48 protein-coding genes (1 of these 48 running past the window's edge) are annotated in these 57,671 nt (G+C 37.1%); 34 read left to right on the top strand and 14 right to left on the bottom strand.

The features are described from left to right. The 16 genes from ACFINO_RS04265 to ACFINO_RS04340 form a co-directional block, all read left to right on the top strand. Window positions 1–442, top strand: a 442-nt coding sequence (locus ACFINO_RS04265) for a YadA-like family protein (RefSeq protein ID WP_375655119.1), incomplete at its 5' end; no start/stop codon positions are given. Next, window positions 439–1,041: an invasion associated locus B family protein gene (locus ACFINO_RS04270; protein ID WP_375618090.1), complete on the top strand. Its 603-nt coding sequence runs from the start codon at window positions 439–441 to the stop codon at window positions 1,039–1,041. The genes ACFINO_RS04265 and ACFINO_RS04270, both read left to right, overlap by 4 nt. A 909-nt stretch (window positions 1,042–1,950) precedes the next feature. Next, on the top strand, window positions 1,951–3,261 hold the full coding sequence (locus ACFINO_RS04275; protein ID WP_375655120.1) for a Ppx/GppA phosphatase family protein: 1,311 nt from the start codon (window positions 1,951–1,953) through the stop codon (window positions 3,259–3,261). 29 nt (window positions 3,262–3,290) lie between these two features. Continuing rightward, window positions 3,291–4,028: an RlmE family RNA methyltransferase gene (locus ACFINO_RS04280; protein ID WP_375655121.1), complete on the top strand. Its 738-nt coding sequence runs from the start codon at window positions 3,291–3,293 to the stop codon at window positions 4,026–4,028. Window positions 4,029–4,188: 160 nt separating this feature from the next. Beyond that, window positions 4,189–5,214: a GTPase ObgE gene (gene obgE / locus ACFINO_RS04285; RefSeq protein WP_375618087.1), complete on the top strand. Its 1,026-nt coding sequence runs from the start codon at window positions 4,189–4,191 to the stop codon at window positions 5,212–5,214. Window position 5,215: 1 nt separating this feature from the next. Beyond that, on the top strand, window positions 5,216–6,355 hold the full coding sequence (gene proB, locus ACFINO_RS04290) for a glutamate 5-kinase (protein ID WP_375618086.1): 1,140 nt from the start codon (window positions 5,216–5,218) through the stop codon (window positions 6,353–6,355). A 45-nt stretch (window positions 6,356–6,400) separates the two neighbouring features. Beyond that, complete coding sequence (locus ACFINO_RS04295; protein WP_375633900.1) at window positions 6,401–7,657, top strand: glutamate-5-semialdehyde dehydrogenase; 1,257 nt, start codon at window positions 6,401–6,403, stop codon at window positions 7,655–7,657. 29 nt (window positions 7,658–7,686) lie between these two features. Beyond that, complete coding sequence (locus tag ACFINO_RS04300) at window positions 7,687–8,280, top strand: nicotinate-nucleotide adenylyltransferase (RefSeq protein WP_375633902.1); 594 nt, start codon at window positions 7,687–7,689, stop codon at window positions 8,278–8,280. 111 nt (window positions 8,281–8,391) lie between these two features. Beyond that, on the top strand, window positions 8,392–8,778 hold the full coding sequence (gene rsfS / locus ACFINO_RS04305) for a ribosome silencing factor (protein ID WP_375610572.1): 387 nt from the start codon (window positions 8,392–8,394) through the stop codon (window positions 8,776–8,778). Between the two features lies 1 nt (window position 8,779). Continuing rightward, entirely contained in the window at window positions 8,780–9,262 is a 483-nt protein-coding gene (gene rlmH, locus ACFINO_RS04310; RefSeq protein ID WP_375633903.1) for a 23S rRNA (pseudouridine(1915)-N(3))-methyltransferase RlmH, read from the top strand. 133 nt (window positions 9,263–9,395) lie between these two features. Then, complete coding sequence (locus tag ACFINO_RS04315; RefSeq protein WP_375655154.1) at window positions 9,396–10,637, top strand: murein hydrolase activator EnvC family protein; 1,242 nt, start codon at window positions 9,396–9,398, stop codon at window positions 10,635–10,637. Beyond that, window positions 10,627–11,937 carry a S41 family peptidase gene (locus ACFINO_RS04320; protein WP_273790634.1) on the top strand — a complete coding sequence of 437 codons (1,311 nt, stop codon included), beginning with the start codon at window positions 10,627–10,629 and terminating at the stop codon, window positions 11,935–11,937. Before ACFINO_RS04315 ends, ACFINO_RS04320 begins: the two co-directional genes overlap by 11 nt. 39 nt (window positions 11,938–11,976) lie before the next feature. Beyond that, a complete protein-coding gene (locus tag ACFINO_RS04325) occupies window positions 11,977–12,504 on the top strand; it encodes an RNA pyrophosphohydrolase (RefSeq protein WP_375611860.1) in 528 nt (175 codons plus the stop codon). A 99-nt stretch (window positions 12,505–12,603) separates the two neighbouring features. Continuing rightward, complete coding sequence (locus ACFINO_RS04330) at window positions 12,604–13,164, top strand: invasion associated locus B family protein (RefSeq protein WP_375618081.1); 561 nt, start codon at window positions 12,604–12,606, stop codon at window positions 13,162–13,164. 326 nt (window positions 13,165–13,490) lie between these two features. After that, window positions 13,491–13,784 carry a YggT family protein gene (locus tag ACFINO_RS04335; protein WP_375655122.1) on the top strand — a complete coding sequence of 98 codons (294 nt, stop codon included), beginning with the start codon at window positions 13,491–13,493 and terminating at the stop codon, window positions 13,782–13,784. A 22-nt stretch (window positions 13,785–13,806) separates the two neighbouring features. Then, complete coding sequence (locus tag ACFINO_RS04340) at window positions 13,807–14,121, top strand: DUF167 domain-containing protein (protein WP_375618079.1); 315 nt, start codon at window positions 13,807–13,809, stop codon at window positions 14,119–14,121. Window positions 14,122–14,174: 53 nt separating this feature from the next. Here the strand turns inward: ACFINO_RS04340 and ppa are convergent, their stop codons facing one another. The 3 genes from ppa to mgtE form a co-directional block, all read right to left on the bottom strand. Beyond that, the gene (gene ppa, locus ACFINO_RS04345; protein WP_375633911.1) at window positions 14,175–14,705 is read right to left on the bottom strand and encodes an inorganic diphosphatase; all 531 of its coding nucleotides are present in this window, start codon (window positions 14,703–14,705) and stop codon (window positions 14,175–14,177) included. A 79-nt stretch (window positions 14,706–14,784) separates the two neighbouring features. Then, window positions 14,785–16,611: a translational GTPase TypA gene (gene typA, locus ACFINO_RS04350; protein WP_375633913.1), complete on the bottom strand. Its 1,827-nt coding sequence runs from the start codon at window positions 16,609–16,611 to the stop codon at window positions 14,785–14,787. 1,265 nt (window positions 16,612–17,876) lie between these two features. Next, the gene (mgtE, locus tag ACFINO_RS04355) at window positions 17,877–19,253 is read right to left on the bottom strand and encodes a magnesium transporter (RefSeq protein WP_375606748.1); all 1,377 of its coding nucleotides are present in this window, start codon (window positions 19,251–19,253) and stop codon (window positions 17,877–17,879) included. A 549-nt stretch (window positions 19,254–19,802) separates the two neighbouring features. Here mgtE and ACFINO_RS04360 point away from each other — a divergent pair. Beyond that, the gene (locus tag ACFINO_RS04360) at window positions 19,803–21,827 is read left to right on the top strand and encodes a M3 family metallopeptidase (protein ID WP_375655123.1); all 2,025 of its coding nucleotides are present in this window, start codon (window positions 19,803–19,805) and stop codon (window positions 21,825–21,827) included. Window positions 21,828–21,990: 163 nt separating this feature from the next. Here ACFINO_RS04360 and ACFINO_RS04365 read toward each other — a convergent pair whose 3' ends face one another. Then, window positions 21,991–23,067 (bottom strand): SGNH family hydrolase, encoded by a 1,077-nt coding sequence (locus tag ACFINO_RS04365; protein ID WP_375655124.1) that lies wholly within the window; start codon window positions 23,065–23,067, stop codon window positions 21,991–21,993. 14 nt (window positions 23,068–23,081) lie between these two features. Then, window positions 23,082–24,338, bottom strand: coding sequence for a lytic murein transglycosylase (locus ACFINO_RS04370; protein ID WP_375655125.1), 1,257 nt, complete (start codon window positions 24,336–24,338; stop codon window positions 23,082–23,084). Between the two features lie 266 nt (window positions 24,339–24,604). On the opposite strand from ACFINO_RS04370, the gene ACFINO_RS04375 reads away from it, so the two are divergent. Continuing rightward, window positions 24,605–25,495, top strand: a complete 891-nt coding sequence (locus tag ACFINO_RS04375) for a UTP--glucose-1-phosphate uridylyltransferase (RefSeq protein WP_375655126.1) — start codon at window positions 24,605–24,607, stop codon at window positions 25,493–25,495. A 39-nt stretch (window positions 25,496–25,534) separates the two neighbouring features. Continuing rightward, window positions 25,535–26,527, top strand: coding sequence for an SIS domain-containing protein (locus ACFINO_RS04380; protein ID WP_375611850.1), 993 nt, complete (start codon window positions 25,535–25,537; stop codon window positions 26,525–26,527). A gap of 274 nt (window positions 26,528–26,801) precedes the next feature. Here the strand turns inward: ACFINO_RS04380 and ACFINO_RS04385 are convergent, their stop codons facing one another. Continuing rightward, entirely contained in the window at window positions 26,802–27,161 is a 360-nt protein-coding gene (locus ACFINO_RS04385; RefSeq protein WP_375618071.1) for a hypothetical protein, read from the bottom strand. 253 nt (window positions 27,162–27,414) lie between these two features. On the opposite strand from ACFINO_RS04385, the gene ACFINO_RS04390 reads away from it, so the two are divergent. From ACFINO_RS04390 to guaB, 3 genes are all read left to right on the top strand, one after another. Then, window positions 27,415–28,800 carry a sigma-54-dependent transcriptional regulator gene (locus ACFINO_RS04390; RefSeq protein ID WP_375655127.1) on the top strand — a complete coding sequence of 462 codons (1,386 nt, stop codon included), beginning with the start codon at window positions 27,415–27,417 and terminating at the stop codon, window positions 28,798–28,800. Window positions 28,801–29,203: 403 nt separating this feature from the next. Continuing rightward, a complete protein-coding gene (locus ACFINO_RS04395; RefSeq protein WP_375633928.1) occupies window positions 29,204–30,775 on the top strand; it encodes a phospholipase D family protein in 1,572 nt (523 codons plus the stop codon). Window positions 30,776–30,925: 150 nt separating this feature from the next. Then, entirely contained in the window at window positions 30,926–32,425 is a 1,500-nt protein-coding gene (gene guaB / locus ACFINO_RS04400; protein WP_375655128.1) for an IMP dehydrogenase, read from the top strand. A gap of 179 nt (window positions 32,426–32,604) precedes the next feature. On the opposite strand, the gene ACFINO_RS04405 is transcribed toward guaB, so the two are convergent. After that, entirely contained in the window at window positions 32,605–32,751 is a 147-nt protein-coding gene (locus ACFINO_RS04405; protein WP_273722522.1) for a hypothetical protein, read from the bottom strand. A 519-nt stretch (window positions 32,752–33,270) separates the two neighbouring features. Here ACFINO_RS04405 and ACFINO_RS04410 point away from each other — a divergent pair. The 7 genes from ACFINO_RS04410 (at window position 33,271) to ACFINO_RS04440 (ending at window position 42,328) form a co-directional block, all read left to right on the top strand. Then, complete coding sequence (locus ACFINO_RS04410) at window positions 33,271–34,557, top strand: RsmB/NOP family class I SAM-dependent RNA methyltransferase (RefSeq protein WP_375655129.1); 1,287 nt, start codon at window positions 33,271–33,273, stop codon at window positions 34,555–34,557. Between the two features lie 132 nt (window positions 34,558–34,689). Further along, window positions 34,690–36,246, top strand: a complete 1,557-nt coding sequence (guaA, locus tag ACFINO_RS04415) for a glutamine-hydrolyzing GMP synthase (RefSeq protein WP_375634023.1) — start codon at window positions 34,690–34,692, stop codon at window positions 36,244–36,246. A gap of 169 nt (window positions 36,247–36,415) precedes the next feature. After that, window positions 36,416–37,138 carry a glycerophosphodiester phosphodiesterase gene (locus ACFINO_RS04420; RefSeq protein ID WP_375655130.1) on the top strand — a complete coding sequence of 241 codons (723 nt, stop codon included), beginning with the start codon at window positions 36,416–36,418 and terminating at the stop codon, window positions 37,136–37,138. A 964-nt stretch (window positions 37,139–38,102) separates the two neighbouring features. Continuing rightward, window positions 38,103–39,437, top strand: coding sequence for a sn-glycerol-3-phosphate ABC transporter substrate-binding protein UgpB (ugpB, locus tag ACFINO_RS04425; RefSeq protein ID WP_375633933.1), 1,335 nt, complete (start codon window positions 38,103–38,105; stop codon window positions 39,435–39,437). A 95-nt stretch (window positions 39,438–39,532) separates the two neighbouring features. Further along, on the top strand, window positions 39,533–40,417 hold the full coding sequence (ugpA, locus tag ACFINO_RS04430; RefSeq protein WP_375621175.1) for a sn-glycerol-3-phosphate ABC transporter permease UgpA: 885 nt from the start codon (window positions 39,533–39,535) through the stop codon (window positions 40,415–40,417). Window positions 40,418–40,427: 10 nt separating this feature from the next. Further along, window positions 40,428–41,279: a sn-glycerol-3-phosphate ABC transporter permease UgpE gene (gene ugpE / locus ACFINO_RS04435; protein ID WP_375633937.1), complete on the top strand. Its 852-nt coding sequence runs from the start codon at window positions 40,428–40,430 to the stop codon at window positions 41,277–41,279. 2 nt (window positions 41,280–41,281) lie between these two features. Beyond that, entirely contained in the window at window positions 41,282–42,328 is a 1,047-nt protein-coding gene (locus tag ACFINO_RS04440) for a sn-glycerol-3-phosphate import ATP-binding protein UgpC (protein WP_375634596.1), read from the top strand. 1,934 nt (window positions 42,329–44,262) lie between these two features. Here the strand turns inward: ACFINO_RS04440 and ACFINO_RS04445 are convergent. From ACFINO_RS04445 to ACFINO_RS04455, 3 genes are read right to left on the bottom strand one after another with little or no spacing between them, the layout of a single operon-like run. After that, entirely contained in the window at window positions 44,263–45,180 is a 918-nt protein-coding gene (locus tag ACFINO_RS04445; protein WP_375634595.1) for a metal ABC transporter solute-binding protein, Zn/Mn family, read from the bottom strand. A gap of 10 nt (window positions 45,181–45,190) precedes the next feature. Next, window positions 45,191–46,060, bottom strand: a complete 870-nt coding sequence (locus tag ACFINO_RS04450) for a metal ABC transporter permease (protein WP_375618061.1) — start codon at window positions 46,058–46,060, stop codon at window positions 45,191–45,193. A 9-nt stretch (window positions 46,061–46,069) separates the two neighbouring features. After that, the gene (locus ACFINO_RS04455; protein WP_375634594.1) at window positions 46,070–46,819 is read right to left on the bottom strand and encodes an ABC transporter ATP-binding protein; all 750 of its coding nucleotides are present in this window, start codon (window positions 46,817–46,819) and stop codon (window positions 46,070–46,072) included. Between the two features lie 680 nt (window positions 46,820–47,499). Between ACFINO_RS04455 and nrdH the strand changes: the two genes are divergently transcribed. Genes nrdH through nrdF form a run of 4 tightly spaced genes read left to right on the top strand, consistent with a single transcriptional unit; the run spans window position 47,500 to window position 51,240 of the window. Next, the gene (gene nrdH / locus ACFINO_RS04460) at window positions 47,500–47,724 is read left to right on the top strand and encodes a glutaredoxin-like protein NrdH (protein ID WP_005774163.1); all 225 of its coding nucleotides are present in this window, start codon (window positions 47,500–47,502) and stop codon (window positions 47,722–47,724) included. After that, window positions 47,724–48,122 (top strand): class Ib ribonucleoside-diphosphate reductase assembly flavoprotein NrdI, encoded by a 399-nt coding sequence (gene nrdI / locus ACFINO_RS04465; RefSeq protein WP_375618059.1) that lies wholly within the window; start codon window positions 47,724–47,726, stop codon window positions 48,120–48,122. Before nrdH ends, nrdI begins: the two co-directional genes overlap by 1 nt. Next, the gene (gene nrdE / locus ACFINO_RS04470; RefSeq protein WP_375618058.1) at window positions 48,104–50,254 is read left to right on the top strand and encodes a class 1b ribonucleoside-diphosphate reductase subunit alpha; all 2,151 of its coding nucleotides are present in this window, start codon (window positions 48,104–48,106) and stop codon (window positions 50,252–50,254) included. Before nrdI ends, nrdE begins: the two co-directional genes overlap by 19 nt. Before the next feature lie 11 nt (window positions 50,255–50,265). Further along, window positions 50,266–51,240, top strand: coding sequence for a class 1b ribonucleoside-diphosphate reductase subunit beta (gene nrdF, locus ACFINO_RS04475; RefSeq protein ID WP_273722534.1), 975 nt, complete (start codon window positions 50,266–50,268; stop codon window positions 51,238–51,240). Here nrdF and prmC read toward each other — a convergent pair. The 4 genes from prmC to secA all read right to left on the bottom strand — a co-directional run bounded on the left by prmC (window position 51,237) and on the right by secA (window position 56,546). Continuing rightward, window positions 51,237–52,103 carry a peptide chain release factor N(5)-glutamine methyltransferase gene (gene prmC / locus ACFINO_RS04480; protein ID WP_375634593.1) on the bottom strand — a complete coding sequence of 289 codons (867 nt, stop codon included), beginning with the start codon at window positions 52,101–52,103 and terminating at the stop codon, window positions 51,237–51,239. The genes nrdF and prmC overlap by 4 nt on opposite strands. After that, the gene (prfA, locus tag ACFINO_RS04485; RefSeq protein WP_375627655.1) at window positions 52,100–53,176 is read right to left on the bottom strand and encodes a peptide chain release factor 1; all 1,077 of its coding nucleotides are present in this window, start codon (window positions 53,174–53,176) and stop codon (window positions 52,100–52,102) included. Before prfA ends, prmC begins: the two co-directional genes overlap by 4 nt. A 222-nt stretch (window positions 53,177–53,398) precedes the next feature. After that, window positions 53,399–53,890: a Fur family transcriptional regulator gene (locus ACFINO_RS04490; protein ID WP_375618055.1), complete on the bottom strand. Its 492-nt coding sequence runs from the start codon at window positions 53,888–53,890 to the stop codon at window positions 53,399–53,401. Continuing rightward, entirely contained in the window at window positions 53,829–56,546 is a 2,718-nt protein-coding gene (gene secA, locus ACFINO_RS04495; protein WP_375655131.1) for a preprotein translocase subunit SecA, read from the bottom strand. The genes ACFINO_RS04490 and secA overlap by 62 nt, the downstream gene beginning before the upstream one ends. A gap of 434 nt (window positions 56,547–56,980) precedes the next feature. Here secA and ACFINO_RS04500 point away from each other — a divergent pair, with 434 nt between their 5' ends. Beyond that, window positions 56,981–57,671 carry the 5' portion of a peptidylprolyl isomerase gene (locus ACFINO_RS04500; RefSeq protein WP_375655132.1) on the top strand. Its footprint extends 263 nt past the window's final position, so only the first 691 of its 954 coding nucleotides appear in the window; its start codon is at window positions 56,981–56,983; the stop codon falls past the right edge of the window.

Here is a 57,671-nt window from a genome sequence, read left to right on the forward strand (position 1 = left end):
TGGAAAGATTGAAACAGGTTCTCAGCAAGCTGTTAATGGTGGTCAGTTGCATGATTATACTGAAGAGCAGATGAAGATAGTTCTTGAAGATGCCAATAAGTATACGGATGAGAAAGTTAGTGGTCTTGTCAATGATGCTGTTAACGAGTCGAAATCCTATACGGATATGAAGTTTGAGACATTGAATTATGCTATTGAGGATGTTCGCAAGGAAGCAAGACAAGCTGCTGCTATTGGTCTAGCGGTGTCCAACTTACGTTACTATGATATACCAGGATCTTTAAGTGTTTCATTTGGGAGTGGTTTATGGCGCAGTCAATCTGCATTTGCTATTGGTGCTGGTTATACATCTGAAGATGGAAATATTCGCTCGAATGTATCTGTGACAAGTGCTGGAGGTCATTGGGGAATAGGCGCTGGAATTACTCTGAGGTTGAGATGATAATAGAAAAAATGGCTGTTATTGTAAAAACGAGAAGTATGTTAGTAAAGGTTCTGTTTGCTCTTGCCTTAATAGGCAAGAGCGAAAGCTTTGCCAACGAGAACAATAATATTTATACAGTGCATCCACCGCACTTATCGATACCCAAGGGAGAACCTGGCGAAACACGTCGAATTATTATGCAGTTTTATGACTGGACTTTGATTTGTGATGAAAAACAAAAGCTGAAACATAAGCAAGGTATATGTAATGTGACACAGACGGTTCATGATCAAGAAGGAAATACCATTTTTAGTTGGTCTCTTGTTTCTACGACAAGTGGTCAAGCAGTGATGCTTTTTCGAACATTGCCAAATTCTGATACAAATGTTCCGATTCAAATGTTTGTAAAAGATGTCAAAAAACCTGTTCTTATTCATTATACGCAATGTAATGAAACGGTTTGTTTGGCACAATCACCTGTAGGTCCGGTTTTGACTAGACAAATAGAGCAGAACAATAAGGTACGTATTTCCTATAAAATTAAAGAAGGAAAGGTATTTTCTTTTACTGTACCATTTAAAGGGTTAAATGCGGCACTTAATTCTTTACGTCCTTAGAATCCATCGAGTCTTTTTAATAAGATTCATTTTTTCATAAATCGTTGTATTATATTTTTGAGTGTAAATTATAAGGTCAAATAAGTAAGAATTTTTATATAATATGATATCGAGGTGACTTATTGGAAAGAGTGAGAGTTTTATGAATGTAAAGATACAATAGGTTCTTTATATGTAATAGAAAATCAAGTTAGTATTTTCCATAAAGCTTAAAGAGTTATTTCGTTATTTATTAAAAGTAAAAAAGATTAGAAATACTCGATTTATTCCTTACAATAATGAGTAGACTAAATTCTTTTTTTAAGCTTCAAATGGATTTTTAAAGCGGTCTGATTATGCATTAATATTTTTCAGATAAATTTATAATTCTAGAGATTTTTTTGAACGATAGTTTTTATTGGTATTCATAAAATAACAGCTATTGTAATTGCATTTTGTGGTACAACAGAACTTTTATTTCAGCATAATCAAAGCCATTTCATTGCATATAACAAACGAGGCTCGTGTGTGGATAACGAGATTAAAAAAATTTTTCTTATAAACCGTACTAATATATAGGTTGTTGTAACCTTAAGAGTCAGTAAATAGTATGATAGTGTAGGTTTGTTACAATAGAGGTGTGCTCCGTGTAAATGGTATAAAGAAAAGAGCATAATTTATAAAAATTGATGTGAACGTAAACGATTAATTTATAGTTTTAAGTTCATAAAGAGAAACATGATTTTACGGAAACAACCGAAAGATTATACAAAAATCTGAATGATGCTAGTGTAGAAAATTTTAATGATAGGAAAAGAAAGAGTGATTTCTTGTATTTATCATTTGATGCTGCATTATTGCTTTATTTAGAAATGAGCAGAAGAGTTTTCGCGTTTATTTATTGGGGGGAACGCTCAAGGGATAAGGGAAATGACCCCGTTAAATTATAGTTCAAAAGAGTTGAAGCGAGGAGAAATATACGGTACCAAAGCAGATCAGTTGTATGATCAGTGCGGTAGTAATACAAATAATCATTCTGCATTGTCACGAACAGAGGCATACTCTATCCTTGTTGATATAAAGAGACAACAGAGAAAAAAACATTATGAACAGAAACAGATTTTTGTTCAATCTGAGGCAGCTTTTGAGTTTCATAGTCAGATAATGATAGGTGCTCAAAAAACAAAAAAACTCAAAACACCTTTTCTTCGACGGTTCCATCCAGTAAAATCTCCACCTCTTTATGCGGCACTTGATCTCGGAACAAATAATTGTCGTCTTCTTATCGCATCTCCCAGTAAACCTGGATATTTTCGTGTTGTTGATGCTTTTTCTCGTATTGTACGATTGGGAGAAGGTTTAATAAATAACGGTTTTCTTAATACACAAGCTATGGATCGTGCGATTGAAGCATTAAAGATTTGTCATTTAAAGCTAAAACAAAGGCATATTAAGCGTTATCGCTTGATTGCAACGGAAGCTTGTCGTTCTGCAGAAAATGGTAGACATTTTATTCAGCGTGTTTTGGAGGAGACAGGTCTTGAATTGGAAATTGTTGATCGGCAAACAGAAGCGCGTTTTGCTGTTACAGGGTGTAGTACACTTGTTGAACCAAATACTGACGCAATTGTGCTTTTTGATATTGGAGGAGGATCATCAGAAATTGTGCTACTTGATGTTTCTCAAAAGCGTTCTTTTCGTTTAGCTCGACAAATTATCGCTTGGACTTCTCTTCCTGTTGGTGTTGTTACGCTTGCTGAACGTTTTGGAGGGAATGATATTAGCTTAGACGATTTTGAAAAAATGAAAAGTTATGTGCGAGGGTTATTAAATAATTTTTCAGATCGTCATAAATTAGGAAAGTTAGCACAAGGTTCGAAGTTTCATCTTTTGGGAACCTCCGGTACGGTTACGACTTTAGCAGGAATGTATCTTAATTTAGAGCGTTATGATAGGAAAAAAGTGGATGGCATTTGGATGAATGATGCAGACATTACACTTATGACACAACGCCTATTATCATGGGATATAGAAAAACGTGTCATAAGTCCTTTTATTGGACGCGAGAGAGCAGATTTAGTTTTAGCTGGTTGTGCAATTTTAGATGTTATTCGGGAAGTTTGGCCAAGTCAGCGTTTAAGAGTTGCTGATCGTGGATTAAGGGAAGGAATTTTGATAGAGCTGATGTTACGCGATGGAGTATGGTGTCGTCATAGAAAGAGCAGAGATTTCAAGCGTTAGAGAATTAAATATGGAGACAATGAATAACGATGAAAAAAATAACAAAAACACCGAGAGGTGGCTATGGAGGCTCAGGGTCACATGAATTATATCAGCGCGTAAAAAAGAAAGCAGGAACCATTAAAGCTTCATCACGACGATGGTTAGAGAGGCACCTGAATGATCCTTATGTCCATCAATCAAAAGTAGATGGTTATCGTTCGCGTGCGGCTTATAAACTCATTGAAATTAATGAGTGCTATAGGTTTTTGAAAAAAGGTCAAAAGGTTATTGATCTAGGAGCAGCACCTGGGGGTTGGTGTCAGGTGGCTGAGCGTATAGTAGGGTCAAGTGATGAAGATCCTAGCGTTGTTGGTATTGATTATTTACATGTTGATCCATTACCTAGAGTTGCCATGTTGGAAATGGATTTTTTGCATACAGATGCACAGCAGAAATTAATTGAAACTTTAGGGACAAAACCGGATGTGGTTCTTTCTGATATGGCAGCGCCAACAACAGGTCATCGTCAGACGGATCATTTAAGAACGATTTATTTATGTGAAGTTGCGGCTGATTTTGCTCTTTCGGTTCTCAAGCCTGGGGGATATTTTTTAGTAAAGGCTTTTCAAGGGGGAGCAGAAAACACTCTTCTTGCAAGATTAAAACAGCATTTTAAAAAAGTCTACCATGTTAAACCACCCGCAAGCCGATCAGAATCAGTAGAGCTTTATCTTCTAGCGCTTGAATTTAAGGGAAAAAAATACAAGAATAGCACCTTCTTTTAAGAAGACTTAACTTTACTTAACCTATTTAAATGTGATGATTTTTTTCTCAAAGAGTTATCAGCGATAGCGACAGTTTTTCTGTTATCAATGATGAAAAACTGGTAAAATTAATGTATTGCCTATAGAGGTAGAGAGATTGATTCCTCAGTGAGTGTTTCCAATGAAATTTCTTGATCAAGCTAAAGTTTATATTCGTTCTGGTAATGGAGGTTCTGGAGCAGTATCATTTCGCCGTGAAAAATTCATAGAATTTGGGGGGACTGATGGAGGGAATGGAGGACGGGGTGGTGATGTCTGGGCTCTTGTTGTTGATGGGCTTAACACGCTGATTGATTATCGCTACCAACAGCATTTTAAAGCAAAAACAGGGGGACATGGCAAGGGGCGTAATATGACGGGTGAGAAGGGTGATGATGTCATCCTTAAAGTTCCGGTTGGGACGCAAATTTTTGAAGAAGATAATACAACGTTAATATGTGATTTAACGGAAGTGGGACAGCGCTATCGCCTTGCAAAAGGAGGGAATGGCGGTTTTGGCAATCTTCACTTTACAACATCGACAAATCGGGCACCGCGTCGTGCAAATCCAGGTTTGGCTGGAGAAGAGCGTGCAATATGGCTTCGTTTGAAGTTAATTGCTGATGCGGGGCTTGTTGGTTTACCAAATGCCGGAAAATCAACTTTTTTAGCTTCTGTAACGGCGGCAAAGCCAAAAGTTGCAGATTATCCTTTTACTACTCTACATCCTCATCTTGGTGTTGTACGAATTGATGGTCGTGAATTTGTTTTGGCTGATATTCCGGGGTTAATCGAAGGAGCCCATGAAGGGGTGGGAATTGGAGACCGTTTTTTAGGACATGTGGAACGTTGTCGTGTCCTCCTTCATTTGATTTCTGCTCAAGAAGAAGATGTTGCAAAAGCATATCAAATTGTGCGTCATGAACTGGAGTCTTACGGAAATAATCTAAGTGATAAGACTGAAATTGTCGCTTTAAGCCAGATAGATACGCTAACGATTGAAGAGCGTAAAACGAAACAGGAAGCTTTGCAAAGAGCTGCGGATCAACCTGTTATGATGTTTTCTGCGGTTAGCCGCGAAGGTTTAGAAAATGTGCTGCGTGCTGGTGCACATATTATTGAAATGTCACGCAAAGAGGAGATTAGTGGGGATAGCAAGGTTGATTGAGATGGCTGTTGGATCGCAAAAACTTACACACTATAAACGTATTGTGGTCAAGATTGGATCTGCCCTTTTGGTTGATCCTCAGGCAGGTTTACGGGTTGAATGGCTTAACAGCTTGATTAGTGATGTTGTTGAATTGCACAAAAAAGGCGTAGAGATATTGTTGGTGTCTTCAGGCGCTATTGCTTTAGGAAGGACATTGCTACAGCTTCCTAAGGGGGCTTTGAAATTGGAAGAAAGTCAGGCATGTGCTGCTTTGGGGCAAATTGAGTTAGCTAAAACCTATGGTGATGCGCTTGCTCAACATGGGCTCAAAACAGGCCAAATTTTGCTCACTTTATTTGATACGGAAGAGCGAAGGCGTTATCTCAATGCACGTGCAACGATTAATGTACTTTTACGTTTTAGAGCAGTACCTGTTATTAATGAGAATGATACTGTTGCGACAAATGAAATTCGTTATGGTGATAATGATCGTTTAGCTGCACGTGTGGCAACAATGATGGGGGCAGATCTTTTAATACTTTTATCTGATATTGATGGTCTTTATACAAAGTCTCCCCATAGTGATCCTACGGCTGAATTTATACCTTTTGTTGCATCCATTACGCATGATATCGAAAAAATGGCAGATGTTGCTGCTTCAGAGTTTTCACGGGGAGGAATGAAGACTAAGCTTGAAGCCGGAAAAATAGCTAATGCTGCTGGAACGGCGATGATTATCACCTCAGGCAAGCGTATGAATCCTCTTGCTGCAATTGACAAAGGTGAACGCAAGAGTTTTTTTGCGGCAAGTAAGAAATCTGTCAATGCTTGGAAAACATGGATTTCTGGTCATTTAGATCCATCTGGTGTTTTGACGATTGATCAAGGAGCCATTAGGGCTCTTGAAACAGGAAAATCGTTATTAGCCGCAGGGGTTATTGGCGTTGAGGGAAATTTCCAGCGTGGGGATACGGTTGCAATTGTTGGTACAGATGGGGTTGAGATTGCGCGTGGACTTGTAAGCTATGACAAAGATGAGGCTGTACGCATTATAGGACATAAAAGTGAAGAAATTGAAGCTATTCTTGGGTATGAGGCGCGCTCTGCTATGGTGCATCGTAATGATATGATTGTACGTTGCTTGATCAATTCTGTTTAAAAAAGTTACTTTTGTTTTTATTGTTTTCGCAGAGTGGATAATACGATGACTTTAGAAGAACAAATGAAAGATATGGGACAAAAAGCACGCTATGCCGCTGCAGCGTTGGCCGTTGCTTCTTCTGAGCAAAAGAATAATGCATTAGAAATGATCGCTTTAAGTCTAGAGGCTCAGTCAGATAAAATTTTACGGGCGAATTGTCAAGATTTAGAGAATGCTGCTCAGAATAATTTGAAAGCTGCAATGATTGATCGGCTAAAATTAGATGACTTGCGTTTACGTGCAATGATAGACAGTGTTCGTCAAGTTGCTCGTTTATCTGATCCTGTTGGACAGGTTATGAGTGCGTGGAAACGTCCAAATGGGCTTCATATAAGTCGTGTACGAACACCTCTTGGTGTGATTGGCATTATTTATGAAAGTCGTCCCAATGTTACAGTTGATGCGAGTTCTTTGTGCTTAAAAGCAGGTAATGCTGCGATTTTGCGCGGTGGTTCGGATAGCTTTCATTCTTCTCATGCTCTTCATTTAGCTTTGGTACAAGGTTTAGAGCGCTCTGGTTTACCCAAAGATGCTATCCAAATGGTTGGAACGACAGATCGTGCTGCCGTTGGGGAAATGCTCAAAGGATTGGATGGAGCGATTGATGTGATCGTACCACGTGGTGGAAAGAGCCTTGTTGCCCGCGTTCAGTCTGATGCACGTGTTCCAATTTTTGCTCATTTGGAGGGACTTTGTCATATTTATATTGATAAATCGGCAGATTTAGATATGGCACGCAATATTGTTTTAAATGCAAAGCTGCGGCGAACAGGGATATGCGGTGCTGTTGAGACAGTTCTCATTGACAGCCAAGCATTAAAAAAGTTTCTTCCTGTTTTAACTGCTTTACAGGAGAAGGGATGTGAAATTCGCGCCACAGAAGATATTGTTTTTCTTATACCAGATGTCAAATTAGCTTCTGAAGAAGATTGGTCGCATGAATATCTTGATGCTATTCTTTCTGTTAAAACAGTTGAGGGTGTTGAAGGAGCCATTGCTCATATCAAGCGTTATTCATCAGGACATACGGAATCGATTATTGCTGAGGATTTGGAAGTGGTGAAGAATTTTTTTAATCATTTAGATTCAGCTATTTTGCTGCACAATGCATCTACACAATTTGCTGATGGAGGTGAATTTGGTTTTGGAATGGAAATTGGTATCGCAACAGGAAAAATGCATGCACGTGGTCCCATAGGTGTTGAACAGCTAACATCATTTCAATATCACGTTAAAGGAAATGGTCAGGTTAGAGCTTGAGAACATTATTTTTTCCATGGAAAAATTGTATGCCACATGTTGAAAGATCTAATGTTGTGGGTCTTTTTGGTGGTTCCTTTAATCCACCGCATGCGGGGCATCTTCTTGTTGCAAAAATTGCCATTCGGCGTTTGCATCTTGATCAGTTATGGTGGATGATCACTCCAGGAAATCCTTTAAAGGATTGTACACAGTTGCTCTCTTTAGAGGAGAGAATGCAATTAAGTTTTAAACTTATTGACCATCCAAAAATTTGCTTAACAGGTTTTGAACAGGCTATAGGGAGCAAAGTATCAGTAGATACGATTTTTCATATTCTTACCCATTACAGTGGCGTAAATTTTGTATGGATTATGGGGGCAGATAGTTTTGCGACGATACATCATTGGTATCGATGGCATGATATCGTCTCTATGCTTCCTATTGCGATTATTGATCGTCCTTTAGGAAATCGGTCAGCACTTTCTTCTCCTATGGCACATATTTATCGCCGTTTTCGTTTGGATGAGAGAGAAAGTAAGCGATTACCTTTTATCAAGCCACCAGTTTGGACTTATTTGCATGGACCTTTATCTTTTCAGTCTTCAACAAACCTTCGTTTGAAGAAGAATGATTTTTCTTGAACATTTCATAAGATTCTGCTTCTCTTTAGAGAAGTCTCTTTTTTAGATTCCACAACGATAAGAAAGGATATTGATCTGAAAAACGTTGCACACAAACACTCTTACAATATTATGCCTTCAAAAGAAAAAAAAGTTTTTTCTGTGAGTGAGAGTCTTGAAGTTATTCTCAAGAGTTTAGAAGATACAAAAGCAGAAGATATTGTTGCTATTGATATTCGAGGGAAGTCATCTTTGGCTGATTATATGGTCATAGCTTCAGCAAATTCGCAGCGTCATGTATCGTCTGTTGCTGATCATTTATTACATACTTGGAAAGATAGTGGGCAGGGGCTTGCGCGTGTAGAAGGGCTTGCTGGAGGTGACTGGGTATTGATTGATACAGGTGATATTATCATTCATCTTTTTCGTCCAGAAATTCGTCTTTTTTATAATTTAGAAAAAATATGGATGACGCCGGATTTAAACGATACGGCTTTGCTTCTCTTCGGAGATCATTAAAATGCAAATTTCTGTTTTTGCGGTTGGTCGTATGAAAAGTGGGGCGGAGCAAAAATTAGTTCAGCATTATTTGGATCGTTTTTCTAAAATTTCTGGAGATGTAGGCTTGCATTTAAAAAAGTTACAAGAGATACCAGAAAGTCGTGCTCAAACAGTTTGTCAACGTATGGATGAAGAGGGGAGAAAACTTATTGAATTTTTACCTGAAAAATGTCGATTAATTGTGTTAGATGAGCGTGGAGAATCGATTTCTTCAACTTCTTTTTCTGAAAAATTGAGGTGTTATCGTGATGAGGGCATTCGAGATGTCGTCATCGCTTTGGGAGGACCTGATGGGCATAATGAACAAATAAGGAAGCGTGCTGATTTTCTTTTATCTTTTGGTTTGATGACGTGGCCACATCAAATTGCACGTATTCTTCTTACAGAACAACTTTACCGCGCTGTAACAATTGAAAATAATCATCCGTATCATCGTTTTTAATATTTTTGTTCAATTTTTAGCACTTATTTATATGTTTATTAATATTGTTTTAGCTGACACCATTTAAAGCATCTCTAATGTATACGATGAGGTGTCATGGTTTTTGCAAATGAAAAAGCTTCTTCATAGAAAGATGCTATATTTATATGAGGAGTGCGTCATATTTGTCATTCTGCTCTTGAGTATGTTTTTTTGCTTTTCTGTATCGCATGCGGAAGAAATGAGGAGTACGGAAGTACATAAAGAATTGGGAGAAATTCGCCAAAATATTTCATTTTCGCGTGAGCGTGTTACTTTTCTTATGCATCAAGTTGAGCATTTGAAAAAAGATCAACGTGTTTTGAGTGATGCACTCATAAAGGCGGCTAAAGAAGAACGTATAGTAGCAGATGATATTGCTAAAAGGGAAGAAAAGCTTAAAAAAATGATAGAAAAGCGGGTACAAGTCTATCAAAGTTTAAAAAATCGTCGTGCTGAATTTGCGGAAGTTCTTGCAATTTTGGAACGTATGGGATTGAATCCGCCTCCTGCTCTTATGATGCAGCCAGAGGACGCGTTGGCTTCTATACGTAGTTCTGTTTTATTAGGTACTGTTATTCCTCAGATGCAAGAGAAAACACGAGATTTAAAAGGGGAACTCAAGGAGTTGACCAATTTGAGTAATTCCATTACTACGGAATATACGGCATTAAAGACAAAACTGCAAAATCAAGCAGAGCAGCGAAAACGTCTAGAGCTTTTATTAGACCAAAAAAACAAACTACAAAAAAAATCAGAAAAAGAACTTACAGAACAGCAACAAAAAAATATTGCTCTTGCTAAAAAAGCGCAGTCTTTGGAAGAATTGATTTTAGAGCTCGATCGTCAGTCAAAACTTAGCTCTGATGCATCAGTACAGGTACGGAAAAGTTTACAATTGTTAGAACAGTCCAATTTTGAAAGCCGAAAAGGTTCTTTACTTTTTCCTGTTTCAGGAAAAAGAATACATCACTCTAACAAAAGTTCGCAGATTACGCGCTTTGGTGAAACGATAGAAACAGAGTCAGGAGCTGTTGTTATTTCACCTGTGGATGCTTTTGTTGCTTTTGCTGGGCCATTTCGTTCTTACGGACATTTAATCATTCTCAATGTTGGAAATGGTTATCATATCATTCTTACTGGAATGTCGAGAATTAATGTAAAACAGGGGCAGTTTGTTCTTTCAGGTGAGCCTCTGGGTATAATGGAGATGCAATTTATTTCAAACAGTGTTGCATTGGATATAGGAAAAACTTCTCCAATGCTTTACATTGAGTTTAGAAAGCAGGGAAAACCTGTAAATCCAACTCCTTGGTGGCAGACTGAAAAAATAAGAAGGAGCCAAAATGATTCGTAAAGTTATTCTTTTGGTCGCTGGGGTATTGCTCGGCGCCTGTTCAATGATTATGGTGCAGTCTGTTGCTGCGAATAATGAAGATAATGCATATAAAAAGCTAGCTATATTTGGCGATGTTTTTGAGCGTGTGCGTATGCAATACGTTACAGTTCCAGATGATAAAAAGCTTATTGAAAATGCTATCAATGGCATGCTCACATCACTGGACCCTCATTCATCTTATTTGAATGCTGAAGAAGCCAAGGATATGCGGGATTCTACGAAAGGAGAGTTCGGAGGTCTTGGTATTGAGGTCACTATGGAAAAAAACTTAATTAAAGTTGTTTCACCAATGGATGATACTCCCGCTTCAAAAGCAGGTATTCTAGCAGGAGACCTTATTTCAAAAATTGATGATGTACAAACGAATGGTCAAACATTGAATGAAGCTGTTAATAAGATGCGAGGTGCTCCTGGAACACCAATTACCTTAACAATTATTCGTTCTGGCGTTGATAAGCCATTTGAAGTGAAGATTGTTCGTGATATTATCAAAGTAAAAGCGGTGAAATATCGGGTTGAGGGTGATATTGGATATTTAAGAGTTATCCAGTTTTCTGAACAGACATTAAATAATCTTCTAGCGGCAATTAAAGATATCCAATCTAAAATTCCTGAAGATAAGCTAAAAGGTTACGTCCTTGATTTGCGGCTTAATCCGGGTGGGCTTTTAGATCAAGCTGTTAATGTTTCGAGTGCTTTTCTCAATAAAGGTGAAATTGTGTCGACTCGTGGGCGCAAAAAGAGTGATGTGACAAGATTTGATGCGAAGCCAGGTGATGTCATCAATGGAAAACCGCTCATTGTTCTTATTAATGGTGGTTCAGCAAGTGCTTCTGAAATTGTTGCGGGTGCATTGCAAGATCATCGTCGTGCAACAATTTTAGGGACGCAGTCTTTTGGTAAAGGATCTGTTCAAACAATTATTCCTTTGGGTGAAAATGGGGCTTTACGCTTAACAACAGCACTTTATTACACGCCATCAGGCACTTCTATTCAAGGAACAGGGATTACGCCTGATATTATTGTAGAGCAACCACTTCCTGAAAAATATAAAGGTTATGATGTAAAAGTTGGTGAGTCTGCATTAAAAGGACATATCAAAGGAAAACGAGAAAGTAATAAAGGATCTGGTTCAGCTGCTTTTGTTCCCAAAGACCCTAAAGATGATATTCAATTGAATGAGGCCTATAAACTGTTACGAGGTGAAATGGCAAATGCAGCATTTCCACCAGATCCCAACAAGGATGTGTTAAAGTGAGAATTGATATCTATAGCTTGCGATTTTGAGGAATATTAAATGGATGCAGATATTAATTTGAAGATTCTTCCATATCGCAAATGTGTTGGGATTGTTGTCTTTAATCATGAGGGGAAAGTGTGGGTTGGGCGTCGTTTAATGATGCCCATTCATGCAGATGCAGATATTGACATATCTCATCGTTGGCAGCTTCCTCAAGGAGGGATTGATGAAGATGAAAAACCATTAGATGCGGCATATCGTGAACTTTATGAAGAAACGGGTATTCGATCTGTAAAGTTGATTAAAGAAGCACAAAATTGGTTCCATTATGATTTTCCACAAGAACTTATTGGGTGCACATTAACAAATAAATATCGTGGGCAAATACAAAAATGGTTTGCTTTCCAGTTTACAGGAAAGCTTTCTGAAATTGCGATTAATCCGCCACCAGATGGCAATAAAGCGGAATTCGATCAATGGAAATGGATTGATCTAGAAACCCTTCCGTTGATTGCTGTTTCTTTTAAAAAGCACGTTTATACGAAAGTTGTCAGCGAATTTCGAGGTAGCCTTAGACCATTATAAAAGCTATATGATTATGAGAAAGCTTTTTTTATTAAGATGCTTTATATTATAATAAATAATAAACATGTTTATCTTTTATGTAAAGAACAGGAATATAAAATGAAAAAGTTATTTAATTTACTTATAGTTTTTACTCTCTTGAGTATTTCATCTGTTGCATTTGCAACAAGTTCAAAGCCTCCTGCATCAAAAGATGCGGCAGCGGCATTGCCAAATGGAGCTTCTTCTTTGACTGAAACCTACGGTTTGTGGACTATTAACTGTGGTATACAAGAAGGGAAAAGAATTTGTTTTATGCACCGTCAAGAAGTGAATGAGCAGGGGCGTGTTGTTGTGGCTATGGGACTTACTCTCGATGCTGAGAGTGTTGTATCTGGTAATTTAACAGTTCCTTTTGGCATTTTGGTTTCTAAGCCTGTTCGTTTACAAGTTGATGAGGGAAAAGCTGTTATCGAAACCGGTATTCGGACTTGTGTACCAGCAGGTTGTGTGGTTCCTGTCGTTTTTGACAAAAATCACGTAGCAGCTTTACGTTCTGGAAAAAAGTTAAAGTTGGCGATGACAATTGCTGCTGCAGGTGAACCAGCTTTGAATGATTTATTTGTTCAGCTAGATGGTTTTAGTAGTGCTCTTAATCGTTTGACTGCTTTGCAGAAATAATTTTAAAACTAAAAGCGGCCTTTAAAAGGCCGTTTTTAGTTTGTTTGTTTTTTATAATTAATAATTAAAACGATGAGATTTAAGATTAATCCTATAAGGGATATTCAGATTTTTTGCTGTTTCTTCTATTTTATGTGCTATTTTTAATTTTGATATTTGTTTTCTAACTGCATCGTCATTAAATAGAGAGATGAAGAATTTAGATGTCTGGTTTTTATTCAAGAAAAAAGAGTATTGAAATATAAAACCATTTTTTGATACACAGACCTGCTTTAATGAAGGTTTTCTATACGCTCTTCTGTTTCCTTGATTGAAAGGGATGACGCATGATTTATGCATTGCTTCGAACGATTGATTTGATTTTTGAGATTTATATTGATATTTTAATCGCTAGTGTCATTTTTTCTTGGCTTTATGTCTTTAATATCATAAATTCGCGCAATCGCTTTGTTGTTTTGATAGGAATCTTTCTATATCGTCTTACAAATCCCATTCTAAGCCGTATCCGGCAAATTTTACCAAATTTTGGAACAATTGATATTTCACCTATTATAGTTTTTATTATTATTTATTTTATTCGTACTTTCATGTGGCGCGTTTACGCAAACATGTATTTATAGAAATATTACTTGAGGCGAATACATGTTTTATCAAGTTGATGAAAATAACTTGATTTTGTTTGTATATCTCATTCCTAAATCATCCGTTGACAAAATAATAGGGGTTGAATGTAGGGATGGTGAAAAACAATATCTGGTTATACGCCTTCGGGCTGTTCCTGAAGATGGAAAAGCGAATAAAGCTCTCATTAAATTTCTTGCGAAGCAGTGGAAAATCCCATCTTCTTCTATTTCTCTGAAAAGCGGCGCAATATCTCGCTACAAACAACTTTACTTTTCAACACATTTAGAAGAGCTAAAGCAGATATGGCAATCCTTTAGAGATTACATCTCGTAGAAAAAATAAATAACAAAGCCTATTTTTTTATAGGCTTTATTTTATTAAAATCGTTATACTTTTTTATTGCGCTCAACAGCTTGCTTAATTAATTCATGAGCAAAGTTTTTATCACGCCATCCTTCAATTTTAGCCCATTTTCCAGGTTCCAGATCTTTGTAATGCTTGAAGAAATGTTCAATTTGTTTGAGTGTAATCTCGGGCAGATCTGTATAGTCATGAATATTGATATAGCGTTTTGTTAATTTTGTAGTGGGAATGGCAATAATTTTTTCATCTTTACCACCATCATCTTCCATCATTAGAGCTCCGATGGGGCGAACATTGATAACACAACCAGGCATAAGTGGACGGGTATTACAGATAAGAACATCAATAGGATCACCATCATCTGAAAGCGTATGAGGGACAAAACCGTAATTTCCAGGATAAACCATTGATGTATGAAGAAAACGGTCAACAAATAATGCACCCGACTTTTTATCCATCTCATATTTTATTGGTTGACCACCAAGGGAGACTTCCACAATAACGTTAATATCTTCTGGTGGATTTTTGCCTACGGGTATTTCCTTAATATTCATAGAGACATCCTTTCTGGAATATAGTGAGGCTCAATACAATTAAATATTTTATAAATATTTTACCAAAGAGATTATGAAATTAACTTGAAATTGATGCACGTGCTTTTTCAAAACGTTTACGTTCATTAGGATCAAGATAGAGTTTGCGGAGACGAATATTTTTAGGGGTTACTTCCACAAGTTCATCATCTTGTATCCACGATAAGGCGCGTTCTAACGTCATTTTAATGGGAGGCGTTAGCTTTACGGCTTCATCTTTTCCGGAAGCGCGCATATTGGTGAGTTTTTTCCCTTTTAACACATTAACTTCTAAGTCATTATCTCGTGAGTGGATGCCAATAATCATACCTTGATAGACTTTCACACCCGCATCGATGATCATAGGTCCACGATCTTCAAGATTAAAAAGAGCATAAGCGACAGATTCACCGTTGTCATTTGAAATCATAACACCATTAACACGACCAGCAATGTCTCCTTTATAAGGTTCATAAGCATGGAAAAGGCGATTCATAATTGCTGTACCACGTGTGTCCGTTAAAAGTTCAGATTGATAACCAATGAGTCCTCGGGTTGGTGCATAAAAGACAAGGCGGACACGATTACCTCCAGAAGGACGTAACTCCACCATTTCGCCTTTACGTTCAGACATTTTTTGTACAACAGTACCGGAATATTCTTCATCAACATCGATAACAACTTCTTCGATTGGCTCAAGAGTTATTCCATTTTCATCTTTTTGCATAACAACACGTGGACGTGAAACACTAAGCTCAAATCCTTCACGGCGCATATTTTCAATAAGAACTGCAAGCTGTAATTCTCCTCGTCCTGAAACGTAGAAAGAATCTTTATCGGCTGATTCTTCAATTTTAAGAGCGACATTGCCTTCTGCTTCTTTTAACAATCGGTCACGAATGACACGACTAGTTACTTTATCGCCTTCAGTTCCAGCAAGGGGACTATCGTTGACGAGAAAACTCATAGTAACAGTAGGAGGATCAATTGGTTGGGCAGTAAGGGGTTCATTGACAGTAGGGTCACAGAAAGTATCAGCAACGGTACCTTTTTGTAGACCTGCAATCGCAACAATATCACCAGCACTTCCTTCTTCAATAGGTTGCCGTTCTAAGCCACGAAATGCTAAAATTTTTGAAATACGCCCAGTTTCTAAAAGTTTTCCATCTTGTCCAAGAACCTTGACATTTTGATTGGGTTTCAAAGAGCCAGAATGAATCCGTCCTGTAATAATTCGTCCCAAAAACGGATCCGCTTCAAGAATAGTTCCAATCATGCGAAACGGTCCTTCTGCTACACTAGGAGAAGGGACATGCTGCGTCACAAGATCAAATAAAGGACCTAATCCCTGATCTTTTGGTCCTTCAGGGGCTTCAGCCATCCATCCATCGCGTCCAGATCCATAAAGAATAGGAAAATCAAGCTGTTCATCGGTTGCATCAAGAGCAGCGAAAAGGTCAAAAACCTCATTAATGACTTCATCAACGCGTGCATCCGGCCGGTCAATTTTATTAATAGCAACAATAGGGCGCAATCCCACTTTCAATGCTTTGCCAACGACAAATTTTGTTTGTGGCATTGGTCCTTCAGCAGCATCAACAAGTACAATGGCTCCATCAACCATATTTAGGATGCGTTCAACTTCTCCACCAAAGTCGGCGTGTCCTGGTGTATCAACAATATTAATTCGAGTATCTTTCCAAACAACAGATGTCACTTTCGCTAGGATTGTAATTCCGCGTTCTTTCTCAATATCGTTTGAATCCATCATACGTTCGCTTGTACGCTGATTATCACGGAAGTTTCCTGATTGCTTGAGAAGCCCGTCTACAAGCGTTGTTTTCCCATGGTCAACGTGGGCAATGATGGCAATGTTACGCAATTGCATAAATTTTCTTCTTTTCGTTTAATGAAATTTCATTTGAGGCAAAGTCTTTACATTCTTTGCCTGACTATTAGAAAACCTTTTACATGTTTTTTTATAATTTTGGAAGATGGAGGCAATATTTTTATGGCAAAACTATTTATCCAAGTCTTTAAGGCTCTATTGAGCTTCAATTTCTGAAGCTTCGTAAAAGTTTTTAATAGTACGTATGTTCTATTCTCGAGCTAAGAATTATCCCAAAAATCACAGTCAATTTGATTTTTATCAATATGACACAAGAAATTTATATGAATTCTTGTAAGAGTAAGTAAGTATAAAGCTAGCGGTATTGTTGTTGTTGTTTTGCAAAGAGATTGATAAAAATCCGGAATATCTCTCAATCCATAGCCAATTTATTGACAACTGTACAACATTTTTATTCTAAATAAAGCTTTGTCTTATTCCATAACTTGTCAATCAAAATCCAGATCTAATGCAATCGTGTATTTGAGGTAAATATTGAGACGATTAAGAATTTTATAAGAAGTTCTAGCTTTTGTATGCCAGATTAGGGCAAGAGTTATATCTGTTTGATTTATTTATGAACCCGGCACACAGTCTTATTTAGAAAGAATATGAAGGCATTCAAAGAAAATTCCCATCTTTGCTGTTAATCCAATTTATGATTTCAAAAGCATCTAAAGTAATATCTTTTAAGCCATGGAGATAGTGCATTGCCTTACACTTTTGTTAATTGCACTCTCTAATAGGAGTATGCTTTTTATGCCAAACAGAACACTTTAAACAGAATATACTTTTTGTTGCATATTCATGTACTTAAGAGAGATTGCTTAACGTACACTACATCCATTCCATGATAGGGCTCATAAATGATATAACATACGCGAATAGTATACTATTAACGCCTTTGTGAAGAAATATAAAGCCTGTTGAGTATCATCATTATTATTCTTTCTCAGCTGTCAATATTGCGCCAGTTTTTGATACGAGAGAGAGGATATAAGAAGTATTTTATTTTTTCTTGAATAGTTTTTAGCCATACACCGATCTCGTTTGTGACTGGCAAGAAGATGACTTTAATCGATTTAATATGAGAAGCTTTATGATGAGGTAAAATTACGTTATTCGGAGCTGTTATTCAAAAAAATAATAAATTATCTATAGAGCGGTGCGCTAGAAAATAAATAATAAAGCTTATTCTCTTATGGAAAGAATCTTAGGTTACATGACAAGATTTTTCCATAAGTAAGAGTTTTTACTTTACATGTTTAAAGAAGAGTTCCTGACAAAATGAGAGAAGCTACAGAAAAGTAGATTATAATGCCCATGACATCTACTAAAGTTGCCACAAAAGGAGCAGAAGCACTTGCTGGATCAAATTTTAAACCTTTAAGAATAAAAGGCAACATAGATCCAGAAAGAGAACCAAAGGTAACGATTCCAACTAAAGCTGTACCCACTGTTGTCGAAATAGCAATCCAATGTTGGCCATAGTCGTAGATACCCAGTTTTTGCCAAAGAGCAATGCGCGTAACACCAATAATTCCTAGTAAGAGACCAAGGGATAGTCCTGTTGGAATTTCACGAATGATCACTTTCCACCAGTCTTTCAACGTGAGTTCACGTAAAGCCAATGCACGGATAATAAGGGATGTAGCCTGTGAGCCGGAATTTCCTCCTGAGCTCATAATAAGAGGTATGAACAGTGTAAGAATAATCGCTTTTTCGAGTTCTGTTTCGAAATGTTGCATAGCGCTTGCTGTCAGCATTTCACCGATAAAGAGTAAAGCGAGCCATCCGCCACGTTTTTTCATCATTTCAGGAAACTTAATTTGCATATAGGGCTTATTAAGCGCTTCCATACCCCCAAATTTATAGGCATCTTCATTCATCTCATCGACCATAGTATCAAGCACGTCATCAACGGTTACAATACCAATGACATGGTTACTTTCATCAACTACAGGCACAGAGAGAAGATCATGGCGCTGGAAAAGGCGTGCGATATCTTCATGATGTGTGAAGGGTGATATTGTAATGGGCGAGTCATGGGTAGGGACATTAAGAATTTGTTCATCAGGTGAGGCAAGAATAAGGTTACGCAGGGAAACAGCTTTGAGAAGAGTACCTGTTTTAGGATCAATTACATAGCTGGTATAAACTGTTTCACGTGTTCGCTCGACCTCACGAATGTGATCCAAAGTTTTTTGTATGGTCCAGTTTGAAGGAACGGCTATAAACTCTGTTGTCATCAGTGCTCCTGCTGTATGATCAGGATAACTGGTGAGTTTTTTAAGTTCAGCGCGCGTTAAGGGGTTAAGCAAGGCATAAAGTCGTGTGCGGGTTTCTTTATCCATTTCTTGAAAGACGTCTGCAGCAGCATCAGCAGACATGCCATCAAGAATTTCAACAGCACGATTTATAGGGAGAAGTTCTAGGATGGCAGCAGGTTGCTCAAGCTCTGGTTTATCAAAAAGTTCGATAACATAATCAAGAGGCAGAAGACTAAGAATAGTTACACGTTCCATGATATCGAGGTCATTGATGATATCAATAGAGTCTGCAAAATGCTGGTTCTTTAACTTTTCAGCGAGAGCTTCAGGAGAAAAATTTTTGAAGTCGAAGGCCGTTTTGATTTCAGTCATGATAAAGTACCTCCTGAAGAGTTGGAGAATTGTAAATCTAGATAATAGATGAGATAAAAACAAAAGTTTATGGAAGATTTAAAAAACTCCCCAGCTATATTCCCAATTGTTAATATTTGAAGTAAAGTCAAGGGTAAATTATAAGTTATAAACAAGTTTCTGAATCACTAAAACGAGAATACAGCTTAATTTGAGGATAATATAAAAACGTAAATGTAAAAATCAGTTCTGATTTTACCATCATTTCTTTAATGCAGTTTGCGATTTTCAAAAGAATCTACAGCAATATTTTATAAAGAGTGGAGATTATGCTTTTCTCCAAGTGTTTTTGTTAATATGCAATTCTATTGTGATGTGCGAGCGAATAATCTTTATTGCTTCAATATAATATGGTTTGAAATGGAAGAGCTTTACGATTTTAAGGTTTTTTTATTCAATAGCGTTTTGAAAGGTAGTTTTGAAACTCACGAAATAGTTTTAGTATGTTATCAATTTGTGTCGTAAAGATAATTGTTACAGTTTAAATTTATAATGGAGACATAAAGTATTATGACAAAAGCAGCAGTGCTGGACTGGAAGGGATTTTTAGGTCTTCCTGATTTTTCTTCTATAAGTGATGAAGATTTTAAACCCGCTTTTGAACAGGCACTTCAAGAAGCAGAAGAAGAACTAGAGGCAATTGCGATGGTGCAAGAACCACCAACGCTTGAGAATTTTTTGCGGCCTTTTGAGCTTTGCGGCAAAGCGCTTGATTGTGTCTGTTCAATATTTTTCTTACGCACCAGTGCTCATACGAATGTATTAATTCAACAGCTAGAGCAAGAGTTCGTTGTAAAACTTTCTCGTTATTCTTCAAAAATGATGATGGATGCGCGGATATTTGCGAAAATAGATGTGCTTTATAAACAGTCGCAGCTGGGCACATTTGAGAGTGAAACAACACGTGTTCTTGAATTATGGTGGAAAAAGTTTGTTTGTCATGGGGCAAAACTCGATGAAAAAGCTAAGAAACGGCTTTTGGAAATTAATGAAAGACTTGCTTTTTTAAATGCTACTTTTGGACAAAATGTCTTAAATGATGAAGCTGAATGGATTCTGTTTTTAAAACAAACAGACTTATCTGGTTTACCGCAAGATCTCATTGCTTCAATGAAGGAAATTGCGTGTGAAAGAGGCAATGAAGAAGCGTATGCATTAACACTAGCACGTTCGATTGTTGAACCTTTTTTAAAATTCTCTGATCGTCGTGATTTGCGTGAGGTTGCATTCCAAGCTTGGGCTAAACGTGGTGAAAATAATAACAAGAATGATAATAAAACAATTATTGTAGAGATTGTTGCGCTTCGAGATGAGCAGGCTAAATTATTGGGATATAAATCTTTTGCGGATTTAAAACTCGATAATACTATGGCTAAAAGTGTTGATTCCGTTATGGATTTGCTTATGCCTGTATGGGAGCGAGCAAAAGCGAAAGCTTCTACTGAGCAAATTGAATTACAAAATTTTGCCAATAATCAGGGAAGCAATGAATCTTTAACAGCTTCGGATTGGCGTTATTATGCTGAAAAACTTCGCACTGAAAAGTTTTCTTTTGATGGCGCTGAAATTAAATATTATTTTCAACTTGATCATATGATTAAAGCGGCTTTTGGAGTAGCAGAAAAACTCTTTGGCATTACATTTGAAGAAAAAAATGCTGTTGCACTTTGGCATCCTGATGCACGTTTATGGGAAGTAAAAAAATCTGATGGAAGCTTACTTGGGCTTTTCATTGGTGATTATTTTGCACGTTCTTCAAAACGGTCTGGTGCGTGGATGAGTAGTTTGCAATCACAACATAAATTGGAAGGTGGACAAAAGCCTATTATCTACAATGTTTGTAATTTTGCTAAACCATCCAAAGGGGAGGTTGCTCTTTTATCACTTGATGATGCACGTACGCTTTTTCACGAGTTTGGGCATGCATTGCATGGTTTGCTTTCTGATGTTGTATGGCCATCTGTATCGGGAACATCGGTTTCGCGTGATTTTGTTGAGCTGCCTTCTCAACTTTATGAACATTGGTTAACTGTACCAGAAGTATTAAAATCTTATGCTATACATGCAAAAACAGGGCTTCCTATGCCACAAGAGTTGATAGATAAAGTTTTAGCAGCACAGACATTTAATGCTGGATTTTCTGCGGTTGAATTTATCTCATCAGCTCTCGTGGATATGGCTTTTCACCAAGGAGAAAAAGTCACTGATCCAACAGTGTTTGAACGCCAAGAATTAGACAAGCTGCAAATGCCTGATACAATTATTATGCGTCATCGTCCCCCACATTTTACGCATATATTTTCAGGGGATGGTTACGCCGCTGGTTACTATTCTTATCTGTGGTCAGAAGTGCTTGATGCTGATGCTTTTCAGGCTTTTGAAGAAACGGGAGATGTTTTTAATTCAGAGCTTGCTAATAAGTTGAAACGTTTTATTTACTCTGCTGGGGGAAGTCGTGATCCAGAGGAGCTTTATAAAGCTTTTCGGGGACGGATGCCTTTACCAGAGGCAATGATTAACAAACGTGGACTATAAGATATAACGGCATGGTGCTAACCATGCCGTTTTCATATTCTTCGCAAAGATGTAGTTGCAATTTATGCAAATTTTCTCTTCATTATAGCTATGTAAACAGAGTTTTTTATCTTATTCGCTTTTTGTTTATAGAGGAAAATAAATTTTGTATTTTAAATAGACATTATGGGAAAGAAAAATTATCAGCTCGATCTTTTTGATGCCCATTTGGTGGAAACCATGATTTTTTTATAAAACTTGACTTTCGTTTGCCTAAAAGGTGAGTGTTTTTTTGTACCATATCATCGAGGTTCATTGGAGGCTGACGCATAATTTTACTCCGCTCTTGATTGTCTGATTCTTGTATAAGTTTTTTAATAACTTGATCGGTTGAGTAAGAATTTTCATGAGAAAAGGCATGAAAATTTAAAATATTTTTCAATGGCTTTTCTAAATAAGCAGCAAGTTTTTTCTTTCCTTCAGAAGTGAAATGCATGCCATTATTGGTGCGCAATTTGGTCATTTTTCCATTAATATCATAGCCTGAAAAAGAAAAGTTTCCTTCTTCATCACTAAAGCCACTCCAGATATCAAGAAAATATCCTCCTGCTGTTTCTGTTACTTGTTTGTAGAGCGCATTAAAAATTTTCATTTTTTGTGTCAAAAGGTCATTTCCAAAAGAAGGTTGACCTATCCATATCCATGATTTTCCAGAGGCATGAAGACTTTCAGCAATTTCGATAATTCTTTGTTTGTAGATGTGCATCCATTCTGATTGATCTGTGTTAATCGTGCTATGAGAGTCTATGATGGGTTGATTATCATTGGCCCCGATCATCATGATAATGACATCGGGGTTATTTTGATTAATGAGTTTAGAAATATTGCTTTGCCAAGAATAATAATCAGTTCGAACTAATCCGGAAGCTGGCATTGTGTTGTTCATAATAACGATATCACTATTATCTATAAAAAACTTCTTAAGTGCATCGGCAACAGCAGAAGCTGTAAAATCTCCTATGACAAGAATGCGCTTTGCGTTCTCATTTTTTAGCTTTTGTATGTTTTTTTGTGTTACGATCTTTTTTTGCGGCTTGTTTATTTTTTGTTCTATAATTTGCGGTGGTTGTTGCGTCTGTTTGTTATGTTGTGACAACCATTTGAAGAAGTTCGTTGCTTTACTTGGGGATGGTTGTATGATCCCCACAATAGAAAATGAAAACAGTAAGAATATCAAGTATATCAGACGCAAAAGAGACAAGACCTTATTCTCCATTATTGTTGGCGAAGGAGAAAAAGCACTTGAGATGATGGATATCCATTTTCTTTTAGACCGTAATGCAGCTGAAAAGCTTTGATTGCTTTGCGAGAGGCTGTTCCGATTTGTCCATCAATATCTCCTTTATAATATCCCAATGCACTTAAGCGAGATTGCAGTTCTTTGCATTCTTGGAAAGTAATAGGCTGAAAAGGTCTTTGCCAATCATGCACTAATCCAGGACGTCCAGCAATGCGATCAGCAAGAAGGGCAACGGCAAGAGCATAACGATCTGCATTATTATAACGTTTTAGAACAAAGAAATTTTTTGTGACTAAAAATATAGGTCCTTTTTCTCCATCTGGATATTTTAACATTGCTTGTTCAGCTAATGTAGGAAGAGGATGCCCATTAGCGTATTTTACACCTAATTTTTTCCATTGTTCAAAGGAATACCAGCCTTCAGGAAGTTTTTTTCCCTGCGGCACTTTTACCTCTACTCCCCAAATAAGATTAGGTTGCCAGCCATTTTTGTGAAGAAGATTAGCAGCAGTAGCCAGAGCATCTGGAACAAAGTTCCAGATATCACGCCGTCCATCTTGATTTATATCAACAGCATAGGCGAGATAACTGCTTGGAATAAATTGTGTATGTCCCAATGCTCCGGCCCAAGATCCAGTGAGTTGAGAGCGTTTAATTTCACCACTTTGTAGAATTTTCATAGCAGAAATAAGTTGTGTATGTGCGTATTTTTCGCGTTTTTTATCGGCATAGGCTAGGGTTGCAAGCGAGCGAATGGTATCACGCATTACACTTTTATTGGCTAAAACCTTCCCATAGTTGCTTTCCATTGACCAAATAGCAAGCAGAATATTACGGTCAACACCAAAACGTTCTTCAATTTGAAGAAGCCATTTATTCCATTTTTTTGCTTGGCGCCGTCCTTCTATAATAGCAATATCATGGACACGATTATCGAAATAGTTCCATGAAGGAGCAATAAATTCCAGTTGGTATGCGGCGCTTTTTAAAACTTCTGGATCAATGGCATTAATGTCTTTAAATGCCATATGAAACGTAGAAGGGCTAATATTGTGAGCAATAGCTACTTTTTTAAATTCTTTAATCCAGTGTTTAAATCCGCTATCAGCATATGAAAGGGATATAAAAAACATAAAAAAAGCAGAAAAAATAACGGCAGAGACAGTGAAAAGAGTTCTCCAAGCTATTGACTTCTCTAAAAAAGAGAAAGTCTTCAATTCTGTTTTTTGCATTTTGAAATCCCCATTAATATTCAATTTATTAGATGTGCAATAACTTTATTTTGTATTTAGTTTAATCGATAATATGATCAAGAAGAGGAAAAAACTGAAATAAATAATTCGTTTTAATCCTTTCAATAAATTCTCAGACTCTTTTTACATTTTTGATTGCCCATTATAATGATAATCAAAACAATAAGATATCTTTTTTACCATTTCGTAAAAACATATGATAAATAAAACAAAAAAGTTATATGAATTCATTGAGGAGGGTGAGTGTGCGTAAAATCCGGAAAGCAGTATTCCCAGTAGCAGGTCTTGGTACGCGTTTTCTTCCTGCGACAAAAACGATTCCTAAAGAAATGTTAACAGTTGTTGATAAACCTGTTATTCAATATGTTGTGGATGAGGCGAGGGAAGCTGGTATTGAGCATTTTATTTTTGTGACTGGACGTAACAAAGCAGTCATTGAGGATTATTTTGATGCGCAAGTTGAATTATACACGACACTTGCTGAATGTGGAAAGAGAGAAGATCTTGCACACTTATACCGTTTACAGCCATTACCAGGGTCAACTTCTTTCACTCGGCAACAGCAACCTTTGGGATTAGGGCATGCTCTTTGGTGTGCGCGTGAATTAGTTGCAGGGGAACCTTTTGCTTTATTATTACCCGATATGTTGATACAGGCGAAAAAGGGCTGTCTTTCTGAAATGATGAGCCTTTATGAAAAGGTGGGTGGGGGAAATATTATAGCAGTTCAGGAATGCGATCCTAGAGAAACACATAAATATGGTATTGTTGGGAAAGGCAAACAGATTGCAAATGGTTTTGAAATCACAAAAATGGTAGAGAAACCAGTACAAGGAACGGCACCATCAAATTTGTACATCAATGGACGTTATATTTTGCAGCCAGAAATTTTTAATATTCTTTCCACTCAAGAACGGGGAACAGGAAATGAAATTCAATTAACAGATGCTATGATACGGCTTTCAAATGAGCAAGATTTTTGGGGTTTGCAAGTAAAAGGGCGCACTTTTGATTGTGGTTCTAAAGCTGGTTTTATTGAAGCCAACGTTGCATTTTCTTTGGCACGCGCTGATATGCACAGCCACGTTTCTACTTCATTGAAAAATTTACTAGAAACCATTAATGTTGAAAAGTGATATAGATCTCTCACTTAATTTTATTGATCGAATTTGATTATGACAATACCGTCTCCTCATATGGCTTTGCAAGGTGCAGTTGCATCAGCGCTTAAAACACTTGCTAGTGAAAAGCAGGGGCTTGAAGCCCTTGAAAAAGCTCTTCTGGAAAGTCTTTCTTCTTCTTTTGAAGCGGCTGTTCAAACTATTAGAAATGCTCGTGGACATGTGGTCATTACTGGTCTTGGAAAAAGTGGTCATATAGGGACAAAAATTGCAGCAACCTTAGCCTCAACTGGAACACCTGCCTTTTTTGTGCACGCTGCAGAAGCCAATCATGGTGATCTTGGTATGATTGGTTCTGATGACGTTATTCTTGCTTTATCATGGTCTGGTGAAACTCAAGAGTTAAGTGGTATTATGAGTTATGCGGCGCGTTTTCGTATTCCTCTTATTGCGATGACATCAAGTAAGCACTCTGTGTTAGGACGACAAGCTGATATTGTGCTATTATTACCAAAGATAGAAGAGGCTTGCCCCCATGGTTTAGCCCCTACAACTTCAACAATTATGCAATTGGCAATGGGAGATGCATTAGCGGTTTCTCTTTTAGAAATGCGTGGTTTTACCGCAACGGATTTCAAAATATATCATCCTGGTGGCTCTCTTGGTGCAAGCCTTAAATACGTGTGTGATATTATGCATGAGGGTGATAATATTCCTTTGGTTATGCAGGGAACAGCTATGACTGAAGCGATGAATGTTTTGGTGGAAAAACATTTTGGTTGTGTTGGTGTTGTGAATCAAGAAGGTGAACTAATCGGAATTGTAACTGATGGCGATCTTGCACGTAACATTCATTTTAATTTATCAAAATTTAATGTTGACGAGGTGATGACCAAAGCTCCTAAAGTTGTAAAGCCAAATACACTTGTTGGTGCAGCAACAGCTTTTATTAATGATCATCAGATTGGTGCATTTTTTGTGGTTGAAGATAAAAAACCGATAGGAATTGTTCATTTTCATGATCTTTTGCGCATTGGCGCTGCTTAGATTAAGCTTCCCTATCAAATAAAATGTTATAGGTTGAAATAGATTGAATGATACAAAGTTACAATTTTATTGTGAGGTGGCTTTATTGATATTTTGTGGAAGAAAATGATTATTTTACGCATTTCATAATGTTTAAAAAATTCTCAGGGGCTAGATTATACTAGCCTCTTTGCGTATTTTAGAGAGGATTTTCTATCAGGAGGAGAAAGGATATCGCCTTCTGCTTAATGTGTGTGCTCCCTCTGTTCTTAAGAGAGGTTTCCCTTGTACTTTGTTAAGATTTCCGCTTAAGGAAAAACTGTGCTCCTGTATGTGAGGTGCAGAGAAGTTGTGTGGCGTCATATGACATTGTACAATTGACTCTAGAAATTGTTCCACGGAGAATAGAGCGTATTTCAATTTCTATATTTTGGGCATTGAGATAATTATATGCTCCTTCTGATAGTTTTTCTTCTGTATCTGCTGCACGCGTTTCAAAAACACCATTGTGGAAAGAAGAAATAATACCATTCTCATCAACCCATTTTCCATCAATTCCAGTTGGCATATTTGAGTTATAATATCGCGAAAAGTTACAGGCACTTAACAGCAAGGCGGTAATTGTAAGACATAAAATATGATAGGGATGTTTCATTTATTGCACTCTATTTAGATTATTTTGCTCTCTAGTTTCTATAACATTATTAAATTACCCCATGAGTCAATATGAAAAATTTGATAAAAATCAATGAAAAAGCAAAAAAATGGAAAAAAATGCCTTAATGTTGTATTTAATTGACAGCTTGATGAAGTTCGTAAGTGAAACACAAGAGGTAAAATATTTCTTATGGTTTACAACAATTTTTATATTAAGCTGCTAAGTAGTCTCAAAGGAGATTATTGACATTATGGTTGGTCCCATTCTTGTTGCGAGTGAAGATTATGGAAGACGTATAGAACTTTCTTCTATGCTGCGAGGTTTTGGTTATCGTGTCATTGAAGCAGAAAATGGTCTCCGTACGATTGATCTTTTACACAGGCGTAAAAACATTGTGCTTGCACTCCTTGATGTTGTTATGAGTGATTTGAGTGTGAGCGATTTGATTAAAATGATTAGAGTTGCTGGTGTTTCTGTTCCTATTGTCGTTATAGCACAACAAGAGAATCAGCATTTACTCCAGAAAGCTTTAACAGCTGGAGCTATTGATTATTGGATCCATCCAGTAACATTATTACGCGTAAGAGTTACTTTGGATATCCTTGCTCTTATTTCTGCCTTGGAGCATGAGGTTCGAGATATTCGGCGAAAAAAAGAGAATCATTTACGGTTTTCTGATCTTTGCGTAAAAAGTAGAGCTATGCAGATAGTGTTAGAACAATCGAGACAAGCAGCAACTTCTTTACAGAATCTTTTGATAGAGGGGGAAGCTGGAACAGGACGTGAGACATTAGCTCGGATTATTCATCATGAGGGATTATTTTCGGAGGGTGTTTTTGTTCGCTTTCAATGTTCAGCCATCGTTGATCCAGAAGAAGAAAATCAGCAGTGGTTTAAAGAATTCCTACCATTGGTTTCTTCTCTTGAAAAAGGGACACTTTGCCTTTGTGATATTGATCGACTTGAGCCCATACAGCAAAAACGGTTTGCTCATTACCTTAAAGAAAGGGAAAGGGATACAAAAGGAGATTTTTTTCCTTTTCGGATCATCGCTATTTCAACATCGCGTTTAAAGGACTTGGTTAATGAGAACTTTTTTTTGCATAGTTTGTTTGAACAATTTTCTCACTTGTCTATTAGTGTCCCTGCTTTACGAGAATTAAGGGATGATTTTCCAGAGATCACACAACGTTTGATTGATCGCATTATCACAGAAACAGGGCGATCACATGTCCATGGTTTAGCAGGCTCTGCTCTTTCCTTGCTTATGCAGTATGATTGGCCTGGCAATAGAAATGAGCTTGAAACCTTTTTATTTCGTGCGATTTTACTCAGTGAAGGACCGTTATTAACTGTTCGAGATTTTCCGCAATTAATGGGAAATTCATTAATGAGTGTTCCCAATATCATTGAGGGTAATATGCAAGAAGATAATGAGCAAGAATCGATAAAATTTTTGAATACTGATGGGCATGTACGTACTTTTGCAGAGATGGAACATGATATTATAGAGAAAGCGATTAAACATTATAAAGGACATATGAGTGAGATTGCGCGCCGCCTTCATATTGGTCGCTCTACACTTTATAGAAAAATGGAAGAATTGAGAGCAATAAGAAATCAAGAACGAAAGTAAAATTCATAACAAATTTCTCTTCATGACAAGCATGCGTTTCAAAAAAATAGAGTGGATTTTGATAAATTCCGTGGAGGAAGCTTAAGAAAACAATCATTTATTGTAAAATTTATCTATAGAGGATGATTTTGTAGATTTAAATCAAATATAAATTTTATGTGACTATTTTAATCGTTTGTTTCAATTTATACAATTTTAGTTAAGTTTACATTTATTAAAACAGAGAAGCATTTTTAAAAACTTTTAAATACTACCGCTAAAATTTTTGTATCATCAATATTAAATTTATACTCTCTTAAGCAAGAAGTGGCATTTTATCTTCTATACGATTAAGATAAAGTGATTAGTGTTATCGTTTGCATTACTGATGATGTGATAGTTTAAAATAGAAAGTTTACCCTCTTTGACTCTTTTACAGATTGTTATTGGTTTTGTCCTCTTTTTTTTTATTGCATCTATGTTGGCAATCTACACCTATGGGCGTTTTGTGAAAAATGCTAGAGGGCAATGTTCTTATGCGTTACCTATTCAGAAAGATGAAACTAAGCTTGATCGTATCGTCAGTCAATTAGCTGAGGAAGAAAATGGATTGGGGATTGATAAAGATGCCCTTTCCCTCATTATCAGCAATTTGGATGCGTTTTGTGTTCGTGCAATAGGAGCTGCAGAGGCTGGGCGTAGCCTTGATCTGATGTATTATATTTGGGATGATGATTTAACGGGGCGCCTATTATTAAGTGAAATAGTTGAGGCAGCTGATCGAGGGGTTCGGGTACGGCTTCTTTTGGATGATATTAATGCTCAGGCACGTGATCCAGCTTATATTGCGCTAGATAGACATCCTCATATTGAGGTGAGAATGTTTAATCCAGGGCGATCGCGTAAAGGTGGTTTACGCCGTGGTTTAGAAATTATATTACGGGCAATTACTGTAACACGTAGAATGCATAATAAAGCTTTTATTGTTGATGGCAGGGTCGCTTTTGTAGGAGGACGTAATCTTGCAGATTCTTATTTTGATGCTGGTAAAGAATCCCATTTTCGAGATTTAGATTTGATGTTAATCGGTCCTTCTGTTAAAAAGGTAGAAAGTATCTTTGATGATTTTTGGAATAGTGCTGTTGTTTTGCCAATTCATACTTTAGTTGTTCCTAAAAGCGCAAGTGATCTTAGCTATTGGAAAGATAAATTACGAAAGTTTCGTGATTCCAAGGTTGCAAAAGTTTATTTAGATTATGTCAAAGAGCACATTAACTTTAATTGTTTTATCCAAACAGGAAAGCGGTTATTTTTAGCAGACAAAGTTGTTGTTCTTTCTGACCCTCCAGAAAAAGCATTGCGTAAAAAAGCAAGCAATTGGCTTATGAAGGCACTTTCAAAGGTTATTGGAAATGCCAAAAAAACGGTTCAGATTACGTCACCTTATTTTGTTCCTGGTAAGGTTGGCACGCAGAATTTTAGTAATTTGGTTTCAAAGGGTGTTGATGTCAAAATTCTGACAAATTCTTTAGCTGCTACTGATGTAGCATTAGTGCATGGTGGTTATGTACCTTATCGTAAGGCATTGTTGAAAAGTGGTGTTAATCTTTATGAATTAAAAGCGGAAGGCAATACTCATGGGTTGCGATTGTTTCGATCGAGTAAGGCAAGTTTACATGCTAAAGCTTTTTTAATTGATCGTAAAACAGCTTTTATTGGATCTTTAAATTTTGATCCAAGATCAGCATCATTAAATACAGAAATGGGCATTCTTTTTGAATGTGCTCCCATTACAGCAAGATTAGATTTGTTGTTTTCTGAAGAAACCACAGGGGAAATGAGCTATCATCTGCGTCTTGGTGATAATAATCGTATTTATTGGGATTTTATTGAAAATGAAAAAAAATATAGCATTGACTATGAGCCAGAAAGTAATTTTTGGCGTCGCGCATTTGCAAAAATAATAAGTTGGTTACCTATTGAATCACAATTGTAAATTTTTATAAACCACACTTAAAAAAAATATTTATTTTTCTTTTCATTTTGTTTGTAGCATGGCATAATTTTTTGCCAATCTACCATGTATGAGAACCGCAGTTGTATTTTAAAGCTTCTTGCGGTGTTTTATTATAAAAGGAATTTTGATATGGCAAAGATTGTTGAAACGGGGACAGGTGCATTGGCACTGACTTTTGATGATGTACTTTTACAACCCGGTCATTCTCTTGTTATGCCTAGTCAAGTGGATCTCAGTACGCGCATTGCAGCGGATATTAAGCTCAATTTGCCATTGCTTTCTGCGGCAATGGATACGGTAACAGAATCGCGTTTGGCAATTGCTATGGCTCAAGCTGGTGGTCTTGGGGTTATTCATCGTAATATGTCTCCTGCAGAGCAGGCAGAAGAAGTTCGCCAAGTAAAAAAGTTTGAATCTGGTATGGTTGTTAATCCAGTCACCATTGGACCAGATGCAACACTTGAAGAAGCAAAATCTTTGATGTGCTCTCATGGTATTTCCGGTATTCCGGTTGTTGAAAATGGTGCTAAAGGTGAAACTGCTGGACGGCTTGTTGGCATTTTGACAAATAGGGATGTGCGTTTTGCATCGGATCCCAAACAAAAAATTTATGAATTAATGACGCATGAAAATTTAATCACAGTGCGTGAAAATGTTCAACTCAATGAAGCGAAGTATCTTTTACACCATCATCGTATTGAAAAATTATTAGTTGTGGATGAACAGAATCGTTGTGTCGGACTGATAACAGTTAAGGATATTGAAAAAGCAAAATTAAATCCAAACGCTGCCAAAGATTCACAAGGTCGCTTGCGTGTTGCAGCTGCAAGTAGTGTAGGGAACGATGGGTTTGAGCGGGCTGAACGATTAATTGATGCAGGCGTTGATATTCTAGTAATTGATACTGCACATGGACATTCTCAGCGTGTATTAGACACTGTTGAGCGTATTAAAAAAATGACGTTTTCTCCAGCTATTATTGCTGGTAATGTGGCGACTGCTCAAGCAACACAGGCTTTGATTGACAGTGGTGCGGATGCTATAAAAGTTGGGATTGGTCCTGGTTCTATTTGCACAACGCGAATTGTTGCAGGTGTTGGTGTTCCTCAGCTTGCAGCCATTATGAATGCTGCAGAAGTTGCTGAAAAAGCGGGCATCCCCGTTATTGCTGATGGGGGGATAAAAGCTTCCGGTGATTTTGCTAAAGCATTAGCAGGTGGGGCTTGTGCTGCTATGATTGGCTCTCTTTTAGCGGGTACAGAAGAAAGTCCTGGCGAAGTTTATCTTTATCAAGGACGATCCTTTAAAGCTTATCGCGGCATGGGATCTGTTGGTGCTATGGCACGAGGATCGGCAGATCGCTATTTTCAAGATGATGTTCGTGATGAACTTAAGTTAGTTCCTGAAGGTGTGGAGGGGCAGGTGGCTTATAAAGGTCCTATAGCATCAGTTCTACATCAGCTTGCTGGTGGACTTCGTGCTTCGATGGGGTATGTTGGAGCAAAAGATCTCGTAGAGTTTCGTGAAAAAGCAACGTTTGTACGTATTACGAATGCGGGACTCCATGAAAGTCATACGCATGATGTTTCTATCACACGAGAGAGTCCAAATTATCGTGGACCAGTTTAAAGATACAAGAGCCTAATATCATATTGCATAAATATAAAATTTTCCGAGAACAAGAAAGAGAGACTGCGCTTTTTTCTGTTTGTAATTTGGTGTAATAATCCCAAAAAGGAAAGAATTAGAGGTTAAAACTCTAATTCTTTCTGTTAAGACTATATGAAATAAGTTATATAAAATTAGAATTAACTTTTTGTTGTCTTCCGTCCAGTCTTTGACGCACGTTGGCGAGTGTTTGTCTGATCACTTTGGACGGATTTCTTTCCGTTGTTTGAGGGCATTGTATTATGACGGCTTTTAGACGAAGTTGTTTTTCCATTATTATAAGTCATTATTTTCTCCTTTAAAATTGTCTGGCAGTTGCCATTAGAGTAAAAACGGTCATACCAAATAGTGGTTCCAAGCATTTTCTAAAAAGTTAATTTTTTGTTGAACGTAAGATGAACTTGTTTAATTTTATGAGAAGATTTTTTCTATTTTTTCAGAAGGATAGCCATATAAAGATGGGAGATATTTGATTTTTTTCTATTGTTCAGACAATCCTCGTAAATTTTATTTTACGCAAATAAATTAAAGAGTTTGGTTTTTTCGTAATGCATGGCGGAAATAAGTTCTTTATGGATGGCTACGTATCTTTTAGCATAAGAGGTAGAAGGATAAAAAGCGAATGGGCAGAAGATGAAAGGAAAAATTTAAATACTCTAAATTGGATCTTATAAAAAAGTATGATCAGATCATTTTAATATTGAATGTAAATTTTTTATGGCTTTGAGAAGGTTTCATTGGCAAGAAGGCGATAATATTATTTTTTTAGATGATTTAAAATTTTATTATTTTAATGGGAGAAATGAATGCGATTAGGTGGGCGTTTGCAAGCAGCAATAGATGTTCTCACAGAGATAGAAGTGAAGCATCGCCCAGTAGGAGAAGCTTTAAAGGATTGGGGTCTTTCTCATCGCTTTGCTGGAGCAGGTGATCGTGCAGCTATTGGTACAATCGTTTATGATGTTTTAAGACGACGTTATTCTTTACAATGGCGTATGGAGAGTGATGATATCCGAGATATCGTTTTTGGTGCCTTATTAGATTCTGAAAAAATGACGCTGGAGCAAATTGACGGTGAATTGGCAGAAGATCGGTTTGCACCGCAGTTATTAGGGGCTAAACAGCGTAAATCGTGGCAAGGTCAGCAATTAGTGGATGCTCCAGACTATATTCGTGGTGATATTCCGCAATGGTGTCAAGCGCATCTGCGTCCTTTATTTGGTGATAATTGGATCACTGAAGCGGCTGCGTTAGCAACGCGTCCTTCTTTAGATCTACGGGTAAATAACCTAAAGGCAACACCAGAAAAGGTGCTGAAAGAATTAGCAAAAACCAAACTTAAATCTTTTCCATGGTTTGGGCAAGCTTTAAGAATTGCACCGATTGAAAAGTTTAATCGTCATCCCAATGTTCAAGTGGAACCAGCTTTTCAAAAAGGACACTTTGAAATACAGGATTTAGGATCTCAAATTGTTGCTCACCTTGTGGAAGCGCAAGAGAGCATGCAGGTATTAGATTATTGTGCAGGTGCTGGGGGCAAAACATTAGCTTTAGCTTCCGATATGAACAATCGTGGGCAAATTTATGCTTATGATTTTGATAAAGCGCGCTTAGCTCCTATTTTTGATCGTCTTCGACGCGCTGGTGTTCGTAATGTACAAACACGAGCACAAAAAGAAGAATTGAAGCCATTAATAGGCCAGATGGATAGAGTTCTACTAGATGCACCATGTAGTGGGACAGGAACATGGCGTCGTCGTCCAGATGCGAAATGGCGTTTAACATTAGAACAGGTGAAACAACGCCAAACAGAACAGAGGGATATTTTGAATGAAGCGATAGCTTATCTTAAGCCAAATGGGCGCCTAATCTATATTACCTGTTCTCTTTTTACAGATGAAAATGAGGAACAAATTTCCCATTTCCTTCAACAACATTCTCATTTTTCTCCAATAGATATGCCAGCGCTTTGGCAGAAATATTTTAGTTTTTCTCCTGTGCAACCAGTTTTTTCAAATTATGGACTTACTTTGTCGCCGGCCACAACACAAACAGATGGGTTCTTTTTATCTGTGTTGCAAAAAAAACATTGATCCATATTCTTACACTTTTTATCATAAACTTTACGAGAATAATCTTTTTCTTAAGAAAACAGGCTTGTGAAAAGAGAAAGATTGAATCATAACTCTCATGAGTTTTCTTTTACAATTGTTGATTGGTTTTCTATGAGCATATCACATCCAGACACTGTTCTTATTATTGACTTTGGTTCACAAGTTACACAACTTATTGCACGACGGGTACGAGCAATGGGAGTGTATTGTGAAATTACTCCTTTTCAATTGGCTTTAGAAGCTGTGCGCCGCATAAATCCTAAAGCTATTATTTTATCAGGGAGTCCTTATTCCGTTATTGATGAGGGCTCTCCGCGTGCTCCAATGGAAATTTTTGAGGCGGGTGTTCCGATTTTGGGCATTTGCTATGGTGAACAAGTCATGTGTGTTCAGCTTGGAGGAAAGGTTGAAGCTGGACATGAGCGTGAATTTGGGCGTGCTTTTTTGGAAGTTCAAGAAGAGAGTGCCCTTTTTGATGGAGTGTGGGAAAAAGGTTCTCGTTATCAAGTATGGATGAGCCATGGTGACCGTGTGGCAGCTTTACCAGAAGGTTTTCGTGTCATAGGAACCTCAAAAGGAGCTCCCTATGCGGCTATTGCTGATGAGAAAAGATATTTTTATGCGGTACAGTTTCATCCTGAAGTTATCCATACACCGGATGGTACAAAACTTTTGCAAAATTTTGTTCATAAGATCTCTGCTATTAAAGGCAATTGGTCAATGGCTTCTTATCGTGAGCAGGCAATTGCTACGATACGACAAAAAGTTGGGAAAAGTCGTGTGATTTGTGGTCTTTCAGGGGGAGTGGATTCATCTGTTGTAGCGGTACTCCTTCATGAAGCCATAGGAGATCAACTGACATGCATTTTGGTAGACCATGGGCTGATGCGCAAGAATGAAGCTGAAGAAGTTCTCACGCTCTTTCGTGATCATTATAATATAGAGCTTATTCACGTTAATGCTGCCGATATATTTCTTAATGCTTTAGAAGGTGAGACAGATCCAGAAAAAAAGCGCAAAACGATTGGTCGCCTTTTTATTGAAGTTTTCGAAGAAGAAACTAAAAAAATAGGAGGTGCAGAGTTTTTAGCACAAGGAACACTTTATCCAGATGTTATTGAGAGTGTGTCTGCTATTGGTGAAACGGTAACCATTAAAAGCCATCATAATGTGGGGGGGCTACCAGAACAGATGAATATGAAACTTGTAGAACCGTTGCGTGAGCTCTTTAAGGATGAGGTTCGCTTGCTAGGGCGAGAGTTAGGATTACCGGAGCAGTTTATTGGTCGCCATCCTTTTCCAGGTCCCGGTCTTGCAATTCGCTGTCCAGGTACTGTGACCCGTGAAAAATTAGAAATTTTACGTGAAGCAGATGCTATCTACCTTGAGGAAATCCATAAAGCTGGTCTTTATGACGAAATTTGGCAAGCTTTTGCTGTTCTTCTTCCTGTTCAAACTGTTGGCGTGATGGGGGATGATCGCACTTATGAATTTGTTTGTGCTCTTCGCGCCGTCACATCTGTAGATGGAATGACTGCTGATTTTTATCCCTATGATATGGCGTTTTTAAGTAAGACAGCAGCACGTATTATTAACGAAGTTAGAGGGATTAATCGTGTTGTATATGATGTAACCTCAAAACCTCCTAGTACTATTGAATGGGAATAATTAAAATGAAGGATAAGTTTTTTAAGAATAAAATATGACTGAGGGTTTGATATTCGAGAAGTGTAGAAAAAATCATTTAAAAATGATTGTGTATTTTCATATGATATAAGTCTTTATCTGACAATCTGTACGTCAATATCGTTTAAAATTGAGAAGTGTGGGATTTTGCATGTCTGAGAAAAAAATTGTTGCACACCGTGGAGGAGCTCATCTTTATCCTGAAAATACTCTTTCGGCATTTAATAATGCTATAGCGTTAGGTGTTGATGAAGTTGAATGCGACGTTCATTTGCTAAAAAGCGGTGAAGTGGTTGTCTTTCACGACTTCCGTCTAGACCAATTGGTTGGAAAAAAGGGGTATATTCATGACATTGATAATGAAACACGCAAACAACTCTGCGTAAAAGGAAGCCAAGAAGCACCTCCCTTATTAGAAGAAGTGCTTGATCTTTTAGCACCAACGAATGTTGCATTGCATCTTGAAATCAAGACATGCGGTGAAGTGGAGCGCGAAACAATATTATCCCAAAAAGCGCTTGCGCTAATAAAAAGCCGAAATTTATCAGAACGGGTTTCTGCAATTAGTTTTGATCCTTTTATCCTTCGTCCTTTTATTGAAGCAGGAATACCATCTGGTCCATGTGTTGATAATTTTGAAGGTGATATGTACCGTCATTTTTCTGAATGGAAGCAATTAGGTTGTTCTGACCTAAGTTTAGATGGCTCTATTGTTTCACAGAACTTTATTGAATCAGCTCTTGAGGCTGGTTTTACTGTAGGGGTATGGACAATTAATGGAAAAGCTCGGTTATCATATTGGCTTGATATGCCTGTACATTATATTACGACAGATCAACCTGATCTCGCATTGCAATTGTGTGCACAAAGGTAAAAATACATCAACACAAAAGGAACTATATATCTTCATAAAGTTAGCGTAATGAAAGAAGAAAAATTATCTAATATATAACAATAATACATTGATTTATAATGATAATTAATATTTTACTCATGTGAGTAAGAGACCTTAATACGTAAGATTCTCTTATTTCAAATATTTTTACAATGAATCAATCAAAATCATTTGTTTGAACATTACAAGTAGGGTTGGTGTGTGGATAAAAAATAATTGAGAAAAGAATAAAAATATTCATTTAACGTATTTCAAATGCAAGGCTTATTAAGCATTAGGGTCTCATATGATGATGTCGTTTTTCACTTTTATGAAGTGTAAAAATGATGGCATACAAAAAGTCTTATATACTTTAATGGAGAGGCTTTATATCTTATTTTACAGGTTCTATCATGAAATGTAGATGTATTGAAAGATTTTTTAACAGCATGGAAATTGGTCATACAGTGTCATTTTGTTTTGCATGAGGGGTGTGATCTTGTTACAGGGAAAGAGACTATTAAGCGCTTCAAAATGATTTTCTTAATTTTAAAAAAATTCTATTTGTCTCTTCTTTAAATTCAGTAGCAACATCGTGTTAAAGTTATAAGCCGAAAGTTATAAGACAAATAATAAAAGAATAAACAATTCTTTTTAAAAAAGTAAATCCAGATATTAAAATAGTCATTGAATGATATTTACGATCCATATCTTTTTACCAAGTGGCTTTGCTTATTTAAGCCATCTCACTTTTTTCAGATAGTTACAAACGCGTATTTCGTGAATATATAAGAAAGCTTATAAAAGAAAATAAATAAATTTAAATAAATTCATTTGACCTTTAGGTGGTTCCTGTTTAAATGAGAGAATATGTTTCTGAAATAAAACTGTCATAGCATGTTCATGTGTAATACTATAAATTTAGGGGGTAGTTTGTATTCCATCACTTCAGAAAGGGTGAAGCATGAGTCGTTTTTATCTTTCCATAGCGGCCACGGTTGCTATCATAATGTCCACAGCGGGGATGACAGAAAGTTTTGCACAGACAAAAATCAGCTTTTGGCATTCTATGAGTGGTGAATTAGGAAAGCAAACTGAAAGTCTCATTAACGATTTTAATGCAAGTCAATCTGAGTATAAAGTTGTTTCTTCATTTCGCGGTGAATATGAAGAGGGATTGATTTCACTCATTGCAGCATTTCGTGGAAAGAAACAGCCAGTACTTGCTCAAATTTATGACGTTGGTACTGGAACTATGATGGCTGCAAAAGGCGCAATCTACCCATTTTATCAACTTATGGCTGATACAAAACAAGAATTTGATCCTACAGATTATTTCCCTGTTATTAGTGGTTATTACTCCGATGAACAGGGACGTATCGTCTCTATGCCATTTAATATTTCAACACCCATCCTTTATTATAACAAAGATATCTTTAAAAAAGCAGGGCTTGATCCAGAACAGCCTCCTAGAACGTGGCAAGATATAGAAAACTTTTCCAAGAAAATTCTTGAGACTAAAGCGGCAAATTGTGGTTTTACAATGGCTTATGCCGCTCAATGGATTGGTATAGAAAATTTTTCAGCGTTGCATAATGTTCCTTTTGGAACGAAGGAAAATGGCTTTAAAGGACTTGATTCAGAACTTACATTTAATGGACCTTTACAAGTGCGTATGTGGGCTGACCTGAAAAAGTGGTCTGATCAAGGTATTTTCCGTTATGGTGGTCCAGCAGGTGCATTAGATTCAACACCAATGTTTATGGCACAAAATTGTGCAATTTTTATGCAATCTTCAGGATCACATGCTGGGATTGTTTCTGAAGCTCAGTTTAATGTGGGGGTTGGTATGCTACCGTACTATAAGGATACAGAAGGAGCACCACAAAATTCAGTTATTGGGGGAGCTTCTATTTGGGCGTTTAAGGGCCATACTCCAAAGGAATATGCAGGGGCAGCCGCTTTTCTTAAATTTCTTTCAAAAACAGAAAATCAAGCAAAGTGGCATCAGGAAACAGGTTATCTCCCAACCACAAAAGCGACTTATGAATTGAGCAAAAAACAACATTTCTATGAAAAAACGCCAGGTGCGGATATAGCTATCAAACAGATTAATCTTAATCCACCAACAGTTAACTCAAAAGGGATAAGATTTGGTAATTTACCACAAATTCGTGCCATTCTTGATCAAGAGTTGGAAGCTGTTCTTAGTGGTTCAAAAACGCCGAAAGATGGTTTAGATGAGACCGTTGAACGTGGAAATAAACTCTTGCGTGAATTTGAAAGATCTAATCATTAATTTCGTTTTATTGTTAAACATTAAAGACTCAACAAAAACGGTTGAGTCCTTTTTGTTTACTTTTTTAAAGTCTCTACATTTAAAGAGCCCTACGAATGCAAGAAAAACATGCATATTTTAAAAATAGTCTACTTTCTTACGGACTGCTTTTTCCTCAGCTTCTTGTGACTTTTTTGTTTTTCTTTTGGCCTGCTGCTCAAGCAATAAAATCATCTTTTGAGCGTGAAGACCCTTTTGGCTTTACAACAACCTTTATTGGTTTTGAGAATTATCTAACCGTTCTTTCTGATCCTACATATCGGCAATCGCTTCTTACAACCGCAGTATTTTCCATCTCAGTTACTGTCGCTTCAATGACAATATCACTTCTCTTAGCTGTCTGTGTTGATCGTGTCATCCGTGCAAAAAAGGCTTATACAATGCTTTTGCTCTGGCCCTATGCTGTTGCTCCAGTATTGGCAGGTATATTGTGGCTGTTTATCTTTCATCCCACCATCGGAATTATCCCTTTTTTTCTCGAGAAAATAGGGGTGCTATGGAATTATCGTATTAATGGCACTCAAGCAATGATTCTTATTGTCATTGCGGCTAGTTGGAAACAAATTTCTTACAATTTTCTCTTTTTTCTTACAGGTCTTCAGTCTGTTCCGCGTTCTCAAATAGAAGCAGCCGCCATTGATGGTGCTGGTCCCTTTAAACGATTTTGGACAGTGGTTTTCCCGCAAATTTCACCAACGACGTTTTTCCTTCTTATTGTCAATGTCAATTATGTTATGTTTGATACTTTTGGTATTATTGATAATACAACTTCTGGAGGTCCTGCGCGTGCAACGAGCATCCTCGTCTATAAAGTATATGACGATGGCTTTAGAAATCAAATAATCGGTGCATCAGCAGCACAATCAACAATATTGATGTTGATGGTTATTGTCTTAACGTTTATCCAGTTTCGCTGGATTGAGCGCCGTGTACAATATTAGGAAACAAATTATGGTTGAAAATCGCCCTGTTTTGAAATTTCTAACCCATATTACTCTTATTGTTGGTATTATCATTATTTGCTTTCCAGTTTATGTTGCTATCATTGCATCAACTCATAGTTCAGCAGCATTTAACTCAGGAACACTTCCTCTTTTGCCTGGGAAATATGCTCTGGAAAATTATAAAACAATCTTTGGTGATGGCCTTGCACAGCTGGGTTTGCCCAACCTCTGGCCACTCTTAATGAATTCATTCATTATGGCTCTTGGAATTAGCGTTGGAAAAATTATTATTTCACTTTTGTCTGCTTATGCAATTATTTACATGCGCTTTCCCTTCCGAAAAACTGCTTTTGTTCTTATTTTTGTTACATTGATGCTCCCTGTCGAAGTTCGTATTCTTCCAACCTATGAGATTGTTGCGAAATTGGGGATGGTTAACACCTATAGTGGAATGATTATTCCACTTATTGCATCTGCAACCGCTACATTTTTATTTCGCCAGTTTTTTTTGACTGTTCCAGATGAACTCTTAGAGGCGGCACGTGTTGATGGTGCAGGTCCAGTTAAATTTTTTAAGGATATTCTTCTTCCTCTTAGTAAAAGCAATATCGCTGCTTTATTTATCATTATGTTCATTTATGGATGGATACAATATCTCTGGCCTCTTATCATCACAACGGATCAAAATCATCAAACGATCCTTATTATTTTAAAACAGCTTATTGTCGAATCACTTCAACATGATCCTCAATGGAATATACTCATGGCAGTATCGGTTGTTGCCATGGTTCCCCCTGTTCTTGTTGTTATCTTCATGCAGCGGCTTTTTATCAAAGGCCTTATTGAAACGGAGAAGTAATTGTGGCCATAATCCAGTTATCAAATATAAAAAAACAGTATGACAACGGCATTCTGGTCATTGATGATTTAAATTTAACTGTTGCCGATAAAGAACTTCTTGTTCTTGTCGGTCCTTCAGGGTGCGGAAAATCGACCTTATTACGTATTATAGCAGGACTTGAACAAGTTACTTCAGGTGAATTATGCATTGATAACGAATGTATCAATGATCGTGAACCAGCTGATCGTGATATCGCTATGGTTTTTCAAAATTATGCCCTTTATCCCCATATGACAGTTCGTGGAAACTTAGAATATGGTCTTAAAAATCGTAAAACTCCTAAAGAAGAAATTAAAAAACGTATCGCACATGCTGCAAAGCTTTTGGAGATAGAACCATTTCTTGATCGTAAACCACGACAATTATCAGGAGGACAACGTCAGCGTGTTGCAATGGGGCGTGTGATTGTACGTCAACCCCGTGTTTTTCTCTTTGATGAACCTCTTTCAAATCTTGATGCAAAATTACGGGCGCAAATGTGTATTGAAATAAAAACACTACAGCGTTCATTAGGAACAACGAGCCTCTATGTTACCCATGATCAACTAGAAGCTATGACATTAGCTGATAGAATAGTCGTTTTGAATAAAGGAGCTATCGAGCAAATTGGAACACCAATGGAAATTTACGATACTCCAGCAACAACATTTGTTGCTGATTTTATTGGTTCTCCTCCTATGAATTTTCTTGATCGCCATGTCTTAGAACAACATTTAGGGCATTCATTTTCTTATGGCGAAGAAACTGATCTTTTGGCATTCAGACCTGAAATAATCTTATTGGGACAACATCCAGATAAAGGGCCTGTCTTTCACACAAAAATTGAGCTTATCAAGCTTATTGGAACAGGTTGCCATGTTTTAACGCGTTGGAATGGTATCATCTTTACGATTGAAATAAAAGAACGCTTGACACAAGACTATGGTCAAAAACTAAGTTTCACAGTTGCTCATCAGAATTTTCATACTTTTAATAAAAACACAGGAAAGCGCACAAATAATAAGTAAGCATTACTTGATGTGACACGACTCTCTTTTATGCTGCGTCATGATAATGTTGTGTTTTGACTTTCTCGATTACATTTACAAACTCAGGTTGTAACCGATGGGATTAAAAACAAAATTTTAACAGTTTTGGTAATGATCCATTGTCCCATGGCGCTGAGAATGTCAAAACATTTATATGAAGAAATTTTGCATTTTCACGGTCTGTAAGAAGAATATAATTTTCAAACATCATTTTCATTATAAAAAAATATCAATATAGAATAAATCTTTATTAACCATATTTTTACTCATTTATAATTTTGTTATAAAAAAAACATATTATAATATGTTTCTTGATGTAATAATTTATGTGTATTATAAAAGTAAATGAGAGAAATAGAGAGAAAAAATGAGTCACAGATAAGGGAGGATGCGCCCCATATCTTGGCTTTGACCCCTGACATAAGAAGTCTACTTGATCCACAAAATACGACGCTGTTTTAAATAGTCTGTACGAAAATAGGCGCATTCTATTTTACCGCTGGCCATATGATCTAAAATGGTTTCAGAGCTCCTATAAGAAGCATTTGTTTTTTCTACCAATCACATAAATTAGAGAGAAACCTATGCGCGCATGCTGCAAGTTTATTTTTTTCTCATGTAAATCACTATGCAATTCTCAGCGAGGGTATCTGATAAGTTGCAAAAAAATCACTGAGAGATAGAAGGCGTGCTTGTTTTAGAATTTTCATTACTTTTAACGATAAAAGCAGATGAAACACATCTGTAACATCTCATCGATCTTTTCTATATTCTTGAGTTAAAAATTGCCTATAGATCATCCTCAAACAGATCTTTATGAATATAGCATAGGGGATCGATGCGAACACCTATAAGAATCAGCAGAGACAAAGACAGTTATATTATTGTTTTACAAAGCATTTTATAAAAGCTGGTATATTTTTTCAATATATTACCAGTCTATTAATGGTTTTATGATATTACTTTCTTATAAAGCGCGTGCTTTTTGTTGCTTATAAATCAACCTAAACTTTATACAGCAGTATGTTTGAGACAAATATGAAGACGGTTCAGTGCTGTATTCAGTTTTGTATGCCAGAGTAGAATAAGCTTATCTGCTTGTGTAATTTTTAAAATGAGGAGACAGCTTAATTTAGGGGGGGGAATATGAAAGCATCAAGATAAAAAATAGATTCTGTCTTTAGCATCATCTTTTAATTTAGTATTGCAATTTTCAAAAACATCTGAGCCAGTGTCTCTTACATAATGGCGATTAAGCATTGCCGAACACATTTTTTTACGTTCTTTGAATAGAATTGCATCTCTCATACAAAACAGAATACCTAAACAGAAGGCTATTGGGTTGCCAATTTACGCACTTTTTTTAAAAAATATCTTGCAAGGTTGTTCCAACTATTTATTCACGCAGTCGTTTATAAGTAGTATAACATAAAATCCATTGTGTATCGCCATCTTTATGCTTATAAAAATGCAAGCTGGGGCCATCATCATACTCTCTTTCAGTCTCCAACATTGCAACAATTATTGTGTTGAGACTCTTCATAAGAGGCATTTTTTCTTCAAGTGGTTTTTATTCATACACTAATTCTACTTGCATGTTATAAATGAAGTTGGATAGATAAAAATACTTTAAGAAAAAGACACCAAATTCTTCTTATGAATCGTTTCAAGTGTCGAGAGTTATTGTAAAAGAAGCATTGAAAAATAGAATGCTACTGCTGACAGTTTGGGCACCATGAGGCAATAAATCCACTTACTTTATCTATCTTAGAATCTATAGAGTATAAATTTCTCTGTAAAAGTAACTTTATTTCATATCAATGTTATCAATTATAGCTGTTGGAGCATCATTAGTAACATAATCATAGACCTACGATTTTATGAACTCTTTTTTATCTCTTTTATAGAAGATCTTAATGTTTTGTGATAGCATCAATGATGGTATTCACATTGTGTTCCATCATATCGAGATAAGTTGCTGCAGGGCCATTTTTGTTTGACAATGCATCAGAATAAAGTGTTCCACCAATTGTTAAACCTGTTTCTTTTGCAATCTGTTTTATGAGACGGGGATTAGAGATATTTTCAACGAATAGGGCAGTTGCTTTATTCGCTTTAATTTGTTTTATAAGTTTAGCAACATCGGCTGCGGTTGCTTCAGTTTCTGTTGAAGCACTTTGAGGGGCAAGGATAGTAAAACCATATTCCTTGGCAAAATAGCCAAAGGCATCATGAGATGTGATAATGATACGTTTATCTTTAGGAATGGTAGAAATTTTTGTTTTCAGGGTATCTTGTGCTATTTTAAGTTTTTGGATGTAGGTTTCGGCATTTTTTTTGTAGCTGGTGCAGGATTGTGGATCGATTTTACAAAAAGCAGCAGCGATATTTTTCACATAGATTTTGACATTGGGAATTGTTTGCCAAGCGTGTGGATCAATAACGCTATGGTGGTGATGGGCATTATGTTCTTGATTTTTCATTTTGAGAGAGGGAATGTTAGCGCTAACTTCGACAAGAAGTGCTTTTGTACCGCTTGCTGTAATGAGGCGATCAATGAATCCTTCTAAATGAAGCCCGTTGATGAAAATAATTTGAGCATTTCTAAGCGCTTGAGCATCATGGGGGGTAGGTTCATAAGTGTGGGTATTCGCATTTGGACCTACAAAAGTAGTCATAGAGATATGGTGGTCTCCTACATTTTTTACGAGATCTGCGAGAATAGAAAAGCTCGCAACAACTTTGATTTTATTGTGTGCAGAAGCAGAAAATGGAGAAAGGGCAAGCAATAAGGCTCCAAGAATAACAAATTTTTGAGCAAACTTAGGCACATTTTTTTCCTTAAAGTGAGGAGGTATAAAAGAGGTGGGGAAACCATGTTACAATAAAGCCACGTGGACTTATCAAACAGGAAACGAGATAAATAAATCCTGCGGCAATGATGATAGCAGGGCCGGAGGGAAGTGAAAGATGAAAAGAAAGCAGGAGACCACATACGCTAGAAATGATTCCAAAAAGAGTGGAAAGCGCGCAAATAGGGACTAGCCGTGAAAACCAAAAACGGGCTGTAATGGCTGGAATCATCATAATACCAACGGAAAGTAATGTTCCTAGTGATTGAAAGCCTCCAACCAGATTCAACACCACAAGTCCAAGCAATGAAATATGAATATATTTACTCAATGGAGAGAGTGATTTAAAAAAGAGGGGGTCAAAGCTTTCTAAAACGAGTGCACGCCAAAAAATACAAAGGCTGCATAGTGTAATCAGCATTATAGTAGCGATTAACCAAAGGGCTTGTGCATCAAGTGCAAGAACCGATCCGAATAAGAGATGAAGCAGCTCAATTGTTGAGTCTTTCAGTGAGATAATAATAACACCTGCCGCGAGTGCAATAAGATAAAAGACGGTCATGGATGCATCTTCTTTCTGAAAGCTGTTTCGTGAAATCAAAATGGTTGCTAAAGCAACAATAAGACCAGCGAAGATGCCACCAAGTGTCATAGATATGAGGGAAAAACCACAAATCAGAAAAGCAGTTGCAACACCAGGAAGAATGGCATGAGAAATAGCATCTCCTGTCAAGCTCATTCCACGGAGCATCAAAAACACACCAACAGGACAAGCGCTAATAGACAGAAAAATAGAACCGATAAGGGCGTTTTGCATAAATTGGAAATCAACAAAGGGGGCAAGAAAAAATGCATACACGTCTTATACCTAAGTAAGAAAGAGAGGATCATTGATGGGAAGATTTTGTTTTTGTGCGCTAATAGGGAAAGAATTGGATGTGAGAGGTGGCATAACGTGATGAATGGTGTTGTTTAAAAACTGTGTTGTTTCTCCATAAAAGGCGTTTTGTTGATCAATTTGAATCATTTGGGGGAAAAATTCTTGCACGATGAGAGGATTATGGAGTGCTGTGAGAATTGTGCGTCCTTGCTGTTGCCAGTATGTGATCAGTGCAAGAAGGTCTTTTTGGGTATTATGATCTACACCATTGAAAGGTTCATCAAGTAAAATAATATTGGCATCTTGTATAATGATACGTGCAAAAAGAGCGCGTTGCAATTGCCCGCCTGATAATGTTTCAAGCGAACGGGATGCGAGTTCTGTAAGCCCAACCATTTTAAGAGCATTTTGAATCTTAGAATCATAAGGGCGCTGATTCTTCCATAATCCACAAAAAGACCACAGTCCTGTTTTTACAAGCGTTTTCACATCAATTGGAAATGTTTGATCTATATTACATTGCTGAGCAAGATAAGCAATGCAGCTTTTTTTTGGTTTTGTAATTTTTCCTTTAAGAGGTTTAATCAATCCGGCGATAGCTTTTAGCAGTGTCGATTTTCCAGCGCCATTATCACCTGTTATTGCAACCAATGAACCAGCTTTTAATTTTGCTGAAAAGTTCTTTATTGCTATTCTATTCCTATAGCCTAATGTTGTCTTATTGAAGTGCAGATCCATATTTTTTACCATCGTTGCTTATTATTTTGGAAACTATGTAATAATATAACGTTTGTCAACAAAATGTTATATTATTACATAGTTTTGAGTACTGAAAATTTTAGTGGGAAGATCGTGGAAAATTAAAAATAATAATTGAATTCACCTTGACGAAAGAGAGAGAGTATATACTATATATAGTATCAAAATGATTGGTGATTCTAAATAAGCACAAGAGAGGGTGTTAGTGTGTTTCGTTTGGTATCTAAGTTATTTCCATTATTGTAAAGAGTTTATTGGCCAAAGGTATAGCAGTATTTTTACTGAAGGGTCTCTTTTGGAGGGATTTCCTTTCGTTTTTGTAATTGATTTTTGCCGTAAAAGAGCAAACAGAGCTCTTGAAAAACGGTAGTTTAGAACATTAGTTTTTTAGACAGCAGGAGGGAATTGTAATGCAAGCAAAAGATTGTTTTATAACTAGGGGGCTTTGCCATTTAAGTTGTAGAATAATCGCTTATTCTCATCATAGTTTTTGAAGTTATTTGATGAGGAATTCTGTTATGTTCAGGAAGCTGTGTATTATTTGAAAATAATCACATGTTTTGCGTACAATTTCTGTTTTTTGTTATTCTTGAGTACCTATAAAATTATTAGATTGACCTTTCAGGGTTGATTGTTTGGAATTGTGAAAGTTGAAGAAAATGTCGATCACTATTTATAGCAAACCATCTTGTGTCCAATGTGATGCTACACGCCGCGCTTTTGATGCAAAAGGCATTCATTATCGTGTTGTTGATATTTCCTGTGATGAACAAGCATACAGTTTTGTTCAATCTCTGGGGTATCGTCAGGTTCCTGTCGTTGTTTGTGGTGAAAATCATTGGTCTGGTTTTAGACCAGATATGATTAGTGGTCTTTGTGCTTAATGGGGCTTATTGTTTATTATTCGAGTGCAACGGGTAATACAGAACATTTTGTCTCGCAGCTTGGTCAACGACTCTTCAAAATTGATAAAAGAAAGCCTTCTGCATTGGTTGGTGAACCTTATGTATTGGTTGTTCCTACATATGCAGATGGTGAAGGAAGAGGGGCCGTGCCGAAAGCCGTTGTCCAGTTTCTTAATGAAGCTGAGAACCGAAAATTAATTTGTGGTGTTATTGGCGGTGGGAATCGTAATTTTGGTCGCTATTATAATTTAGCAAGTAAAATTATTGCTGAAAAATGTTGTGTACCTTGCCTTTATCGTTTTGAGCTGCGTGGAACTGATGAAGACGTTATTTATGTAAAAAAGGGATTGGAAAGATTTTGGAAACAATTAGCATAGGACAATCGCAGAAATCGGATCAGATTACTGATTATCATGCGTTGAATGCAATGCTTAATCTTTATGATGAAAATGGTCATATTCAATTTGATATGGATCGGCTTGCTGCGCGGCAATATTTTCTTCAGCATGTTAATCAAAATACAGTTTTTTTTCATAACCTGAAGGAAAAAATAGATTACTTAATAGAAGAAGGTTATTATGAAAAAGCTTTATTTGAGCTTTATGATTTTTCTTTTATTAAAAAGCTTTTTAAACGTGCTTACGCATTTAAGTTTCGTTTTCCTACCTTTTTAGGCGCATTTAAGTATTATACCAGCTATACACTGAAGACTTTTGATGGAAAACGTTATCTTGAACGTTATGAAGATCGTGTCTGTCTTGTAGCTTTATATTTGGCACAAGGGAATAAAGCTCTTGCTGAAAGTTTTGTGGATGAAATTATTACAGGACGTTTTCAACCGGCAACACCGACATTTTTAAATGCTGGGAAAAAACAACGAGGTGAATTGGTTTCGTGTTTTTTGCTACGTGTTGAAGATAATATGGAATCGATAGGTCGTTCGGTTAATTCGGCTTTGCAGCTTTCAAAACGTGGTGGAGGTGTAGCGCTTTGTTTAACGAATTTGCGGGAAGCTGGGGCGCCAATTAAGCAAATAGAAAATCAGTCCTCAGGTGTTTTACCGGTGATGAAACTCTTGGAAGATTCTTTTTCTTACGCCAATCAGCTTGGGGCACGACAGGGGGCTGGAGCTGTTTATTTGCATGCTCATCATTTAGATATTATGAAGTTTTTGGATACAAAGCGTGAAAATGCTGATGAAAAAGTTAGAATCAAAACGCTTTCGCTTGGTGTCGTTATTCCTGATATTACTTTTGAGCTTGCACGGAATAATGAGGATATGTATCTCTTCTCATCGTATGACATCGAGCGTGTGACAGGTAAGCCCTTTAGCGATATTTCTTTAACGGAGCATTATCGTTCTTTTGTTGATAATGCAAAGATTCGTAAAAAGAAAATAAGTGCACGCGTTTTTTTCCAGACATTAGCGGAAATTCAATTCGAGTCGGGTTATCCCTATATTTTATTTGAGGATACTGCTAATCGATCGAATCCGATAGCTGGGCGCATAAGTATGAGCAATTTATGTTCAGAAATTTTGCAGGTGAGTGAGGCGAGTGAACTGGAGACAGATTTAACTTATCGCACGATTGGAAGTGATATATCCTGTAATCTTGGATCCATGAATATTGCCAAAGCAATGGAAAGTCCTGATTTTGGACAGACCGTGGAATCTGCTGTTCGTGCTCTGACTGCTGTTTCGGATATGAGCAATATTGCTTGTGTGCCTTCCATTGCGAAAGGCAATGCTGAAAGTCATGCGATTGGTTTGGGACAAATGAATTTGCATGGGTTTCTAGCGCGTGAGCAGATCTATTATGGGTCTCCAGAAGCGATTGATTTTACCAATATCTATTTTTATATTGTGACATATCACGCCATACGGGCTTCCAATTTAATTGCGCACGAACGTCAAGAAATGTTTGCAGGGTTTGAAAAATCAGCTTATGCAGATGGACGTTTTTTCGAAAAATATATTGAAAAAGAATGGAAACCGCAATTTCCACTTGTGCAAGAGCTTTTTGCACGGAATAATATTGTTATTCCAGATCAAAAGGATTGGCAGGAACTCAAAAAATTAGTTATTGAGTATGGGCTTTATAACCGCAATTTGCAGGCAGTTCCACCTACGGGATCTATTTCCTATATTAATCATGCCACTTCTTCCATTCATCCAATTGCTTCAAAAATTGAAATTCGCAAAGAGGGAAAAATTGGGCGCGTTTATTATCCTGCTCCTTATATGGATAATACGAATTTGAATTTTTACCAAGATGCTTATGAGATTGGTCCTGAAAAAATTATAGATACCTATGCTGCTGCAACACAGCATGTTGATCAAGGTCTTTCATTAACATTATTTTTTCCTGATACAGCGACCACACGTGATATTAACCGCGCACAAATTTATGCTTGGAAAAAGGGAATCAAGAGTATTTACTATGTACGATTACGGCAAGTAGCATTAAGTGGAACAGAAGTTGATGGCTGTGTTTCGTGCAGTTTATAGGAGATCATCATATGACAAAGATTACAACCAAAAATCCTGTTGTGTGCGCTGTTAATTGGAATAGATTACATGATGAGAAAGATCTTGAAGTATGGAACCGCTTAACTGGGAATTTTTGGTTACCTGAGAAGGTTCCACTTTCCAATGACATTCCTTCATGGTCAAGCTTAACGGATGAAGAACGTAAGCTAACGATTCGTGTTTTTACAGGACTAACGCTTCTCGATACAATTCAAAACACTGTAGGAGCCATTTCGCTTCTGGCTGATGCGATAACGGAGCATGAGGAGGCAGTTTTGACGAATATTGCTTTTATGGAAGCTGTTCATGCACGTTCTTATTCCTCTATTTTTTCAACCCTTTGTTCGACGGTAGAAGTTGATGATGCGTTTAGATGGTCAGAAGAAAATATTCATTTGCAGAAAAAGGCTAGATTAGTACTTGAGCGTTATGAAGCAAATGATCCACTTAAGAAAAAAATTGCTTCGACTTTGCTGGAAAGCTTTTTATTTTATTCTGGTTTTTATTTGCCCATGTATTGGGCCAGTCGCGCTAAGTTGACCAATACAGCAGACCTCATTCGACTAATCATTCGTGATGAAGCAGTCCATGGTTATTATATAGGTTATAAATTCCAATTGGGCTTTGCAAAGCTTGATGAAGCCAAAAGACAAGAAATTAAAGATTTTGCTTTTAACCTGCTCTTTGATCTTTATAACATCGAGTGCAAATATACTGAAGATCTTTATGATGCGCTTGGATTGACAGAAGATGTTAAAATTTTTCTTCATTATAATGCTAACAAGGCTTTAATGAATTTAGGTTTTGAAGCTCTTTTCCCCCCTGAGGTTTGTCGTGTTAATCCCGCTATTTTGGCGGCTTTATCACCAAACTCTGACGAAAATCATGACTTTTTTTCAGGAGCAGGTTCTTCTTATGTCATTGGCAAGGCTGTTGCTACTACGGATGATGATTGGGAATTTTAATGTTTGCATGCAAATAGAAGTGCGCGGGGTATTCCACTTAGATCTTTGCGCACTTCTAAACATTGAAAACCATTTTTTTCAAACAAATTGCAGGCTTCATTTTCTTGAGAGAAACCAATTTCAACAGCGACATAGCCGTTTTCTTTTAAGTAATTGGCTGCTTCATGGGCGAGTTTTCGATAAAAATCAAGTCCATCTTCCCCTCCTATCAGAGCGCGCAATGGGTCATGTAAGCGCACTTCTTTTGCAAGTTTTTTGATATCTTTTGCGGGAATATAAGGTGGATTGGAAACAATAAAATCAAAGCGATCTGTGACAGAATCAAACCAGTCGCTAAGAAGAGGTGTGAAGCGGTGTGCTACTTCAGCATTTTTTGCATTTTTTTTCGCTGTTTTAAGGGCATCTTCAGAAATATCGACTGCCACCGCATAGGATTGGGGAATTTGTTTAAGGAGTGCAATAGCAATGGCGCCACTTCCTGTTCCCATATCAAGGAATGTTGTTCTTCTCGAATTTTCGACCTGTTTTTGGAGAAAAGGGAGAACAAGATCTATCAGCGTTTCTGTATCAGGACGAGGTTCTAACGTCTCTTGAGACAATGTAAAAGATATACCATAAAATTCTCGTACTCCTATAATACGGTAAACGGGTTCGCCTGCAATACGCCGTTGTAAAGCCTGTTCTATTTGTATAATATGCTCAGAAGATAGATGCATATCTGGTTTAGAAATTCTTTCAGCAGCATTTATTCCTGTTATCCATTCAACGAGTATTTTCGCATCGAGATCGGCTTCAGCAATCCCTTTCGTGCGCAATTTTTCTTGCATTTGTTGGATAACATTCTTGAAAGAATATTTGCTCAATTATTATCCATTTCCATTAGCAGTGTTGTTTGATGATCTGAGATGAGTGCATGAAGAAGTTCATCAAGATCTCCCTCTAGAATGCGATCAAGCTTATACAAGGTTAAATTAATACGGTGATCCGTGACACGTCCTTGTGGAAAATTATAGGTACGAATACGTTCTGAGCGATCACCAGAACCAACTTGGCTTTTACGAGAAGCTGAACGTTCACTTTCCGCTTTTTGTCGTTCGATATCGAATAAGCGTGCCCGTAAAATTTGAAGGGCTCGTGCTCGGTTCTGATGTTGTGATTTTTCTGCTTGTACGACCATAATTCCTGTTGGAATATGCGTGATACGAACAGCTGAATCCGTTGTATTAACATGCTGTCCTCCTGCTCCGGATGCACGCATTGTGTCGATACGAATATCTTCAGGACGAATATCAATATCAATATCTTCAGCTTCTGGAAGCACAGCAACGGTAGCAGCAGATGTATGGATACGCCCACCTGTCTCTGTTTCAGGGATGCGTTGCACACGATGAACCCCCGATTCATATTTCAATTTAGAAAAGACACCTTTTCCTGAAATGCTAGCAATAATCTCTTTATATCCGCCAACTTCCCCCTCACTAAGTGAAATAACTTCTACTTTCCAATGGTGAGCATGGGCATAACGTTCATACATGCGGAAAAGATCACCGGAAAAAAGTGCTGCTTCTGAGCCACCCGTTCCTGCTCGAATTTCAACAATAGCGTTTTTTTCATCAGCAACATCTTTAGGCAATAACAGAATTTGGAGTTCTTTTTCAAATTGCTCCACTTTTTTATATAACGATGGTAGCTCTTCTTGGGCAAGATTACGCATCTCTATATCTGTTTGTTTATCGTTGATAATCGTTTCTAATTCTGTAATCTCTTCGTAAAGAGCATTTAATGCGCGTATAGAGGTAATAACGGGTTGTAGTTCTGCATATTCAGAAGCTAATTTGACATATGTTTCAGCATTTGGATTCGTCGTCATTTGGCTTTCAATTATTTCAAAGCGTTTTTCAAGCTGTCTCATACGATCTTGTGGCAAAGAAACCATGATAATATTGGCCTAATTTTTCATAATACAATTTTTATAATATTTTGTTGCAATGATTTTTTGTTATAATATTGGCAATGAATTACCGTATAGCATCATACAAAGAGGGGTAATAAAGCAATTCTTTTTTTTTGCCAATGAAAACTATTATATTTTAAAGGTAAATTTTTATAAAATTTGATTTGCCTGAGGTATTTTATCTAATGATATATGATTACTTTTTTAAGAGTTTTTTTTTCCGTAAAGTTCAAGGCGGTGATGAATAATATCATAGCCAAGGGATTTTGCAATTTCCTCTTGCAGCTTTTCAATAACATCAGAATGAAACTCGATAACTTGTCCTGTTTCTATATCAATGAGATGATCATGATGTTGCCCATCTGCTTGCTCAAAACGAGATGGACCACCACTAAAGCTATGGCGATGAATTGTTCCATTTCCTTCTAATATTTTCATGGTTCGATAAACAGTTGAGAGTGAAATATTCGAATCTATTTTGTTTGCACGCTGAAAAATTTCAAATGCATTAGGATGATCATTTGTATCAGTCAAAATATCAAGAATAACTCGTCGTTGACGTGTTACTCTTAAACCAGCTGTGCGCAATTCTTGCTCATAATTTCGCTTTTTATTCATTTGCATAATTTGCTTTTCAAACAAAGGCTCCATGACAGTGTTTGTATTTTTTTTCTGAACCGCAAGGACAACGCTCATTACGTCCAACTTTTCCCCATGTGGTTATATCGTTAGGGTCACGATCTTGTGGATTAACAAATCTATTTTCTTGTGATCGTGCCCATAAGGTGGGAGCATTTTCTTGACTTTGATCATTAAAGACAGAAGAAGCAGCATCAGTTTGCTCAGGTATGGTCGGTTCTGTGGGGTGTTGAATGATTTCAAAGCGCATAAGCTTAGAAGTGACAATTCGGCGCAAATTTTTCAACATACTTTGAAAGAGTTCAAATGATTCTGTCTTATATTCATTGAGCGGATCCCGCTGCGCATAACCACGAAACCCAACAACAGAACGCAAATGGTCTAAACTCACCAGATGTTCACGCCATAACGTGTCAATAGTTTCGAGCAATACTGCTTTGTGAAAATAAGCCATAACTTCTGGAGAATATCGTTCAGTACGCTCATTTTCAAGTTTTGTAACAGCATCTGATACACGCTCTAGAATTTGCTCCTCGGCAATTCCATCTTCTTTTGCCCATTCTTCCACTGGAAGCTCAAGATTAAAGAGTTGTTGAAGCTCTTCTTCGAGAGTTTTTGTATCCCATTTTTCAGAATATGTCCCTGATGGAATATAAGCCTCTACGAGATCCTCTACGACTTCATTGCGCATTTCAAGGATCATTTCTGATAAATCATCTGCGTTCATGACCTCCATACGCTGTTCAAAAATAACCTTGCGTTGATCATTCATGACATCATCATATTTTAGCAGATTTTTACGAATTTCAAAGTTTCGTGCTTCGACCTTTTTTTGCGCTTTTTCAAGGGCTTTATTAATCCATGGATGGATAATAGCTTCATTTTCTTTCAATCCAAGTTTTTGCAGCATACCATCCATACGGTTAGAGCCAAAGATACGCATAAGATCATCTTGAAGAGAGAGAAAGAATTTTGAGCGACCAGGATCGCCTTGGCGACCAGAACGTCCACGAAGCTGGTTATCAATACGACGGCTTTCATGACGTTCAGTAGCGATAACGTAAAGTCCTCCAGCCGCTAAAGCTTTTTCTTTAAGCTTCTGAACATCTTTTTTTATTTCTTCAATTTTAGCTGTCCGCTCTGGACCTTCGGGGATATCCTGTAACTCTTGTCGGATGCGCATTTCAACATTACCACCAAGCTGTATATCCGTACCGCGTCCTGCCATGTTGGTTGCAATGGTGAGAGCTCTAGGAACTCCTGCTTGCGCAATGATATATGCTTCTTGTTCGTGATAGCGAGCATTTAAGACTCTAAAATCGGTAATGCCTTCTTTTCGCAAACGCTCTGCCAATTGTTCTGATTTTTCAATAGAGGTTGTTCCAACAAGAATAGGCTGTTCTTTTTCGTGTGCTTGACGGATATCACGCACAATTGCCCGATATTTCTCTTCTGCTGTTCGATAAATCTCATCATCTTCATCAATACGTTGTATTGGCAAATTGGTAGGGACTTCGACAACGTCAAGACCATAAATATTTCTGAATTCTTCGGCTTCTGTTGTTGCAGTTCCAGTCATGCCAGATAATTTTCTATACATACGGAAGTAATTTTGGAAAGTGATGGAAGCAAGTGTCTGGTTTTCTGGTTGAATAGCAACATGCTCTTTAGCTTCTAACGCTTGATGAAGTCCTTCAGAATAACGCCGCCCAGGCATCATTCGTCCTGTAAATTCGTCAATAATAACGATTTCATCATTGCGAACAATGTAATCTTTATCACGAGCAAACAGTTTATGAGCTTTTAGAGCATTATTGACATGATGAACGATAGCGACATTTTCTATGTCATAAAGACTCTCACCTTTAAGATGCCCAGCTTGTTCGAGCATTTTTTCAATTTTTTCAGTACCAACTTCGGTAAAGGTCGTTGTTTTTTGTTTTTCGTCTATTTCATAGTCTTCTGGAGTTAAGGCAGGAATAAATGTATCAATAAGGTTATAGAAGTCAGTACGATCTTCTAGAGGACCAGAAATAATAAGGGGGGTACGGGCTTCATCAATAAGAATCGAATCAACTTCATCAACAATTGCGTAATGATGTCCACGTTGGACCATTTGACTATGATCGAAGGCCATATTATCACGCAAATAATCAAAACCTAGTTCATTATTTGTGGCATAGGTAATGTCGCATGCATAGGCCTCTCGGCGGGCATCACTATCAAGATCATGAAGAATCACGCCTGTTGTAAGCCCTAGAAAACTAAAAATTTTCCCCATTGTTTCAGCATCACGACTGGCGAGATAATCGTTTACTGTCACAACATGAACGCCTTTACCTTCCAATGCATTGAGATAAATTGGTAGAGTTGCCATTAATGTTTTACCTTCACCAGTACGCATTTCAGCTATGCCACAGTCGTGAAGGACCATTCCACCAATAAGTTGCACGTCAAAAGGACGCATGTCATAAACACGTTTTGCGGCTTCACGAACAGTCGCGAAAGCTTCTGGTAAGAGCAAATCAACACTTTCACCTTCACTAAGACGTTTACGAAAGGCATCTGTTTTTTGGCAAAGCTGCTCATCACTTAATTTTACGAATTGTTCTTCCAAAGCATTAATTTGTGCAACTTTTTGGCGGAGTGCTTTGAGATGTCGCTCATGAGCTGAACCAAAAAACTTACGGGCAAAAACACCTAAACTGACCATCTCTGGCCCTTTCTTTTAATTGTTGTCACTCTTGTTGGGTAATTCATATGCTCTCCCCATACTCTACATTTCCTTCAGGTTGTCTGATATCATTGGAGACATCATGAAACGCAGATGGTACCATTATACTTGCTGGTGTGCAATTTTTCACTCTAATTGTAAAGTAGAGATAAGAGGCTAAGCGCTTTATGTCAACTTTAAGTATGCTATTTAACTGATACAATACAAAGTAATTTAAGATACAATATGTCATTTTTCTCTATTATCATGCTTTTCATCTGCATTAGATAGGATTGGAGAAACTGAGATAAAAGGATAATTTTATACTTTTTTAAAATAAATTACTAATTTATTTCTCTATGTTTAAAGATTAAAGTGTTATGTTAAAGAAAATTGGAATCTTGAACCTGCCTTCATTTTTAAGGAGTATATTTATGAAATTTAACTTTATCGCGCTTTTTTTAGCATCAACTTTATTGGCAAGTACAAGTTTAGGGGTGAAAGCCCAAGAAGGTTTGAATTCATCGTCGAATGATTTAAAGACTTTGGAGAAAGCTTCTGAAAAAGCCGTTTCTCCTTCTCATGTTATGGCGGTTATTGATGGGAAAAATATTACAGCAGGCCAATTGGATGATTTAGCACTTGAAATAAATCCTAATTTAGCACGTTTTCCTGATGAACAACGTCGTATGATGGTTCTAAAAGCTTATTTAGATATGCAGGCACTTGCAAAAGCAGCAAGAAGCAAAGGTCTTGATAAGACAGAAGCTTACGATAAACGTATGGCAGTCATGCGTGACAATGTTCTTCAACAGCTTTATTTTAAACAGGCGATTGTTGACAAAATATCGGATACTGATTTGGAAGCTCTTTATAAGCAAGAAGTTGCTGCTTTACCTAAAGAGGATGAGGTTAAAGCGCGTCATATTTTGGTCAAAACGAGAAAAGAAGCAGAAGCTATCATTAAGCATTTAAATAAAGGCGAAAATTTTGAAGAGATTGCAAAGAAAAGTTCAACAGATGGTTCTGCTGCCGTTGGGGGTGATCTTGGTTATTTTAGCCATGGTCAAATGGTCAAGCCTTTTGAAGATGCTGCATTTGGTTTGAAAGTTGGCGAATACACTA

The organism is Bartonella sp. AA83SXKL (assembly GCF_042196965.1).
GTDB lineage: Bacteria > Pseudomonadota > Alphaproteobacteria > Rhizobiales > Rhizobiaceae > Bartonella.

Coding starts and splice junctions, on each gene's coding strand:
- ACFINO_RS04295 (WP_375633900.1), top strand. CDS start 6,401: ATGACTTTAGAAGAACAAATGAAAGATATGGGACAAAAAGCACGCTAT.
- prfA (WP_375627655.1), bottom strand. CDS start 53,176: ATGGTTTCTTTGCCACAAGATCGTATGAGACAGCTTGAAAAACGCTTT.
- ACFINO_RS04410 (WP_375655129.1), top strand. CDS start 33,271: ATGCGATTAGGTGGGCGTTTGCAAGCAGCAATAGATGTTCTCACAGAG.
- ACFINO_RS04420 (WP_375655130.1), top strand. CDS start 36,416: ATGTCTGAGAAAAAAATTGTTGCACACCGTGGAGGAGCTCATCTTTAT.
- rsfS (WP_375610572.1), top strand. CDS start 8,392: ATGCCTTCAAAAGAAAAAAAAGTTTTTTCTGTGAGTGAGAGTCTTGAA.
- ACFINO_RS04270 (WP_375618090.1), top strand. CDS start 439: ATGATAATAGAAAAAATGGCTGTTATTGTAAAAACGAGAAGTATGTTA.
- ugpE (WP_375633937.1), top strand. CDS start 40,428: ATGGTTGAAAATCGCCCTGTTTTGAAATTTCTAACCCATATTACTCTT.
- ACFINO_RS04340 (WP_375618079.1), top strand. CDS start 13,807: ATGTTTTATCAAGTTGATGAAAATAACTTGATTTTGTTTGTATATCTC.
- ACFINO_RS04390 (WP_375655127.1), top strand. CDS start 27,415: ATGGTTGGTCCCATTCTTGTTGCGAGTGAAGATTATGGAAGACGTATA.
- nrdI (WP_375618059.1), top strand. CDS start 47,724: ATGGGGCTTATTGTTTATTATTCGAGTGCAACGGGTAATACAGAACAT.
- ACFINO_RS04315 (WP_375655154.1), top strand. CDS start 9,396: ATGCTATATTTATATGAGGAGTGCGTCATATTTGTCATTCTGCTCTTG.
- ACFINO_RS04330 (WP_375618081.1), top strand. CDS start 12,604: ATGAAAAAGTTATTTAATTTACTTATAGTTTTTACTCTCTTGAGTATT.
- nrdH (WP_005774163.1), top strand. CDS start 47,500: ATGTCGATCACTATTTATAGCAAACCATCTTGTGTCCAATGTGATGCT.
- ACFINO_RS04325 (WP_375611860.1), top strand. CDS start 11,977: ATGGATGCAGATATTAATTTGAAGATTCTTCCATATCGCAAATGTGTT.
- ACFINO_RS04360 (WP_375655123.1), top strand. CDS start 19,803: ATGACAAAAGCAGCAGTGCTGGACTGGAAGGGATTTTTAGGTCTTCCT.
- obgE (WP_375618087.1), top strand. CDS start 4,189: ATGAAATTTCTTGATCAAGCTAAAGTTTATATTCGTTCTGGTAATGGA.
- ACFINO_RS04335 (WP_375655122.1), top strand. CDS start 13,491: ATGATTTATGCATTGCTTCGAACGATTGATTTGATTTTTGAGATTTAT.
- ACFINO_RS04385 (WP_375618071.1), bottom strand. CDS start 27,161: ATGAAACATCCCTATCATATTTTATGTCTTACAATTACCGCCTTGCTG.
- mgtE (WP_375606748.1), bottom strand. CDS start 19,253: ATGACTGAAATCAAAACGGCCTTCGACTTCAAAAATTTTTCTCCTGAA.
- ugpB (WP_375633933.1), top strand. CDS start 38,103: ATGAGTCGTTTTTATCTTTCCATAGCGGCCACGGTTGCTATCATAATG.
- nrdF (WP_273722534.1), top strand. CDS start 50,266: ATGACAAAGATTACAACCAAAAATCCTGTTGTGTGCGCTGTTAATTGG.
- guaA (WP_375634023.1), top strand. CDS start 34,690: ATGAGCATATCACATCCAGACACTGTTCTTATTATTGACTTTGGTTCA.
- secA (WP_375655131.1), bottom strand. CDS start 56,546: ATGGTCAGTTTAGGTGTTTTTGCCCGTAAGTTTTTTGGTTCAGCTCAT.
- ACFINO_RS04370 (WP_375655125.1), bottom strand. CDS start 24,338: ATGCAAAAAACAGAATTGAAGACTTTCTCTTTTTTAGAGAAGTCAATA.
- ACFINO_RS04490 (WP_375618055.1), bottom strand. CDS start 53,890: ATGAGCGTTGTCCTTGCGGTTCAGAAAAAAAATACAAACACTGTCATG.
- ACFINO_RS04320 (WP_273790634.1), top strand. CDS start 10,627: ATGATTCGTAAAGTTATTCTTTTGGTCGCTGGGGTATTGCTCGGCGCC.
- ACFINO_RS04455 (WP_375634594.1), bottom strand. CDS start 46,819: ATGGATCTGCACTTCAATAAGACAACATTAGGCTATAGGAATAGAATA.
- guaB (WP_375655128.1), top strand. CDS start 30,926: ATGGCAAAGATTGTTGAAACGGGGACAGGTGCATTGGCACTGACTTTT.
- ACFINO_RS04300 (WP_375633902.1), top strand. CDS start 7,687: ATGCCACATGTTGAAAGATCTAATGTTGTGGGTCTTTTTGGTGGTTCC.
- ACFINO_RS04280 (WP_375655121.1), top strand. CDS start 3,291: ATGAAAAAAATAACAAAAACACCGAGAGGTGGCTATGGAGGCTCAGGG.
- ACFINO_RS04405 (WP_273722522.1), bottom strand. CDS start 32,751: ATGACTTATAATAATGGAAAAACAACTTCGTCTAAAAGCCGTCATAAT.
- proB (WP_375618086.1), top strand. CDS start 5,216: ATGGCTGTTGGATCGCAAAAACTTACACACTATAAACGTATTGTGGTC.
- rlmH (WP_375633903.1), top strand. CDS start 8,780: ATGCAAATTTCTGTTTTTGCGGTTGGTCGTATGAAAAGTGGGGCGGAG.
- ppa (WP_375633911.1), bottom strand. CDS start 14,705: ATGAATATTAAGGAAATACCCGTAGGCAAAAATCCACCAGAAGATATT.
- ACFINO_RS04380 (WP_375611850.1), top strand. CDS start 25,535: ATGACAATACCGTCTCCTCATATGGCTTTGCAAGGTGCAGTTGCATCA.
- ACFINO_RS04275 (WP_375655120.1), top strand. CDS start 1,951: ATGACCCCGTTAAATTATAGTTCAAAAGAGTTGAAGCGAGGAGAAATA.
- typA (WP_375633913.1), bottom strand. CDS start 16,611: ATGCAATTGCGTAACATTGCCATCATTGCCCACGTTGACCATGGGAAA.
- ugpA (WP_375621175.1), top strand. CDS start 39,533: ATGCAAGAAAAACATGCATATTTTAAAAATAGTCTACTTTCTTACGGA.